We start from the raw sequence: 46,181 nt of genomic DNA on the forward strand, positions 1-46,181 counted from the left end.
TCAGGCGATGAGTGTGAGAACTGCGAGAACCACCACGATGAGACCGATCAGATAGATTATCGAATGCATTGGACCTCTCCGATTTTTGTGGGTGTGATATGGAACAACTCGTCTCGCTTGCGGGGGTTCCGCCCGACGCGCGACAAGACCACCGGGGCGGCGGCGAAATCGCCGCCCCGGTGGCGTTTGCCAGTCACGCAGCCGCGTCGACGTTGCGGGAACGTTCCGCCAGTTCGGTCATGAAGTCGTCGGATTCGTAGATGTGGTCGAGCGCCTCGTCGAGCTTGCGCCTGGCGTCATCTTCTCCAAGCGCCTCGGCAAACGCCTTGGTCGTGCCGAAGCCTGCGATGCCGTAGTGACACATCCGCTGGTATTGCGCGATGATCGCCACGTCGAGCGCCGCACCGCTTATGTCACTGTCGAGCGCATGCTTGCGAGCCTCTTTCACCAGGCCCTCCATGCCTTTGCAGTGGTCTTTCTTCACCTCTGCATCGGCGTCTTCCAGAAGGGACTTGAGAAGGCGCGTGTGCTTGTCGATCCCGTCCTTGGCCGAGCTCAACCGGTCCGACAACTTCTTGTCCGAGGCCTTGTCGGCCATCGCAGACACCACTTGGGACATCTGGTCGTTGGCAGACCAGAGATCCTGGAGTTCTTCCACGTAAAGGTCTTTCAGCGTCGTCATCTTGGGCTCCTTTCAGGGTCGGCGGTGCCGACGGTTGGTTTGAGGATCGCGACAGACGTGCCGGGGAATGTATCCCGACGCGTCTGGGGTCGGGGGTCAGCGGGGACAGTCGCCGACCCCCACTCCGGCGCTTCGCTGTCTCGGACAGACTGGGACAGCGTCGCAGCCGGAGCGTCCGGAGCGGGGATCAACCACTCCGAATTCCGGTAGGTCTTCAGCATTTCGATATGGCGGGGCAGGTCGCACACCTTGATCCGAAAGCGTGTCGGCACGAGTGGCGGCCAGGGACCCAGTGTCTCGGTGTACGCCCGTCGGGTCAGCCAATCGGCTGGTGGCAGGCAATCGTCGATCAGGTAGTCGGCCTGCCCGATGCGGGCCCTCAGCGCGTCCGACATTCCCCCGGCGGCGCGTCCGGACAACCGGCAGGACACCTGCACCGTGACGTCGTCGGCATGGCGCACCTTGCACCCCAGCCCGCGCAACGTGCGGACGATCCGCCGGTCTTCGCCGCATTTGATCGGGGCGAAGCCTCCGGCGGCGACAAAGGCGTCCCGTGTGAAGGCCAGACTTGCACCGGCCGCCTCGCCGTGGGTCCCGGCAAGATCCGCGCAACCCGGGACATGTCGCGCATAGAAGTCCTGAACCAGTCGACGATAGAGACCTTCCAGCGCCCCGAGGTGCCGGTCCATGGCAGCGAGAATGCCCGCTTCTCTGGCCATCGGTTCGATCTTGCCGCAGACCGCATCCACCGCTTTCAGATGCGCAATGGTCCGGCTGATCCAGTGTTTGTCGACGATGCCATCTGCGTCCGTGGTGAACAGGTATCGCAGCGCGGGCAAGCTGCGCAGTGCATGGTCGCAGCCAATCCGGCGGGCCGTGCCGACCCCTTCCTGCGCGCCAAGGCGGAGGCTCAGGACGGTCAGGTCGAGCCCCAACTGCCCGGCGGCGTCCCGCGCCACGTCCTCGGTCCGGTCGGTGGTGTTGTTGACCACCAGGATCACCGCGACCCTTCCCGGGCATTGACCCGCGAGGGCGGCGAGGCAAGCCGCGATCCGCTCTTCCTCGTTCCGGGCGGGGATGACGACGGCGATGTCAGGGGCAGTGACAGGTTTCATGATCCCTCCTTCGGCAATCCCCGGTCGATCCGATAACCCTCGGTTTGCGTGACAGGCATGATCGCGTGTGTGGTGAGAGCGGCGGAGAACAACGCCAGCGCCTCCTCGCCCTGAATGTCGTGACCGGTCTCTCCCAGCCAGGTGACGCAGAGAACCTCTGCGCGCGGCCAGGACGTGGCGATCTCGCGGGCGAGGGTCCGCAGGCTTCGACCGTCGAGGAAATAGAGGATTTCGGACAGGACCAGCAGATCGAAGTCGCCTGCGGGCAGTGCGCAGGGATAAAACCCTTGTACGAACCGCGCGTCCGGCACCGTGCGCCGCGCGGCCGAGATAGCGATACCCACGGCATCCATCCCGGCATAGCGGCTACAAAGCGGCGCGAGGATCCGCGCAAGCTGTCCGTTCCCGCAGCCAAGCTCGAACGCGGAGGCATAGGCTCTGCGCGAGAGTGCCGCCCGCGTGGCCGCGAACTTGGCCTGCTCGTAACCGCTGTGCTCGAAGTTCCACGGGTCCGAGGTCCCGGCATAAAGCGCGGTAAGGTGATCCCGGTCGACCCCCATCACGCCATCTTCCAGAAGATCTCGTCTTCTTGGGCGAACCTCTCCGTGAAGCCGGCCGGAAGGACAAACCCGGAAGGATCGTCTGCCACGACCAGTCCCATTTGCGACCGATGCGCCCGAATCGCCGCCTGTTTTCGGGGAAGGTGCCGACCCGGCGGCAGGAAGACCGGCCTTTGACGAGCAATTTTTCGGGCGAAGTCGGGATCGTCCCAACGCCACCAGACCGGATAGGCGTAGAACCTCCAGTCCGGTCGGCGTGACCGGAGCGCCGACGCGAAGCGGGCCGTGGCGCGGTGGTCCTCGTGGTGATCTTCCGGGGCGGGCGCAAAGATGTGCCGCGCCCCCACGTCTTCGATCAGCGCTTCCAGACGCGCGGCCATCTCCTGCGGATTGGCCCGACAAAGCCCGCCGTCCTCCATGCCAAGCCACGTCAGGGCATCGCGGGACCCGCCCAGACAGGCGATGGCACGGTCCATCTCCGAACGCCGAAGGGCGGCAAGCCGCGCGCGCGGCCATCCGTGCGAGCCGGGATGGCTTGCCCCGCCATCGGTCAGGCAGACGACATGCGCGCCAGCCCCCTCGAAGGCACGTGCCAGCAGTCCCCCGCAGCCGAGCGACTCGTCATCCGGGTGCGGGGCGAGGACGACGAGCCTTTCGCGCCCTTGAAACACGGCATCGTCCGGGCGGAGGGTAATCGTCATCCGAACACCCCCCATGGCTGGTCGTTGAGGAGCGCATGACTTGCCGCGCGCTGCACGAAGGCATCGCGCGCGACCTGACGCAGGTAGACCGCCAGGTCGCGCGCCTTTCGCCCGGTATCCGAGCCGGCCTCGAAATGCCGCAGCCCGATGCTTTGCTCGACGGCGCGAATGGCGTCGAGCCCGACCTCTTCGGTGAACAGGCGGGCCGAGATGGCGGTGGCCACGACGCCTTCGACCGGCACCGTCGGGTCCGCTGGGGCCTGCGCCGCACGTTCGGTCAGCGCCGCACCAGCCCAGGCCCGCATCAGCACATTCATCAGCCGGGTCTGTTGTGCCTGGGCCTCCAGTCGGCCCATGGCCCGAAGCGCGCCGACCGCACAGTCCAGAAGGCCGATGGCGCCGCCCACCTGCAAAGCTGCGATGCGCCAGACACCCCCGACGAAATGCGGCTCGCGCAGGTAATCGCCTGCCCCGCCGACCCATCGGATGTCCTGCACCGCGATGCCGGCGAAATCATAGCACCCAGATTGCGTGGCCTTCATGCCCTGCACGGTCCAGCAGGAGGAATCGGCCCGGTCATGATGGGTCACGTCGACAAGGGCGAGGCGCACTCCCGTTTCGGTGTCTACCGTGACCAAAGCACGGCTCACGGCGCCAAGTCCCGAAGCAAAGCGTTCCATTGGTTCACATCTCGCTTCAAGGATGGGGTGCCATAGAGACGGATCAGCCGCAGGGCGTTGATGTGCCCCTCCCAAAGTCGTCCGGCGCTGAGGTTCGCCGCACCCACCTGCATGAGCGCCGATGCGGTCCTTACCGGGTCCGCGCTGCCGTCCTCCCGCAGCAGACCGGCCTGAAAAAGGAAATCGATCGAACGTGCGATGGGTTGCTCGCCCCGGTCCTCGGGACCGGCGGCAGCCGACAGGCGATCCTTGACCCAGGAAGGGACCGGACCGCCGATGTCCGGTATCACGGCGGCTGGAAGATGCGGCGCTCTCATGATTGCACCTCGAGATGGTCTTGAACGGCGACGGCGGAGCTCAGAAGATCCGCCCATTTCTGCGCAACGGATGACAGGCGAAAGGCGGGATTGGAGCGCACCCGCGGTGCCGTGCGCCGCCACGCCTGGATGCGGGCGAGGATCTGGGCCGGATCATGTCCGTCTACGTGCTGATTCCGGTCCGCCACGATTTCCGCATTCGCCCCCAGAGCGCCATGCACGAGGACAGGTGTTCCGACGGCGTTCGCCTCGGCAAGGATGAGCCCGAAGGTCTCGGCAAAGGTGGTCTGCGGATAGAAGAGGCAGAGGGCGCGGCGCAGATGCTCCATCAGCGCCGGATGCGACAGCGCGCCGAGAAATGTCACACCTTCCGGCACCGGCCCGCATTCCCATCGCAAATAGCCGGGATCTGCGACGGCGAGGGTAAGGTCCGGCACTTGCGCACGCAAAGTCGCGAACTGGGCGAAAACCTCGGCCAGCCCCTTGTGTGGCGAGCTTGCGAACAGGAGCCGACAAGGATCGCGCGGCGTGCCGTCGGGCTGGAGGGCATCGTTCAGCGGGTTGTAGATCACCACGGAGCGAGGCATCGCGGCGGCGTTCAGAAACGTCTCGAGATACCTTTCATGGGTCAGCGAGACGCAGATGACCGTGATGCCGGCCTCTTTCAACGCCGTCCCCATCTTTCGGTTGTGGCGGCCGGGATAGACATGCAGCCACAGGAACACCGCCGTGCCGGGGTATCGCCGGCGAAGGGCAACCGCCACTTTCCAGCGGTTGATCACCACCAGCGCGTCGAAATCGCCTGTCGGACCCCGGTCACCAAGTGGGCAAAGCCGACCGGCGATCGACCGTTGCTCGACACTGCGGCCGTGCTGGAAATGCGTGATGTCGAACGACGCCCCGAGCGCCGCCGAGATGCGCAGAACGGTCGCCTCCGTGCCGCCAAGCCCGCCGGCCTCGATATCGGGCAGGTCATAGCCCGCAGCACTACAGGGGTCGACGATGGCGACATGCGGACGATCGGCGAAGTGGCGAATGGGCCTCATTGCGCGGCCACCCGGTCCGAGGTTTCGGCTGTCAGGATGTTGTCGACCCGGGCAAGGGTCTCAGGCGACGCCGGCATGTCGCGCCGCTGTAGCCATTCGGGGCGGCTGACCTGACGGACCTCGAGCGCCGGACAATCGACCGGCACCGGCTCCACCCGTCCGCTGTGCCGCCAATCCTCGACCTTTTGCCAGACCCTCTGCCGGTCCGCACGGCGACGTTCACTGACATAGTCCGAGACCGGCGACTGGGTCAGGCTATCGGGCGTCTCGATCTTGGTCAAAAGCAGCTCCGGCACGATCCAGATGACTTCGCCATTCAGGATCAGTCGATTGCGAAGCTCGCGGTCTTCTTCGACGCAATCCTCGAACCCGCCGAGACGACGAAATACATCGGTCCGGAAGAGCCCCGAATTGATATGTGTCCATTCCCCGGGCACCTCTGCGCCCATCTGGAGGTTGGGAAACACGTCATCCAGAAGCGACAGGTCGCGCCGGATCTCCACCCGTCGTCCGTCGGGCAAAATCAGCTCGTGATGGGTGAGCACCACGCTTACCGTGAGGTTTTGGCCGGCCTCTTTGTTCGCGAGGGGCCAGTTCAGGCAACCGTCCGCGCGAACGTCCTGCGCGCTCAGCCGGCGCACCTGATGCAAGACCTTGTCGCGATGCGGAATGTCATCGGAATCGTGGAAGGTCACTGCGTCGCCGGCGGTCAGCAGAAGGCCCGCGTTCTTGGCCTGCGCCGTGCCGAGGTTGTGCGCGAGGCGTATGTAATTGAACTTCGGATGCGCGAAGAAGGGTTCCACCACCCGCGCCGTGGCATCGGTGCTCGCGTCGTCGATGACATGGACGCGACTGTTCCACCAGCTTTGCACGAGCGCCGCCCGGATGGCGCCCTCGATCAGATGCGCGCGGTTGAAGGTCGGAATGATGATGTCCACGCAGGGGGCGAGAGGACCCGAGATCATGCCATGGCCTCCCGTCCGAGCAGCAGGACGGCCTGCCGATAGCCGCGCAAACTTCGGAAGGTCAGCATCGCCGCAGGCAACGGCAGCATCAGCGCACCGAGCGCCGCGAGAATGAGCGGATTTGTCGGATGCGCGACGATGAAGAGGACGGCGGCGGCGAGGAAGGGCAGCCAGGGACAGACCGAGAAGTTTCTCGCTGCCGCGTCCTTCAGGCCGGACTTGTCGGTCACGACGAACGTCAGCCGGCTGCCCGCCAGCGCATCGAATGTGGCCTTGGCCGATTGAGGCGCCAGCGCGATGCGACAGGCGAGGGCCCGTGCCAGGACGCCCGGAGGCAGCCCGTCCCGCAAGCCCCGGGCCAACACGCGGATCACGATATCGCAAAGGCTCAGAACGATGGCACAGGCGGCCAGCGTCGAAGCAGTGCTGTCCGCGCGCCCTGTCAGAAGCCATGCGCCCAAGAGCATGGCCGGGATGAGGGCCAGGTTGAACCAGGCGGTCAACTGCGACAGGACGACGAGACGTTTGTGAAGGCTGAGTGCGCCCGTCCGCGTGAAGATCGTCGCAGCATGGGTCATGAGTGTCTGGAAATTCCCGCTGCACCAGCGATACCGCTGCCGCTCCAGATCGCGCAGCGAAAGCGGCAAGAGCCCCTTGCCGACCACCTGATTGATGAACCGTCCAGAATACCCGCCTTTACAAAGCCGAACGCCAAGTTCCGCGTCCTCGGTCGTGGTGCTCCCGGACCATCCGCCCGCTGCGGTCAGGGCGTCCCGCGAAATGACGCACAGCGTTCCCGTCAGCAAAACCGCCTCTGCCACATCCGCCCGTGCGGCTTTGGTTCGGAAGTATTCCTCGAGTTCGGCATTGATCCCAGGCGCGGCCAGCGTTGCGTCGCTATAGGACTGCGGAAACTGGACATAGTCCGCGCCGGTACGGTGAAGTGCGGCGGCCGCCCGTCGCAGGAAATCCCGGGTCACGACATAATCTGCGTCCACGGTGACGATGTGACTGGCGCGCGGGTCCGTTTGCTCCAGAGCTATGGTCAGCGCGCCGGCTTTGGCCCCGGAAACGCCCATGCGAAGCAGGAACCTGATCCGACCCGGGTAGGCGGAGCAGAACCGCTCTACCGGCCGCCAGAGCGCATCGTCGGCGGTGTTGTTGTCCATCACGATGATCTCGTAGCGCGACTCCGGCCAATCCTGATCCAGCAGCCCGCGCAGGGTGTCGATAACGACCCGCGGGGGTTCCGAATGGGTCGCCACATGGACCGAGAACCAGGGGTCAGCGGACTCTCGCGCAGACATCGAAAGCCGCGCGGGCACACAGGCAAGAAGCGGCCGAAGCGCCATCAGGGCGATCTGAATGACCACCAGAGCTACACAGATAAGGGCACCGAAGGTCGGCAAGACGGCCGCGAGAATCACAAGTCCCAAAGCCGTGAAAAGCCGTAGCATCTCCGTTCGCCCCCGAGCGTCAATAAGCGAAATTCGCTGTTTTATTTCAACAGCTTACGATTCACTCTCCGCTGTCGGTGGGGCAACGCGACGGGCTGCCATATGGTTCCGCCACCGGGCGCGTTTCGCGCCCGCTGACAGGTCGAGACTGCCCGACGATCCGGAGTCTCACTTTCAACTGGATTGAATTGCGCGCCCGCGCTCAGTCCTGAGGGAACCAGGAGGTGTCCATGTCGGCGTAGCGATCATGGAAATCAGTGAGACAGATCATCTCGTCTTCCTTGAGCAGCCGGACGTGTTGATGGTCCCGCTCGATGAAACCCGCGCGCTCCATGCGCCTGAGGGTCGTGCTGACGTAGACATTGGTCAGCCCGAGGTAATCCGCGATCTGGCCCTGGGTCATGGGCAGCCGGATGGTATCGGTCATCTTGCTGTTGGTGATCCGCAACCGGGATATGAGGTCGAGCAACATGTAGCTGACCCGTTCCTGCGCGCTCATGCGGCCCATGGCCCGCAGCACGTCGATCAGGACCACATGATCCCTGAGCGCGATGGAAATGAGCAGGGCGGACAGCCTTGGCGATTCCCGGAGGATCGTGTCGAGCGATGATTTCGGAAAGGGACACAAACAGACATCCTCGATCGTGCGCAGGGTCGAGGTTGCATGCTTGAGAGCGACATCGGGAAAGCCGATGACATCCCCCGGGTGGTGGATCTTGACGATCTGGCGTCGTCCGTCGGGCAGGTCGGTATAGCTGAAGCACCACCCGTGCTTGACGATGTAGAGATCCTTGTTCCGATCGCCGCCCTGATAGACCTCGTGGTCGGCCGGGAAGTTCCGCTCGTTACGCTCGAGCCTGGCCAATCGCGCCACGTCCTCGTCGGACAGGGGCAGGTAGTGAGACAGTTTGGTTACGAGACAACTGGTTGCGTCCGTCATGTGAACCTCCTCGCCTTGCGCTTCGGTCCCGATTGCAACGCGAGCCGAGGGGTGGTGGTTCAATGGACATCAGGAAGCGAGCCGTCGTCGAAACCGGCTCGACCATGGTCAGGCGTCCGTGGCTGCCTTACGCAGCGAGGTAGCGTTCCAGCACCTTGACGGTCCCTTCGCTCCAAAGAAGCCCGAGCCAGATCTCAAAAGCGGACGAGAACCTCGGATCACGACCGACCGAGCCGTAGATCGTCGCCTGCTCGAGCCAGGCTGCGGGACGATCCTTCGCCTCGAGCGCCACGGCGACAAGCCGGTCCCAGTTGGGATCGTTGGGTTCGATCCGGTTCCCCGCGTCGTCCATCCCGGCACAATAGCGACACCAGAGCGCCGATTCGAGCGCGAGCCCCTCGATCGACGCCCCTTTCGCGATGGCGTCGCGAATGACAGGAACGATGAACTTCGGTTGCCGGTTCGACCCATCAAGACACAGGCGCCGCACGGTGTCGCCGATCTTGGGATTGGAGAACCGGCTCTCGATCAGGTCAAAATAGGCGCTGACGTCCGTTCCCGGAACGGGGGGCACCATCGGCACGATTTCGGTCTCTTCCAGTTTGCGCAGGAATGCGCGGATCAGCGGATGCGCCATCGCCTCATGCACGTAGTGAATGCCCATCAACCCGCCGGGATAGGCAATGGTCGCGTGGCCGCCATTGAGGATGCGGAGCTTCATCAGCTCGAAGGGCGCGACGTCGTCCACGAACTGCGCGCCGACCGTCTCGAAGGCGGGACGACCTTGGGGAAAGTCGTCTTCCAGCACCCATTGCGTAAAGCCTTCGCAGAACACCGGCCAGCCGTCCTCGACGCCAAACTCCTCCGCCGCGATCTGGCGTTCGCGATCCGTCGTTGCCGGAGTGATCCGGTCGACCATGGCATTGGGAAAGGCGACGTTCCCCTCGATCCAGGCCGCGAAATCGGGGTCCGAGAGCCGCGCCAGCCCGACGAGCGTGTTCTTTGTCACCGCGCCATTGTGGGGAATGTTGTCACAGCACATCACGGTAAAGGGCGCCATCCCGGCGTCGCGCCGGGCGCGCAGGCCGGCGATCATCATGCCGAAAACGGTCCTGGGCGCAGAGGGCGCGGCGGCGTCCGCCTGGATGGCGGGATGCGTCGGATCGAACTGGTCCTGCGAATCGAGGAAGTATCCCCCTTCCGTGATCGTCAGGGACACGATGCGAATGTCCGGCTGCGCCATGCGTTCGATGATGGCGGCCCCGTTTGCCGGTTCGATGAAGTCGATCATCGACCCGAGCACCCGCGCCTCGCTCCGGTCGGCCTCCTGTTCGACAAGCGTGGTCAGCCAGTCCTGAGCTTCCAGCACGGCGCGGCCCTTGGCTTCGCCGGCAAAGACACCGGCCCCGACGAGCGCCCAGTCGTGATCGCGGCCTTCGTTGAAGAGCCGATCAAGATACATTGCCTGATGCGCGCGGTGGAAGTTGCCGACACCGAAATGCAGGATGCCCGCCGACAGGTCTTCGCGTGCATAGGTGGGCACGGCGACTTTGTCCGACAGCGATTTCAGGTTGGTTAGAGACAGTTTCGGCGCCATGGTATCAGCTCATCCAGTTGCCGCCGTCGACATTGTATGTCTGGGCGACGATGTAATTGGCCTCGTCCGTGGCGAGGAAGATCGCCATCCCGACAAGGTCCTCTGCGGTCCCCATCCGGCCATAGGGCACGGCTGCGCCGACCTCCCGTTTCTTCTGGCCGAGGGGCTTGTTCTCGTATCTGGCGAAGAAGGCGTCGACACCGTCCCAATGCTCGCCATCCACCACGCCGGGCGCGATGGCATTCACGTTGATCCCGTGCGCGATCAGGTTGAGGCCCGCGCTTTGGGTGAGCGAAATGACCGCCGCCTTCGACGCGCAATAGACACCGACCAGCGCTTCGCCACGGCGTCCGGCCTGCGACGCCATGTTGATCATCTTGCCACCCGCGCCCCGGTCGATCATGTGCCGCGCGACCGCTTGCATGGTGAAGAGGACCCCGGCGACGTTGATCGCGAAAACCCGGTCGTAATCGGCGCGTTCGATCTCGGTGATCGGCGCGGCGGTGAAGATCGCGGCGTTGTTGACCAGAATGTCGATCCCGCCCAGTTGCGCCACGGCCTCGGCCACGCCCGCGTCGATGCTCGCCTGATCTGTCACGTCGAGCTTGACGGCGATCGCTCCCTCGATGTCGCTCGCGGCGTCCTGCGCCCGGCCCATGTCGATATCGGCAATCGCGACCCACGCGCCTTCGCTGGCATAGGCGCGGGCGAAGGCGAGCCCGATCCCGCGGGCGGCTCCTGTAATCAGCGCGCGTTTGCCGGCCAGCCGTGTCATGCGATGCGCAGACCTTGCGCGTCGAAACGGTGGATCTTGTCCGCCTGCGGGGTCAGATAAACCGTGTCGCCATGCTTGACGTTGAACTCGCCGCCCACGCGGACCGTCATCAGATCGGCCAAGCCGGTGCCCTGAACATGCAGGAAGGTGTCGGAACCAAGATGTTCGGACACCACGACCTTGCCCGTCCAGTCGCCTTCGCTGGTCGAGGCGAGCAGATGTTCCGGCCGGATGCCGATGGTGGTGGCGTCATGCTTTGCCGCCTCGGGCCCCTCGATCAGATTCATCTTGGGCGAGCCGATGAAACCCGCCACGAACTTGTTGCGTGGCGCGTTGTAAAGCTCCAGCGGCGCGCCGACCTGCTCGATCACGCCCTTCTGGAGCACCACGATCTTGTCGGCCATGGTCATGGCTTCAACCTGATCGTGGGTCACATAGATCATCGTCGTCTTGAGCCGCTCGTGGAGCTCGGAAATTTCGAGCCGCATCCCCACGCGCAACGCCGCATCGAGGTTCGACAGCGGCTCGTCGAAAAGGAACGCCGCCGGTTCGCGCACGATGGCCCGCCCGATCGCCACGCGCTGCCGCTGTCCGCCAGAAAGCTGTCCGGGCCGACGGTCGAGATAATCGGTCAGGTTCAGGGCCGCCGCCGCCGCGTCGATCCGGCGCTTCTGCTCGTCCTCCGGCATGCCGGCCATCTTCATCGGAAAGGCGATGTTCTTGCGCACCGACATATGCGGATAAAGCGCATAGGACTGAAACACCATCGCAAGGCCGCGTTTGGCGGGCGGCAGATGCGTCGCGGGTTGCCTGTCGATACGGATCTCACCCGAAGTCACGTCCTCCAGCCCCGCAATAAGCCGGAGTAGGGTCGATTTCCCGCAACCCGACGGCCCGACGAAAACCACGAACTCGCCGTCGTCAATGGTCAGGTCCAGCGGCGGGATCACCTCCACATCGCCGAACGCCTTGGTCACTTTATCAAGCGTGATGCGCCCCATGAGCGTGCTCCCTTATTTCACCGCGCCGAAGGTCAGGCCGCGGACGAGTTGTTTCTGGCTGAACCAGCCCATGATGAGGATCGGCGCGATGGCCATGATCGAGGCGGCCGAGAGTTTTGCGTAGAACAGCCCCTCGGGCGACGAATAGCTCGCAATGAAGGCGGTCAGCGGCGCGGCTTTCGCGGCGGTGAGCGTCAGGGTCCAGAACGCCTCGTTCCATGCGAGGATGATGTTGAGGAGCAGCGTCGACGCGATCCCCGGCACCGCCATGGGCAGGAGCACATAGATCACCTCGTTGCGCAAAGACGCCCCGTCCATCCGCGCCGCTTCCAGGATCTCGCCCGGAATTTCGCGGAAGTAGGTGTAGAGCATCCAGATGATGATCGGCAGGTTGATCATCATGAGGATGAAGACGAGCGCGACGCGCGTGTCGAGCAGCCCGAGGTTCTGACAGATCAGATAGATCGGAAGCAGCACACCCACGGGCGGCAGCATCTTGGTCGACAGCATCCACATCAGCACGTCCTTCGTGCGCTTGCCGGGGACAAAAGCCATGGCCCAGGCGGAAGGGACCGCAATGAGGAGGCCGATGACCGTGGAGCCGACCGAGATCACGACCGAGTTCCAGAAGTGCCGGAAGTAGTTCGACCGCTCCTGCACCGTAGCATAACTCTCGAAGGTCCACCGGCTGGTCAGCACCTCGAACGGGCGCTTGATGGCGTCGCCTTCGGTGTGAAATGACAGGATGAAGATCCAGAGGATCGGGAAGAAGATCAGCAGACCAACGATCCACGCGATGACGGTGTTGATCGCTTTCCGCTGGGTGGTGACTGCGCGGGCCATGTGCTCCCCTCCTCAGGCGTCGAGGTTCTTGCCGATCATCCGCATGAGGAAGATCGCGACGATATTGGCGAGGATGATGGCGATGACGCCACCGGCGGACCCGGACCCGACATCGTAGGAAAGCAGGCTTTCCTTGTAGATCAGGTAGGTAAGGTTGGTGGATGCATTCCCCGGCCCGCCATTTGTGGTGACGAGGATTTCCGCGAAGACCGACAGCAGGAAGATCGTCTGGATCAGGATCACGACCGTGATCGCGCGTGAAAGATGCGGCAGCGTGATGTAGAAGAACCGGCTGAAGGCCCCTGCGCCGTCCATCTCGGCGGCCTCGAGCTGTTCGCTGTCCAGCGACTGGATCGCGGTCAGCAGGATCAGCGTCGCGAAGGGCAGCCATTGCCAGCTCACGATCCCGATGATCGAGGCGAGCGGCGCCTGAGCCAGGAAATCGAAAGGCTGAAGCCCCACCGCCTTGGCCATAAAGGCGAAAAGCCCGTTGACCGGGTGCATGAACATGTTCTTCCACACCAGCGCGGACACCGTCGGCATGACGAAGAAGGGCGCGATGACCAGCACCCGCACGATCCCCTGTCCCCACATGTCGAGGTTCAGAAGCAGCGCGAGAAGCACGCCGCCGATCACCGTGATGATCAACACGCCTCCCACGAGAAGCAGCGTGTTGATCAGCGAAGTGACGAAGGCCGGGTTCGTGATGAAAAACTCGTAGTTCTCGAGCCCCACGAAGGGGGTCGCCCCGGGCATCAGCAGATTGTATCGCAGAAGCGAGAAATAGATCGTGAGTCCGAGCGGGATCAGCATCCAGCCCAAGAGCAGGATCACCGATGGCGAAATCATCGCCCGTGCCGCTGTGCGTGAAGCCTTGGTCGCCATGCCTAAGCCCTCTTTGCTAGGTATGAGGGGATCATCCGGTCGTCCCGGGTGATCGCCACAGACCTCGAAGGGTGCCGGGGCCAGCCGAAGCCGACCCCGACCGGGAGGAAAACGTTACTGGATGTAGCCCGCGCGCTTCATCTCGCGCTCAGTGAGTGTCTGCGCCTGCGCCAGCGCGTCTTCCGCGCTCATCTGACCGGCAAGCGCCGCCGAGAACGCCTGACCGACAGCGGTGCCGATCGACTGGAACTCGGGGATCGCGACGAACTGAACGCCGGTATAGGGGACCGGGTCCACGGTCGGCTGCGTCGGGTTCGCCGCGTTGATCGACTCGAGCGTCATCTGCGCGAAGGGCGCCGCGTCCAGATACTCCTGGTTCTCATAGAGTGAGGTGCGGGTGCCCGGGGGCACGTTCGCCCAGCCTTCGTTCTCGGCCACGAGCGCGGTGTAGTCCTTGGAGGTCGCCCAGGCGATGAACTGCTTGGCGGCGTCCACGGCGTCCGAACCGGCCGGCACCGCAAGGTTCCATGCCCAGAGCCAGTTGCCGCGCGGGCCGAGGCCGTTGTCGGGGGCCAGCGCATAGCCAACGCTGTCGGCAACGGTCGAATCCTCAGGGTTAGACACGAATGATGCGGCGACGGTGGCGTCGATCCACATGCCGCACTTGCCTTGCTGGAACAGCGCGAGGTTCTCGTTGAAGCCGTTCGACGACGCGCCGGGCGGGCCGTATTCGTTCATCAGCGCAAGGTAATCGGTGAGGGTGGCTTTCCATGCGTCGGTGTTGAACTGCGGCTGCCAGTTCTCGTCGAACCAGCGCGCGCCATAGGAGTTGGCCATCGCCGAGAGGAAGGCCATGTTCTCGCCCCAGCCGGCCTTGCCGCGCAGGCAGATGCCGTAGACTTCGTTCTCTTTGTCGGTCATCGCCGCGGCGGCTTCCTTGATGAAGTCCCAGGTCGGCGCGTCGGGCATCTCGAGACCTGCGGCTTCCATCAGGTCGGTGCGATACATCACCATCGACGATTCACCATAGAAGGGCGCGGCATAGAGCTCGCCGTCCACCGTCAGGCCGTCCCGGATCGCGGGGAGCAGGTCGTCCACGTCGTATTCGGCAGGCAGGTCATTGAGTGACACGAGCCAGCCCTGTTTGCCCCAGATCGGAGCCTCGTAGGTGCCGATCGTCATCACGTCGAACTGGCCGCCGTTGGTGGCGATGTCCTGCGTCACGCGCTGGCGCAGCTGGTTTTCTTCGAGCGTCACCCACTCGAGCGCGATGCCGGTTTCCTCGGTGAACGCACCGGCAAGCTCCTGCATGCGGATCATGTCGCCGTTGTTCACGGTGGCGATGGTCAGCGTCGTGTCCTGCGCTTGTGCGGCAAAGGCCACGGCGGACAGCGCAGTAGCGCCCATGAGGGCGCGGAATGTAACGGTCATGGTATCCTCCCAGTATATGAGCAATTGCTAGGCTCTCGAGCATTTATTCAATTTCAACCGAGACTCGTCAACGGTCAATCGTCGCCGCACAGCAGCGAAGTTCCGCAAGTCATTGATTTCTTTGCGCCGCTATCCGCGTGTTACGCCGTTAGCGCTAGCGCTGTGTCCTCGTCGGTGATCAGCCCGTTGATGAGACGCCCGAGCATGGCGCCGCGAATCGCTGCTACCTTGTCCGGCCCGTTGGCCGAGGCGATGACCGGCGCACGCGGCGCGATCTCGAGCGGGGCGGAGCTGACACGCTGATTGATTTCGTCATCCACAAGATGGCCCTCGGCATCGAAGACCCAGCCGACGATCTCGCCGACAGCGCCCTTTCCGACCAGACGTTCCTGATCCGCGCGGTCGATGAACCCGTCCAGGACGAGCGGCGCATCCCGGCTGATCGAGCCGACGCCCACGAACCGCACATTCGTGCGCGCCGCCAGATCGCGCGCCGTGGCCAGCGTTTTCTGTCCCAGCACCGCCGCCAGTTCCCCGGGCGAGGCCGAGATCACCGGCATCGGCATGGGGAAGGTCGCCGCCGTCACCTTGTCGGTGATCGTGAAGAGCACGTTGTAGTGCGCCGTCGATCCGTCCGGCGCGATGTTTCCGGTAAGCGACACCACCCTGTGCTGGTTGCAGTCGATATGGGGCAGATGCTCGATCGCCGCGCGCAGGGTCCGCCCAGTGCCCAGTCCGATGATCTGGGGCGCGGCTTCGTTCAGCCAACGCTCGATCCGGTCCCCGGTCGCATTGGCGACAGCGACGTTGCTTTCCGCCGGGGTGCCCATGGACGGCACCACGTCGACCATGTCGAGCCCGTAGCGCGCAGCCACATCCTGCGCCAGCGTCAGGCAGCGGGAAATCGGATGGTCGATGGATACCTTTACCAGTCCCGCGGCATGGGCTTGCGACACGAGCCGCTGCGCGGATTGCCGGGAAATCCCCATGATCTGGGCGATCTCGTCCTGCTTGCGCCCGCCGACATAGGCAAGCCAAGCCGCCCGCGCGGCATCGTCGAGTTTCCTGTCAATCGAGTTCATGGTCGTCCCAGCCATCAGGCAAGCCCCAAGGTCGCGGCAATTGTCCCACTTTGCAAGACGTACCGTAGCGGAAAAATGATAGACGTCTATCAAAATGGATTGACGGGCCGAGTCCGCCGCTCCATGGTCCCGCCAGGAGGAGCCATGCCGACACGCCAGCCGACCCTGTCGGACGTCGCGAAACACGCGGGCGTCAGCTATGCGACGGCGGATCGCGTGGTGAACCGGCGCGGCAACGTGGCGGCCAAATCCCTGACTCGGGTCGAGGCGGCCGTCGCGGCGCTGGGCTATGTCCGAAATGTCGCCGCCGCGAACCTGTCCCAAAGCCGGACCTACAGCTTCGTGTTGCTGCTTCCGGACGGGCCCAACGCCTTTTTCGCCAAGGTGCGTCGCCTGATCCAGGAGATGGTCCCGCGCCTGTCGCTCGACCGGGTGGAGCTGCGCGTGGTCGACATTCCCGCCTTCGACGAAGCGGCTCTCATGGCGCATCTGGCAGAATTAGAGACTGATCCACCTGATGGTATCGCCCTTGTCGCCATCGACACGCCCGAGGTCGCCGACGCGATAGAGCGCCTGCGCGCGGCCGGCGCCCCGGTGTTGACCTTCGTCTCGGATCTGCCGGGGGCGGCGCGGGATGCTTATGTCGGGATCGACAATCTGATGGCCGGACGCACCGCCGCCCGCCTGATCCGCCTCGCCCATATCCAGCGGGCCGGGCGCGTGCTTCCCATCCTCGGGGCGCGCAGTGCCCGCGACCATGCCGAACGACTCGCCGGCCTGATTCAGGGTCTGGCCGGCACGCGAATGGTCGTCGCGCCGGTGATAGAGGGGCACGACCGAGCAGAACAGGTCGAAACCCAGCTGCGCGACCGGATGGCTCAGGACGCGGGCATCACGGCCATCTATTCCATGGGGGCTGGCAACGCGGGGCTTATCCGGGCCATCGCCGAGCGCGCCGACCGCCCCATGGTGGTCCTGCACGAACTTGTCCCGCACAGTCACGCCGCGCTTCTGGACGACCTGATCGACGTCGTGATCGACCAGCGTCCCGAAGAGGAAATCCGGCAGGTCGTCGCCTGTCTGCGCGACCTTGCGGATCGGCATCCCTATGTGGCCGAACCGGCCATCGTCCCCACCATCTACGTCAAAGACAACCTGCCGCCTGTGAGCGCGGCCAATGAAGGAGCCCCGACATGAGCGGATTTTTCGACGGCATAGCGCCCTTGAGATTCGACCCTGATTCGACCGATCTTGCCTTTCGCCACTACGACCCCGACGAGATCGTCCTTGGCAAACGGATGGAGGAACACCTCCGTTTCGCAGTCGCCTATTGGCACAGCTTCGCATGGGAAGGCGGTGATCCCTTTGGCGGGCGCACATTCGACCGTCCGTGGTTCTCGGACTCGATGGAGGCAGCAAAAGCCAAGGCCGATGCCGCCTTCGAGCTGTTCGAGATCCTGAACGTCCCGTTCTTCTGCTGGCACGATGCCGACATTCGGCCCGAAGGCGATACCTTTGCCGAAAGCCGCAAGAACTTCGAGGCGATCATCGACCTCTTCGAGGAGAAGATGGCCACCTCGCGCACCAGGCTTCTCTGGGGCACCGCCAACATGTTCTCGCACCGCCGGTTCATGTCCGGCGCCTCGACCAACCCCGACCCGGACGTCTATGCGTGGTCGGCCGCGACCGTGAAGCTCTGCCTTGACGCGACGCACCGTCTGGGGGGCGAGAACTATGTCCTCTGGGGCGGGCGCGAAGGCTATGAGACGCTGCTCAACACCGACATGGGTCAGGAACTCGACCATATGGGACGCTTCCTGTCCATGGTCGTCGACTACAAGCATAAGATCGGCTTCAAGGGCCAGATCCTCGTCGAACCGAAACCGCAGGAGCCGTCCAAGCACCAGTATGATTACGATGTCGCGACCGTTTACGGGTTCCTCAAACGCTTCGGGCTGGAAAACGACGTGAAGATGAACATCGAACAGGGGCACGCGATCCTTGCCGGGCACAGCTTCGAGCACGAACTGGCCCTCGCCCGCGAGCTTGGCATCCTCGGCTCCATCGACATGAACCGGAACGACTATCAGTCGGGCTGGGACACGGATCAGTTTCCGAACAACGTGCCCGAGGTTGCGCTGGCCTACTACGAAATCCTGAAGGCCGGCGGCTTCACCCAAGGCGGAACCAATTTCGACGCCAAGATCCGGCGCCAGTCGCTCGACCCGGTGGACCTTGTCGCGGCGCATGCCGGTGGCATGGACATCTGCGCACGAGGCCTGAAGGCGGCAGCGAAGATGCTGGAGGATGGCGTGCTCGAAGACATGCGGTCCGAGCGTTATGCCGGTTGGAAGACGCCGGAGGCGCAGGCGATGCTCACCGCCGACCTCGCGACCGTCGCGTCCCGGGTCGAGGGGGAGGGGATCAACCCGCAACCCCGTTCGGGCCGTCAGGAAATCCTCGAGAATATCGTGAACCGCTACGTGTGATCGCAGGACGGCGCGACCGAGGGGGATTCACCTTCCCTCGGTCGCAGCAAAGAGATCGTCTTCGAGATACTGCAGGATGCAGGTCTTGCGCGCGACGCCCTCTTCCGGTGTCCGCCGTCCGCGCGATGGGTCCCGGATGCCATAAAGCCCGATCTCGGCCCAGCGAAGATACCCGGTCGGCGGCGCGACCTGACCTTGCATGTCCTCCGCCGCCTGCCGCATCTCCTGCGACAGACCCTCTGCCAGATCCGCGCATTCGGCCTGTCGCAACACCGCCAGCCGTTCGAGATCCGCTATGTCATAGGTGCCGTGGGTCGCGATGGCACAGGCAGTTTCTTGCAGGTTGCGAAGGTTCAGATCCGGCAACGGGGCTTCGGCCGCACGGTCGAGAAGGTCGATCTGCCGCTCGAGGTTCATGATGGAAAGGCCGGTCACGGAACAGGGATTGCTGCTCAGGCTGGTCTGGAAGTCGGCGATCAATGCGTCATACTCAGCGCGCGGATCAGGCCCGTCGTTTGCGTCCGGCTCGGCCACCAGCCACCGCCCCATGGGTCGCACGAGGGGATCGACCCGAAGCCGCCCCGGCTGGATCTGAACGCGCGGCTCCCCGTTGTGTTCATAGGGCACCGCCGTCGAAATCTGGAAACTGAATCCCTGCGTCAGCTTCTTGTCCGCCGACTTCGAAAGCTCGGTTCTCAGCGTCTGGTCCAGCGAAAAGATCGTTCCGCCGATCAATCCGCCAATACCGCCAAACCCGAATGGCGGGTCATCACGCGCGACCCAGATGGCGCTGAACTCGCGCATGTCCACGATTTCAAGAACATCGCGACCGGCTTCCTTGGCGGGGCGCAGCCGCACCCCCAGACCCGGGATCACGACGCTGCCGTCCGTCAAGGGGATGGACTGGAAGTCACGAAGCACGTGTGCATCAGGGCGTGACGGTGTGGAGTAGCCCGACAACTTCTCCCATGCGGCAAGGCCAAATCCGAGGTTGCGGTCGATATCGGCTGGCGCGGCACGCGGCGGCATCGCGGGCGGAAGCTCGGTCTGTGCGGCGACCGGACCGGTCAGGGCGAACAGAACGGACAGGATCAGGGTCAACGCACGCATGATTGCACGCCCTCCCAAGTCGCAGGCGTCGTCGCCGCAGCCAAGAGCAAGGTTTCCCGTGAAAAGCCGTCTTCCACGGTAACGAGGTGTTCTTCCGGCAGACCGTCCCACAAGGTCTTCGAGATACAGGCGCAGGCGACCGGCAAGGATCGGGCGCTACGTCCGGCCATGTCGCCAAGCCGCGTGGCGATGCAGCTTCGTTCAAGCAAAGTCATCACCTCGCCCCGCCGCTGAAGCGAGGGTTCCCCCCGCAGGACCGCCGCCAGATTCCGCTCGAAGGTGACGAGCCCCGGCGAGCCGCATCCGTTCGCCTGGATCACGTCCCGGCTCACGGTCGCGAGATCTTCGAACAACTGGCCGAAGTTTGCTCCCATGGAAAAGATCAAGCCTGCCGGGTTTGCTGCAAGGTCGTAGCCGCTCGCAAAGATGTCGACATATTCCGAGCGGACCTTGATGGTTTGCAGTTCACCCTCCATCCGTTCGACTTCCCGCCCGGTGCCATCCGTCGTCACGACGTCGATCTGCTGGGCAAAGCTCTGCGACGGTCCCGTGATTTCGCAGAGGTTGTCGTAGACGTCATGGTAGAACGCAGCGAGCAGCCGCAGCCGTCGGGTCTGGCTGGCGATGACCTCGCTTTCGTTCCGGGTCGCGCCACGGGCGATCTCGAAACGACCGAGCCCGATCTCCCGCACCCAGGCGCCGCTTGGCCCGGACGGTGCGGTGAAGACCGAGGTGCCAATGACGCTCGCGGTGTTCCGGCTCGCTTCGGCGGCCGCGCGTTGCCGTGACCGTTCCGCCTCGATCTCGCGCTCCTGTTGCGCCAACGCGATCCGTTGGCGTTCCGCTTCGGCCGCCTTGGCCCGGATGTCGCGTGACCAGTCATCGAGCGTCTGTTCCAGACCGGCGAAGCCCTGTTCCAGACAGCCGCGCTCCGCCCGGCATTCGTCGTGAATGCGCGCGATGGACCCGTCGAAGGCAGCGGCGACGTCGTCTTGCGCGAACTCGGTCTTCATCAGGCCGATCTGTCGGCGCACCCCGGCTTCGGATGCGGCCAGATCGGGATCGGTGCAGACCAGCTGAACCGAAGGATGCACCGCAGCGCCGCAGATCTCCGTCATCTCGGGGTCGAGCCCGGCAAGCGCGGTCGCGTCGAGCGGTTGGTAAAGCCCGTCCCAGAAAGCGATCCTCTCGGTCAGGAAGGCCGAAAGACAATCCGCGTCGTTGCTGCACCGCACCAGCTGGTTCAGGAGTTGAGGCCGCTCCACCCCGATCACGTCCGGCCTTTGCCGAGGGTCGAGCCCGCGTGCGATGGCCGCTGCTGCTGCCTCGATCTGCTGGGACCGAAGCGCGAGCACATCGGGGTTCGCACAATAGGCCGCCGTATTCCCCGGCTGGCACTGTCCCGCGATGATCAGCCCGGCGGCGGCGACCTTGTGGGCCTCGTCGAACTGCCGCACGGGCGCCGCTTCCGCCACGATCGTCCGCGGTTCTTCCGGCTCAGAGGTCGCGCAACGGGCGAGCAGCCCGTCGAGCGCCTCTGTGAACCCACCGAGCGGGATTTCGAAACCGAACATCTCTTTCCCGTCCGGGAACAGGTTGACCATGGGTGCGAAGCGCATCGCCGATACGATCTGACCTGCCGGGTCCAGCGAAACCGCATAGGCATCGCCGCTCTCGGTGCTCGCGAAGGACAGGGTCTCCGACGTCCAGCTTCCGGTCGTCAGTTGCAACTCCTGGGTCATATGGGTCGAGGGCCCCGGGCTGCCGAAGACCATGGTCCGCATCTCGACCATGCCCCCCTCGGCGCAGGCCATCGCGAGCAATGCGTTGCCGCCGGGAGCCAGAAGGGCCACAGGTTCGGGCTCATCTAAAAGGGTCCAGGTGTCCTGTGCCCATGCACCCGAACCGAAGACCGACGCAATGGTCAGGGAAAGCGCGCCAATGAAACGGCGGGGAACGGAATGAAAAATCGTCATGATCGGCCCGTCTGGGGGTCTGAAAAAAATGCTCCACGAAATATGCGCCGAGCCCGAAAGCGACGCCTCCCGACGATGGCATGGAGGCTTTTCAAAATCCAGACTTTCGTCCCGAAGCGCGCCCGCATGACCATCAGGGAAGAGGGGCGTGCCCAAGACGTGGGCCACTTGCCTTCCAAATGCAGGCCTCGTGACTTGATCTGGCTCATCTCATCCAAGAGGCGAGAGGGATAGCTTGGTGAGGGAAGTGGTTGAGAGGACGGAAATGAAGTTCCTGATCCTGATCCTGATCGGCCTCATGGTCGTCGTGCTGGGCCTGGCCGGTCTCGCCGTTCGTGATCGGCGGGCTGACCGTGTCGAATGGCTCAGACTCACAGCGCTTCAGCCCGAGGCACCGCCGGTCTTCACGCCAGAGATGGTGGCGGACCTGCCCGAACCCGCGCGCCGGTACTTCGCCCATGCCATGCGCCCGGGGACGCCGCTTCTTCCAGTGGCCGACATCGTCATGCAGGGGAGGTTCGGCCTTGGGACCAGGAATGACCCGCGCTACCAACCCATGACGGCACATCAGGTGCTGGCGGCACCGGAAGGGTTCGTCTGGGCCATGAAAACGACAGGCGGGATGCCGGTCACGGGGTCGGACTCGGGCCTGTGGACGCGCTTTCGGATCTTCGGTCTTATCCCGGTCGCCCGGGCTGGTGGCGACGTCGATCACGCCCGTTCAGCCTTTGGTCGCTATGTCTCCGAAGCCGTCATCTGGACGCCAGCGGCCCTTCTACCCGGCCCCGATGTCAGCTGGGAGGCGGTCGGCGACGACACCGCGCGCGTGACGGTCCGACGCGGTAACCTGACACAGGCGGTCGACGTGACGATAGACGCCGAGGGGCGACCGACAACCGTGACATTCGAGCGCTGGACCAACGCCAACCCAGACAAGATCTACCGGATCCAGCCCTTCGGCGCGGTGGTTAGCGACTTTCGCGAGGTCGACGGATATCGCCTGCCGTTCCACGCCGAGGCGGGGAACATGTTCGGCACCGACGACTACTTCCCGTTCTTCATCGCCGACCTGACAGATATCCGGTTCCCGGTCAGACAGCGGTGAAGGGAGTGAGACGCCGACGTCCCGCGTTAACGTTTGGCGGCCTCGTCCGTTTCGCATGAGGCGTCGGTAGGATGCATACACAACCAAGGCGCCCGAAAGCGCCTTGGTTCATTGATCGGAGCGATCCGATCCGCATGGCCCGTCCGTTTAACGCACCACCCAGTAATGGAACATCGTGTGATCGGGGTCGTCGTGGCGCTGGCCGGTGCCGACCACGACATGCCGCGTCAGCCAGTCATGCGGCCCGGTGGGGCAGTCGAAATAGGGCGTCAGGCGGAAGTAGGAGGGGACATCCTTGCTCCACAGCGGGTTCTTGGGATCGGTCACCTCGCCATCGGTGCGATAGAGATAGCCAAGGTTGTTGAGGTAGATGAGCGTGCCGTCGTCGGCTTCGAGCATGTAGTGCGCGTTGAGCTGCCCGTTCTGCGCCCAATCGGCACCCGACAGCGGCACGACCTTGCCGTTCAGCAGCGGCCCCTCGACCACGCCGCCGAAGGGCTGGACAAAGGCACGACGACCCTTGGGGCCGGTAAAGAAATGCCGGTCCTTGAACAGGATCTTGATGCGGAAGGCGAACTCCAGCTTCAGCTCGGGCACCTCGAGCGGTGGCATGGAAAGGTCGAGGTCGTTGTCGTCAAACATTGTGTTTCCTCCCTGGAATGACGTGGAACTTCGAGGGCGCGTCATGCGCCGGTGGTCAGGAACTGGCGCAGGGCGGCGTTGAATGCCTCGGGCCGTTCGATGTTGGACAGATGCGCGGCGTCCGGCAGCGTGACGAGGCGCGCGTCGGGGATCGCCTCGGCCATCGACTGCGCCACAGTGGCAGGGACCGCCTGATCCAGCGCGCCTTGAAGGATCAGGGTCTCGTTCTCGATGGACGACAATGCGTCCCGCATGTCGCTGTCGCGCAGAAGGGTGCAGCAGGCGACATAGCCCTCGACCGGCGTGTCGGTGAACATGGTCACAAGGCGGGCGTAGTCGTCGGGCCGATCATCGGCAAAACCGTCTGGCAACCAGCGGGCAAGCGTCGGGGGCGCAATATTCGCCAGCCCCTCGGCCCTGGCCTGTGCGATACGGCCGTTCCACATGTCGACAAGCGGGATATGCGGCGTGGTATGGGCCAGAACCAGCCGCCTGATCCGGTCGCCATGCGTGGCCCCCAGCTCCATGCCCACCAGCCCGCCCAGGGACAGGCCGACATAGTCGGCCGTCTCGACCCCGAGCGCATCAAGAATGTCGATCACATCCAGCGCAGTGCGAGGCAGGGTGGCCGTCGCGCTGCGTTCGGCGGACCCCCCGGTCCCGGCATGGTCAAAGCGGATCACACGGCGGTCGGGAAAGCTGGCGGCCTGCGCCTCCCAAAACCGCTGATCGGTGCCCAGCGGGTTTGCAAAGACCAGCGCGGGGGCGTCCTCGTCCCCGGTCACTGTGACGGACAGCATCACGCCATCGGTGGTTTCAACCTGCATTGATATCAGCCTTGGTTATCACTCCCCGCAGAATTGTCGCCGGGGCGATTGCGAGCAACGCAGTTTGTGGCTATCAGGGATATAAGCGAAATATGATGTTAGGGAGGCATCATGCTTCACACCACCTTCCGTCAACTGGAGGTGTTCGTCGCGGTTGTCGATGCCGGCAGCTTTGTGGCGGGCGCAGATCGTCTGGGGATCACCCAGCCCGCTGTCTCGAACCACATCAGGTCGCTGGAGGCGCAGGTCGGTTGTGTCGTGCTCGAACGGCGGCGCGGCACATCCTGCGTGCTGACGGAAGAGGGACGCAACCTCTACGACCGGGCGCTGCAACTTCTGGACAACGCCGAAAAGCTCGCCTCGGAATTGCCCCGCGGATTGCGGCGGCAGTCGCGCACGCAGCTCAAGGTCTGGACGCAATTGCCGATCATGATGCAGTGGCTGCGGCCGGTCGTGGTCGAATTCATGCGCGGTAACCCCGATGTCGAGCTGGGGGTCGAGCTGGGGTCGTTCGAGACCGTGGTGCAGCAGATCCGGGACCGCGAGGTGGACATCGCCTATTTCCTCGGTCACGGCGAAACGGCGGAATTCGCGAGCGAGGTGGTGCATACCGAGCCGCACGGCATCTTTGCCCCCGCCGATCATCCCAGCGTGCTCGAGTTCCAGAAGAACCCCGAGGCGCTGCGCGACCTGCCGTTGATCCTGCCCAAGCGGAACAGCCACTTCTTCCGGGTCATCGACAAATGCCTCATGCAGGCGGGAATCGACCGCTACTCGGTCGCCTGCGAGGTGCGCGATGCGCCGATCATCCGGGAGCTGATCCTGTCGGGCCACGTGGGCAGCATGTTTCACTATGTCGTCGAGGACGACGTGAAATCGGGCAAACTCGTCCAGCTTGTCGAGCTTCCGGCGATGGAGTTTCGGCAGGTCTATCAACCCCGCGCCACCTGTGCGCGGGTCGCGGGCCATTTTGCTGCGGAGGCGCGAGAGGCCTTTGCGCGGTCGGCGCGGGCACGGCGGGACAGGGCAGAGCCACCCATGTCCAGCCTGATTGCCCGTCCGGTCGGTTAGAGCGCGGCAGCGGTTTCAAGTTCTGCCTGCGGCACGAATTCCGAGTGGAACGTCATGCGCAGCGGCATCGGCACATGCACCCGCGCCACGGGACCTGCGGTGATGTCGTCGGTGTCGAGGATGACCACTTCCGCCCGGTTCTCGGCCCTGTGGTTCACCACCGCGAGGAGATAGCCGTCACCCTCGGGTGCCTCCGCCGATCGGGGCACGAACACGGGTTCCTGCACCGACGCCCCGGCGCCTGCGTGGTAGGCGCGGGTTTCTCCGGTGGCGTGGTCGATATGACCTATCATGTTGAAGACCATGTCCTTTTCCTTGGCTGCCATGAAGCCGTGGCGATAGGGTCGCCCGGCCACGCGCGGGTCCATCTCGAAGAAATCCGCCGGGTGATCCCAGAGCACCGTTTCGCTAAAGCCCTCGTCGTTTGAGGACATGTCGAACGTCCAGCGGGTCAGAAGCGACCGTCCCTTGTCCGGATCGAAGGGCGAACCGTCGAGAATCGGAATGTCGGGAAAGCCGACGCGCTCGGACACCGTGAGGTCGAGATGGATCCGGTCGCCCTCCTCGAACGCGTTGAGCGTGTGGAACGACCAGCGGGCGGGACCCTTGAAATAGCGGATATCCTCGGGCGCGCCGTTGCGCGGCACGATGCCCACATAGGTCGGTTTCGTTCCGTCCCAGGCCCAATGCGACCCTCCGGCGGCAAGCCGCTCCGGGTCCGATGTCACCGGCATGATGGGAAACAGAATGTAGTTCTCGGTGAAGGCGAAGTCATGGATCATGCTGGCGTAGGGCGCGGTGAAGCGCTGCTCGGACACGAGTGTGCCGTCCGGTGCGATGGTGCCATAGGCAATGGCATTCGTCGCCTCGCCATCGGCGGCATAGCCATGCCAGATCACGTCATGGGTTTCGGGGTCGTATTTCACATGGGCGGTAAAGGTGCGCGAGGCCATCGCGCCGCCGAAATCGTTGCGTCCGATCGTCTCGAGCGTCATCGGGTTCACCTCGTAGGGGCGCCCGTCCTCCTTCAGCGCGTAAAGCCGCCCGCCGTTCCACATCAGCGCAGTATTGGCCGTGGTCCGGTCGCGCCCAGCGACACTGGGATCGTCGGTGAACGGGTTGCGATAGGCCCCGAACAGCGCCTTGCGCGCGGCGCGTTCCAGTTCGAATTTCTCGGTCCGGACGTAGCGCAGGCGGAAATCGACGTGGCCATCCGAGAAGTAGAAGCCCGAAACCTGCCCGTCGCCATTGATGAAGATATCGTCGCCCAGCCGGGGCGGGAGCTGCGGGTCCGGGCCGCAGCGATACATCGCGCCATTGATCGCCTCTGGAATGACGCCCTCGACTTCGAGTTCGAACAGGTCGATTTCCATGCGCATGGGTTTGTTGACGCCGGTGAAACCGGGCGTCTGGGGAAACTGGATCGACATTAGCACCTCCCGAACCGTCATGTCTTTCGGGCAGGGTGGGCCGCAGAACACGCCGCGAGCAACGCAGTTGGCTGCTATGAATGACATAATGCTCAAGTTATCACTGGGGTAGAAAGTGCGGCGCATGCCCGAACGAGCGGAACAGGCCGCCTATACGTTCTGGGTTATATCTTAGATAAGGGTCAAATCTGTTGCTCGGATGCCGGTTCTGGCGCGGAATGATGCGGCAGATTGACCCATGTCGCCAGGAGGGGCGAGGTGGGTCGCGCACCCAGGGAGGATTGGAAATGAACAGCTTCACACGCCGGTCACTGATAACGCGCGCCATGATGAGCGGGGTTGCCGCCATGGCGATGACCCTGCCGCTCGCCGCGCAGGACCTCACCGAAATCCGGGTCATCAACGCCCCCACCGCCTTTGAGCCGCTCTGGCTCGCACAGGAAGAGGGGATCTTCGAGAAACACGGGCTCAAGGCCGAGATCATTCCCGGCGGCCCGCCCGACGCGATGATGCCGCAGCTCATCACCGGGCAGGCGGAGTTTGCGTTGACCTCGGGTCTCGCGGTCATGAACGCCTCGGCCAAGGGCCTGCCGGTGCAACTGGTCATGGGCAACATGATGTCGCAGCAGGGCACCGTGGCCACCGCCGCATTGATCGCGCCGGCGGACAGCGGGATTGACGATGTCACCGATCTGGCCGGCAAGAAGATCGGCATCACCAGCCTTAACAACCAGCCGCATCTCGCACTCCTGATGTCGGCGGCGGACAAGGGCATGGACATCGACAGCCTGACCTTCGTCGAGCTGCCGCCCCCGGCGATGGTCACGGCGAATGACAAGGGCACGGTGGACGCGATCTATGCGCTCGATCCCTACATGTCGGCCGCGATCCAATCCGGCTATGTCAAGGTCGAGGAATCGGTGTCGCTCTACATGGACGGCCTGCCATCCGTGTCCTTTGCGGCCGGGAGCGAGTATGTGGCCAACAACCCCGACATCGTCGACGCCTTCATCGCCGCGATGACCGAGGCGGAGGAATATGCCAACGCCAATCCGGAGCGGGTGCGCGACATCGACCGCAAGTATACCAAACTCGATCCCGAGTTCATCGCAAACCGTCCGATCAGCACCTTCACGCCCCAGATCAACGCGGGGGCGCTGGAAAAGGTGGGGCAGGCCATGGTCGAATACGGCTGGCTCGACACTGCGCCGGACATGGAAAAGCTCATCGCGCCGCAGGCGCCCCGAGCCGAATGACCGACGCGAAAGCGTCGCGCTGAACGTGCCAAGCCATCGCCCGGTCCCGTGCCGGGCGATGCCTGACCGGGATTTGGGAGGGTTCCAGTGTTCGACAATCGAAAATTCATCAGTCAGGTGCTGGTGGGCGCGGGACTCCTCGCCCTCTGGCAACTGGCCGCGATGTCGGGAAGCATGGGTCGCGATCTGCTGCCCCTGCCGCTCGACGTCTTTTCCCGCCTGATCGAGCTTCCTTTCGAGGCGCGGTTCTGGAACGCGCTGCAGCTGACGCTCGCTTCGGCCTTTCTGGGCCTGTGTATCGCGGCGGTCATCGGAATCCCTCTCGGGTTGATCATCGGGGCGAACCCGCGCGTCTACCGGGCCACGCGGTTTCTGGTCGATCTGTTCCGGTCCTGGCCGATCATCGCCCTCATGCCGGTGCTGGTCCTGCTCTTTGGCGCGAGTTTCAAGATGAAGCTCATCATGGTGGTGCTCGCCGCGCTCTGGCCGATCCTCGTGCAGTCGATCTATGGCGCACGCCGGGTCGAACCGACGATCGAGGACATGACGCTGTCCTACGGCATCGGCGGGCGGGTCAAGTTCTTCGAGGTCGCGCTGCCCAACGCGCTGCCCTTCATCATGACCGGTCTGCGCATCTCGACCGCGCTGTCGGTGCTCTTGTCCATCGGGGTCGAAGTGCTCTCGTCCGTGCCCGGTATCGGCTACGAGATCGCCATCGCGCGGATCGACGGGGCGTCTGCGGAAGTGATCGCCTATGTCATCGTGTCGGGCTTTCTGGGCCTGACGCTGAACCAAGCCTTTGCCGCGATCGAGCGTTACGTGCTCGCCTGGCATCCGTCCGTCCGTGGGGAGACTGCCTGATGAAACTGACCAACCGTCTGCTTGGCATCCTTGCCGAAGCCTGGCTGCCCGTCGCGCTCATCGCGCTGTGGTGGCTGGCCTCCGCCGGATCGACCTCGCTCTACTTTCCGCCGCTCGCCGAGATCGTCTCGGTCGGGGTCCGCGACATCACCGAGGGGCCGCTTCTGTCCTATGCGGCTTTTTCCCTGACCAACCTCGCCGCCGGGCTGGCCATCGCCATCGTGGTGGGCGTGGTGGCGGGCGTGATCCTCGGATCTTCGCAGCGTCTGCGCGACGCCGTGAACCCCTATCTTCAATTCATCCGCTCGGTGCCGCAGGTTGCGCTGGTTCCGCTGATCATCGGCGCGCTGGGGATCGGCGCCCTGCCCAAGATCTGGTCGATCAGTTTCGCCTGCGTCTGGCCGGTGCTTCTCAACACCATCGACGGGGTCAAGGGGATCGACACGGCGCTGACCGACTTCTCGAAGTCTTACCGTCTGTCGAAACGCACCCATGTGCTCGACATGGTGCTGCCCGCCGCCCTTCCGCAGATCGTGCCGGGCGTACGCACCGCGCTCGCCATCGGCGTGATCGTCATGGTGGTGAGCGAAATCTACGGCGCCGACAGCGGGCTGGGCTATTACATCCTGCAATCGGGCCGGAACTTCGCGGTGGCCGAGACATGGGCGGGGACCATTCTGGTCGGGCTGCTCGGATACCTGCTCAGCCGCCTCTTCGAAATCTTCGAACACTTTGCCCTGAGATGGCACCGCGAAAGCTCGGCCCAGGCCCGGCGCGGATGATGACATGACAAAGGAAAAACCGATGAACACCGTGACCAAATCCCTGACCCGCACTGCCGCAGACGCGACCCCGGCCACCCCGGCGCTCGAAGCGCGCGAGGTCGAGGTCACTTACCGCGCCGGCGCCTTTGCCAAGACGGTGCTCAAGGGCCTGAACGTCACCGTGAACCCCGGCGAATTCGTCTGCATCGTGGGTCCCTCGGGCGTCGGCAAGACGACATTGCTGCGCTGCCTGTCGGGCCTCCTGCGTCCCACGGCGGGCGAGGTCCGCGTGGTCGGGCGCACCGTCGTCGCGCCTCCCGAAGAGATCGCGGTCGTCTTTCAGGACTACAGCCGGTCGCTCCTGCCGTGGATGAATGCGCTCAAGAACGTGGCCCTGCCGCTCAAGGGTCGGGGCGTGTCAAAGGCCAAGCGCGAAGCCAAGGCGCGCGAGGTGCTCGCGACCGTGGGGCTGGGCGATGCGGCCGAGAAATACCCCTGGCAACTGTCAGGCGGGATGCAGCAGCGCGTCGCCATCGCCCGTGCGCTCGCCTATGACGCGCGGATCCTCGTGATGGACGAACCCTTTGCCTCGGTCGATGCGCAGACACGGTTCGAGCTTGAGGATCTGGTGCTCGAGCTGCGCGACAGGCTTGGCATCTGCGTCGTGCTCGTGACCCATGATATCGACGAGGCAGTCTATCTCTCGGACCGGGTGGTTGTGCTGGCCAATTCGCCCGCCTCGGTGATCGACACGGTCGAGATCGACCTGCCGTTCCCGCGCGACCAGATCGCGACCAAGAGCCTGCACGCTTTCGCCGATTTCCGGGGGCGTATTCTGGGCGAGATCCTGCAATCGCGGGCGCAGGGGAAATGACGGGTTCCGTCGATCTGCGCCCCACGCTGACCGCGCTCGTCGATCACGCGCTGTCCGTCCGGCCCGAGGACCTGCCGCGCGAGGCGATAGAGGCCGCTAGGGCGCGGCTCACCGATGTGGTCGGCTGCGCGCTGGGGGGGATCAGGGCCGACGGCAACGCGGGTCTCCTCGACCTCATGCTGGCGCAGGGCGGAGCGGGGCAATCGCGGGTCATCGGCACGCCGCATCGGCTGCCCGCGATCAATGCCGCCATGGTCAATGCGGTCTTTGCCCGGTCCTTCGACTACGAGGTGATGACGGTCCGGTATTATGACGAGCTGATCCCGTCGCACCATGCCGGGACCACGATACCCACGGCGCTGGCCGCTGCTGATCACGTCGGTGCCTCCGGGGCCGAGCTGCTGGCGGCAATCGTTCTGGGCGACGACCTCGCCGCCCGGCTGCTCATCGCCTCGGGGCTCGATTTCGGGCAGGGCTGGGACGGTTCGTCGGTCTACTCGGCCCCCGGCGCGGCACTGGCGGCGGCGCGGCTTTACGGTCTGGACCGGGACCAGACGATCCACGCCATCGGGCTGACCGTGGCGCAGATTTCGCATACCATTCAGGATCTTTACGACGGCGCGATGGGCTTCAAGCTGTCGCAGGGAACGGCGGCGCGCAATGCGTTGACGGCGGTGGAACTGGCCCGCGCCGGCTGGGTCGGGATGACCGACCCGCTGGCGGCGCGGTTCGGCTTTTTCGCGACCTATACGGCGGGTTGTTCCCGGCCCGAGGTTCTGAGCGAGGCCCTCGGGACCGACTATTTCGCCGAAGCGCATTTCAAGCGGTATTCGTCCTGCATGGCCACGCACAACGGCATCGAGGCGGCGCTCGCGCTTCATGAGGCGCATGACTTCGACCCCGCGACCATCGAGCGGCTGACCGTCCGCGTGCCCGCCGCGCGGATGGGCAATTTCTGTAACAAACCCTTCACGCCCCGCGCCTTCCCCCATTGCGATGCGATCTTCAGCTACACCTTCCCGGTCTCTGTCGCCCTGCAAACCGGGTCGGTGCAACCCGATGCATACCTGCGTGGTGCCGAAGGCTGGGCCTTGGGGCAACGCCTGACTGACCGCGCCTCGGTCGCGCCGCTGCCCGATGGGCGCATGGGGGCTGAAGTTGAGATTGCTCTGACGGATGGGCGCGTGTTGTCCGCGGCGAACGACCGGCTGTCTGCCGATCCGCGTTTCGGCGGCTATGACCCGGCGATCGCAGCGGCCAAGTTCCGCGCACAGGCCGCCCCTGTTCAAGGCCCCGACCGCGCCGATCAAATGATGGCGAGCTTACGGTCGGTCGCGGCAGCAAACTCGGTCGCCGACCTTACATTTTGAACCAAGACAAGCCGGGTCCTGAAACCCTGCGCAAATGATATCCGATAGGAGGAATGAACATGAAAATCGACATGCTGATCGACGGGCAACCGGTTGGGGCGAAAAGCGGCAAGACCTATGAGCGGATCGACCCGTTCACGGGCGAGGTGGCGACGGTGGCGGCTGCGGCGACGGCCGAGGACGTGCCGGCCATCGTGGCCTCGGCCGAGGCGGGATTTGCCGAGTGGTCCAAGATGGGGCCGAATGCGCGACGGACTGTCCTGAACAAGGCCGCCGACATCCTCGAAGTCAAGACCGACGACTTCATCAAGCTGGTGATCGCGGAAACCGGCGCGACCGGCCCCTGGGGCGGATTCAACGTGCATTTCGCAGCGAGCATCCTGCGCGAGGCGGCCTCTATGACGACCCAGATCGCGGGCGAGATCATTCCCTCGGACAAGCCGGGCACCCTGGCCATGGGCCAGCGCAAACCGCATGGCGTCTGCCTTGGCATCGCGCCGTGGAACGCCCCGGTGATCCTCGGGGTTCGCGCCATCGCGATGCCTCTGGCCTGTGGTAACGCGGTTATTCTGAAGGCGTCGGAAAGCTGCCCAGGCACGCACCGCCTGATCGGCGACGTGCTTGCCGAGGCCGGCCTGCCCAAGGGCGCGCTGAACGTCGTGACCAACGCCCCCGAGGATGCCCCTGCATTGGTCGAGGCGCTCATTGCGAATGATACGGTCAAGCACGTGAACTTTACCGGCTCTACCGGTGTCGGTCGGATCATCGGTCGGCTCGCGGGTGAAAACCTGAAACCCGTGCTGCTGGAACTGGGCGGCAAGGCGCCGCTTGTCGTACTTGACGATGCCGATCTGGACGGTGCCGTGAACGCAGCGGTATTTGGATCTTTCATGAACCAAGGCCAGATTTGCATGTCGACCGAGCGCATCATTGTTGATGAGAAAATTGCCGACGCCTTTGTCGACAAGCTGGCTGAGCGCGCGGCGAAACTGCCGTATGGCGATCCGCGTGGGAAGGTCGTTCTGGGCTCTCTCATCAACGAAGCCGCCGCTATCAAGATCGAGGAGCTGGTGGCCGACGCTAAGTCCAAAGGCGCAACGCTGCGGGCAGGAGGCGCGCGTGAAGGTGCGGTGGTCCCCGCCGGTGTGCTCGACGGCGTGAGAGCGGACATGCGCATCTACTCGGAAGAGAGCTTCGGTCCGGTCAAGTCCATTATTCGCGTTTCGGGCGATGAAGAGGCTGTGCGGGTCGCGAATGACACCGAATATGGCCTGTCATCGGCGGTCCATGGCGGTGACCTAAAGCGAGCGATGGCGGTGGCCGAAGCAATTAAGTCGGGGATCTGCCACATCAACGGTCCCACCGTCGGCGACGAAGCCCAGATGCCATTTGGCGGGGTGAAAGCATCTGGTCACGGTCGTTTCGGTGGCCGGGCGGGGATTGAAGCCTTTACAGAACAGAGGTGGGTCACGATCGAAGATCCTCATCAGCATTATCCGATTTGATCACGAAACGCGGGCACATTCTAAACTGGGTTGCGACAAATCCCTATCTTCTTGGAAAGCAAAGAGACGGAAGATGGCCCACTCGGAATTGGATCTGGTCGAACGGCGCGGGATCGAGGACATGCTGAACGCGAAGATGCCGATCCGGTAAATCGCGGAAGAACTCGGACGGCACCGGTCAACCATCTACCTCGAGATCAAGCGGAACGGCTCTGTTGACGAGGAGCTGCCGTATCTCGGCGGTTACTACGGAATGGTGGCCCGGAAATCGGCCACCGATCGACGCGCCAGACGGCGCAAGCTCGCTCGGTATCCAGATTTGCGCCAGTCAGTGATCACGCAGTTGCAGGTTGGCTGGTCTCCAGAGCAGATTGCGGGACGCCTGACATTCGAAGGTCAGACTATGCGCGTCAGTCACGAGAAGATCTACGCTTTCGTTTACGGTCCGGACGGCCAGTTCGAAGAACTCGCGCGGCATCTTCCCACGCGGCGGAAAAAGCGTCAGCCGCGTTACGCCCGCAGGCCGCGAGGTTTGGTTTTCCCGCCAGAAAGGTCAATCTACCAGCGTCCCGGATTACGTGAACACCCGCGAGACGTTCGGGGACTGGGAAGGTGATCTGATGATCTTCGAGCGCGCCTAGACAACGGGAGCATCGCCTCGCTGGTCGAGCGCTAGACCCGCTTCGCCGTCCTGTTTCGCAACAACGATCGGAGCACTACGCATCTGATGAACCGGCTCATGACGATGATGGAGCCCCTGCCCCAACCAGCGCGCCAGTTGATCACCTTCGACCGGGGGATCACCTCGTCGACTTACGCTCGATTAAGTCGCGAACACCTGAGAAAAGCGGCTAGCGCGTTGGAGTTCGACTAGGCGCAGGTTCATTGAACCAAGGAGCACAGTCTTACAAACAACAAAGGCGCCCGAAGGCGCCCTGTTTCTCAGTGCTCTAATTGGTCGGAGCGAGAGGATTCGAACCTCCGGCCCCTGCCTCCCGAAGACATTTCTGGCGGACAGGAAGCAGGAAAATTAGGGGTTTCAGCTTCGCAATGCCCCTAAGAAGTGCGCCTTGCGGCCAGATAACTGGGACGGTCCCCAGAAACGGTCAGGGGATAGCGTATGATCCATCCGGCCCCGGTTCGACCTGTTTCATTCCATCCCTGTCGAATTGCTCCTGCATGACAGCGTGCAAGGTCTTGCTGCCGTCTGATTTGACCCCGTCGTCCAGCGACCCCTGCAATCCATCCAGATCACCTTTCGTGTCACCCATAGGCCAAAGCGCTTGGTTCGCCATTCGCCTTTTCCTCTGCATAAGCGATTGTAGGAGGCAGTCGAAAGACTGTGCGCCGTAGCCTCGGTGGATCGCCAAGGGGACATGAACTTCGACCGGACGTTGTTGACCAATGCGGTGCACGCGATCATTGCACTGTTCTTCGACGGCCGGGTTCCACCATCTGGAGAGGTGGATCACATGCGTCGCCGCGGTCAGAGTCAGGCCCGTTCCAGCCGCCTTCGGACCCAAGACCAAGAGATCAAACCCATCATCCGCCATGAGGTGGCGTTGAAACCGGTTGACGATTGCTTGTCTCTTATTGATGGGCGTATCCCCATTGATGACGTCGACTTGCTCCAGTGCGAAGTAGTATTTCACGAGCTCGACGAACTTGAACTGCATGTCGCGGTTCTCGATGAACACAAGCGCTCTCTCGCCCCGTTGCGCGATCTTCCGCAGGATCTCCATCGTTTTTGACAATCGCACGCTCATCCGGGTGAACTCGTCCGGGTCACTTTGAGAGGCCGCGTTTGGGTGAACGGACACGGACCTGATATGCTGGAGCATCTTCAGGGCCGCGCCCGCGCCTCCGGCAGCCAACTTCGCCCTTGCCACATCATAGGTCGTCGCCTGAATTTCGGGCATGAAACCCGGGTGCAGTCGGCGGGTTTTTGAGGGCAAATCTTTGGCCACATCATCCTTCAGGCGCCGGATGCCAAGAGGCGCATAACCAGACTGCGGCTTGAACACGCGCGCGTGCAGATCGGTCATATTGTCTTCGTTTGGCACGCCATATGCGTCGCGGAAGGCGCGGCCAGATCCAAGATAGCCCGGTGCGATCCGATCCATGACGGTCCAGAGATCCATCGTGCTGTTCTCGATCGGCGTCCCGGTCAGGCCAAGCCGAAAATCAGCATTCATCGCTTCCGCTGCTTTCGACGCGATGGTGTCCTTGTTCTTGATGTTCTGGATCTCGTCCATGACCATAGCCGCGAAGCGGATACTTCCCAGCGAGTGCTGATAATTCGCGAGTGTGGTGTAGGTCGTCAGGATCCAGAACCTGTCGGCGCGCCCTTCCTCGATGGCTTCGTCGAGCCAGTCGAGATCAAGGTTCGGCAATCCCGATTGCGTCTCTTTTCCTCTCGACCCACGCTTCTTGAAGCCAGCGAGGTGGCTCCCATAGAGCCGGATACATTGCCCGAATTTTCGCTTCGTGACATGGGTTTCGACTTCGGCTTCCCAGTTACGCAGGAGCGACGTCGGCGCGACCACCAAAATAGGGCGGCGATGATTTTCCGGGCCTTCGCGCATGTTGCCCTGTAGCCAGTTCAGAAACGTGATGGTCTGGAGCGTCTTTCCGAGCCCCTGTTCGTCAGCGTTCAGGATCCCTGGTAACCCTTGTTTCCAAGCTTGAGTTGACCAATCGAAGCTCTCAACTTGGTGGAGTCGCAGGGGCGTCGTAATGCTCTCGGGCACGGTCGCCGGGATGACTGCGATCCGCGGTGCAAGACGTGCGTGCCACGCGACCTCGTCATAGTTGTCCAAAGTATCGAGGATGATTGGACCATCGGCAGCCCCGGTTTCCTCTTCCTCTTGCGCTCCCGCCTCACGACGCTCCTCGCGTGCGTCCAATTCGGCATTCAAGGCGACAACGCGCTCTGGTGTTGCTTCTACGGGGTGCCCCGCAACATCGACAGCCTCTGCGGTCCCCGCCTTAAGCGTGCGCTCCATCTCGACGACGACGCCTCTCAAGGCGTCATCGTCCATCCCTTCGATGGCCTCCAGAACAGCACTGGTAAAAACCTCGGGCAGCCACGCTGTCCCACTGCTTTCATATGCTTGTGCTGGCTTGACGTAGATCGTTGTGCCCAGCACGCGGTCGGAATATTCACGTGTCTCCACAAAAGCGGGTGCCGCGATACTCTCAATGAGCTCCTCCTGCTCGGCAGGGTCCAATTCTTTGAAATCGGCAGAACGCTCCAGGTGCTTTGTGACCGCTTCGGTGATGAATGCTCGAGGGTTCTGAATAAAGGCACGCCGTTCCTCGCGATCAGCATTCTGTGCGCGCACCATCTCCTCGAGAACCGGCGCCACGCTTTGGTCAACCACGAGATATGTATTGCCCTGCAACTGATATGCGGGGCGCGCGCCCCGACTCCTTAGCCGGAATTGAAACTCTGCAAGTTGTTCTCCAGACAGTTCCGAGTTGCTTTCCTGGACCTGGCCATCCGTCGGAGCCTCTGTGGCGAGCCGTTCAGAGGAAAACGGGATCACCTCGAATTGCCCAAGGCCCTTGTCAGGCGCGATGGAAAATTGGTTCGCAATACGGACAGTAAGGCCCTTCAGAAACCCCGACATGGCCAGACCCGCCATTTCCCGGTTCTCGGGCATTTGGCTTGGGATTTGCGCGTCCGGCTCCAGCATACGCCGGAAATCGGCGAGCACACGCCACCGTTCGTCTTCTCCCATCTTCCGGGTGTCGGAGTCCGCCAGATCGAGAGCCTGCTTGATCCACAAAGGCAGTCGCTTCGCGCCGCGAGACGTAGCGAGGATCGCACCAGTGCGTTTCGGTCTCACCGCCACACCATCCTCGCGCCAGATGTAGGACAGGCGGAAGTTGGTGGATGTGATCGACCCCTCGACATCGGTGCTCAACGTCAGGTGCAGATCCGGATCGAACCCGAGCGCCTTGGCCGCACCCGAGGTGAGCGCGGCGATAGCATCATGAGACGTCCGCAACTCTTGCTCACCGATCGAAACGCTTCCCTCATGGGTGTCTTCCCACGCCCGCAACTCACCCAGAGCAAAAAGGATATCGCGATCCTGCTCACTCGGATGCGCAAAGGACCGTTCCTTTTCAGAGCGCATGAGCCGGCTCAGAATGCTTTTCTTGGCAGGCGGGAACATGACCGTGATGTCATCCACTCCGACGACGTGTTTGAAAGCACCTTCAGACATGACGCTCCACCCATTCAGACCAACTACTGATCGGATGATGTGATCTACTTAACTTCGACTTCAATCTAATGGCGTCACAGTAATACATAGTCCCGTAGGGTGGAGGGGCCATGGGATCGTCCTTTTTGAAGATGTGCGTCTTATAACTGTGGCACCCATCGACGACTATTTTATTCCCTATCTGCATGATAAGAAGGGACGTGCTCCCACCTCGATCCATTTGTCGGCCAAATCTTTTCCCGGAAGTATCCAAACCTTTCCGGAGCAGCACTTCCCTTGAGTAAGATCGTGCATCGGTCCCAAAAGCGACCCATGCGGAGCGAATACGGCCCTCTTCAAAGAGTCTTAGCCAGAAATCACGACGCGGTGGCCACATGTGGCTGTCCTGTGTTGCGGTGATCGTATCGCAGAAGAACTGCATGTCCTCCTTTGTCAGCCATCTAAACAAAACATCCTTCAGCGCCTGATCAAATCCCGCCCATATGCCCCCGCTGTGTAAACGCGGATCATTGTAAGCAGCGATGATCGTTTCGGTCAGGTCGCTTTGAACGTCCGGCGGAGGCTTATCGTTCAACCAGGGTCTGACGAGCGCCTCCACGGCCTCCTGCGCTCCATTCAACAGCGGTTTCCCTTCTGCCGGGATTAGCCACTTCAAGAGGCGGGCGCGTGGATCCTCCTGCTTCAGGCTTCCCTGTATGCGGGAGACGAACTTGTGGTGAGCGGCAATCGTGATGCCGGCGGTGTGGGGAGACCTGAACCCAAGGTCCTTCAAGCCGTCATAGGGCGCGTCCATGCTCATCATCTTGTCTGCGATGTCGGAAGCGATCTTTGACGTGTCCAAAAGACCAGGAAAAAGCTCGAGCAACTGCTTGGGCCGAGGGCCAAACTGCCCCTTTCGCGTTTCAAGCGCCGTGGCGAGTTCGACCGTATGCTGTGACTTGTCGTCAAAACTATCGATGTAGACCCAGACCATTGCATCAAGGAAGGCACCGGGCTGGCATGCTGCAATCTCGTCCAAATAGAACGTCCGCACGTCATCGAGGTCGGGCCGATCGCGACGCTCGGCATCGAACACTGCGATTGCTGCGGAATTCACCCGCGCCGTCTTGAATCCATCCCAGTCCCAATCCTTTACCCGGCGCTTCATCTCCAGGGCCAGTTGTTCTCGGTTTCTTTCACTTGGCAGAGCCACCACGTCAGGCCACCTCTCCATGACACGCGAAACAGAGCGTCGGATCGGATCAAGCGAGGGCAAAGCCCGCACATTCAGTGGCAGAGGCCGCGAGAAGAATTCGCTCGATCTCATTCGTCGTCACCCACGACGCCAACAAGCATGTTCTTGATCGCCGTGATGCCATCGGTGTCGCGAGGCGTGACCATGATGAACCTAAGGTCGATCCTTCGATTGGTCGCGCGACCCTCAAGGGTGTCATTTGTGGCAACGGGACGATCCGGCCCATATGCAGCCACCGAAAGGACTGGCTGATCCTTCATGTTGTGATGCGCCATGATGTCGGGGGCCGCTGAAGTCATGGCAAAAAACGTCGTGTTGGCCCTCGCCGTAGACAGTTCTCGGTTCAATGAATCAGAGCCCTCATTGTCGGTGTGACCCTCGATCTGGACGGCCTCAACGATTGCGAACGCTGGGTTGCATTCCACATCGAAGGTTGACGCGTTCCCGACCGTGTAACAGGGCAGGACCTCGTCCAATCTCTCGGCGAGACGCGAAACGATTGATGCCTTGTCTTGCGTCAAGTTGGTGCGGCCAGACAGGAACAAACCCTCACCCTGAAATCGCAATGCATCGCTCTCTTCGCTGATCTCAACCTGAAGATCGGGGAAGTCCTGCCTCAGGGCATCCCTTAGCTTGTAAAGAACTTCGCGGCGGGTCCGCGCTACCTGAGCAAGGTATTCCTCAAGCGGATCCACTTGTTTCAAACGCGCGAGTTCCGCCTCAAGCTCCTCGATCCGAAGTTCTTGCTGAGCTACCACTGCCTCAAGCTCCTCGATCTTGAGTTTCTGCTGGGCGACCACGGCTTCAAGCTCTTCAATACGTTTGAGCCTGTCCTCTGCGAGCTCGGACTGCTCATCAAGCTTGGTGACAACCCGGTCATACTCCCGACGTTGAACCACGTCCTGTGACTTGAACTGGCTTGCGAAGAACGCAAGCAAGATCATGATGATAAAGAGAAATCCGACCGTCATGTCCGTCATGGACACGAAGGCACTTTCTTCCTCTTCCTCGTGACTGATCCGACGCGCCTGCGCTCGCATGCTTAACTCCTCCGAGCCTGAGTGGGCATGAAGTTCTCAGCCTGCTCGACGACTTGCCGCAAGGTGTCCAAGCCGGGTTGGAGTTGCCCCGCCATGTCCGAAACATGGTCTTGCGCAGTGCCAAGGGCGGCCTCGAGCTGGCGGTTATAGTCCACCAGCGCTCGCCCAATGAGCTCGTCGATCTTGTCGAGGTTCTCTGCCTCTTCGGACAGCTTCGACAATGCGGCGCGCGTCGCCTCGAGCGAGGCGCGAATGCCTTCCCTTTCGTTTCCGAGCGCGGTCTGCGCGGCTTCAAGGACGCCTTTCGCGCCCTCCGCCACCATCTTTGCGGAGGTCATAACGGTAGTGCTGGTTGCGTCCGTTGCCTCTGTCAGTTTCCGGATATTGACCTCGATCGCGTCCTGAGACGCCCGGAGCGGCCCGGCGGCAGACACCAGTGCCTTGCTTGCAATATCGAAACTGCCCGTTGCGGTGTTGATCGTGGTCGCTGTCTGCTCAAAGCTGGTTGCGGCCGTTCGTGCGCGACCAGCGCCATCTGCAATGGCACCCGATGCATCGGAAAGGCGCTCGCCGATCTGATCCAGCTTCCCGATGATGTCGCGCCCGATATTCTCGCCCAATTGCTCGCCAAGACGCGCGATTTCCTGACTCGCCCTGTCGAAGCTTTGCATCAAGGTCGAGCCCGCGCCTTCGATAGCTGTTCCGGCCTGAGCAGATGTTTCGGCCATGCGCGCTTGAACCGCTGCCGCACCCTCGGCAGCGGCCTCAGAGACTTGATCTCGGAAGCTTTCCGCTGCCTTCCGCATTTCCTCTGCGGCCCGGCTCATGGCGCTTGCACCTTCCGAGGTATTGTCCCGTATACCGGAGAGCGTATCGTTCATGACGCTCAACATGCGTTCTGCGCCTTCGTTCATGGCGTTTGACGCAGCCGCGCCCGTGTCCGAGACATTCGCCTTCAGATCCGCCATTGACGCCACAAGGTCCCGCAAGGCTGCGTTGAGAGTCTCGCCACTCTGTGCGTTCGTCGCTCCCATCTTGTCGAGCATAGTGTTCATGCGATCCGACGCTTCACCCAGCGATGTGCTGGCTTGGGTCAGAGCGGACCCGACGGAGTGGGAAAGCTGATCGCTCAGGTTGCCGACCAGTCCCTCCATGTTGGAACTGCCCATGCTCGAAACCTTCTCGAAGATGGGATTGATCTCCTTGGTAATCGTTGCTGAAATGTGATCAGGAAGCGCGTTGAGCGGTTCTTGGAGCTTTTCGACCATCGCAAACCCGATCTCTTGCAGGTGATCCTTTTGCCGCTCTGCGGCCTTAAGCTGCCGGAACCCGAGGTCTTCAAGGCTTACAAACTTCAATCGGCGTTCGATGAGCAGACACAGGGCGTGTAGCTCCCGATCGATCCGTCCTGCGCCCACACGCAAAAGGATCGTGAAAAGGATGGAGGCGGCGAGTCCGCTCAGCGACATGATGAATTTTGCCGACGCAATCGCCATGAATGCGCCCATCGCGGCATCCATGCCCGTATCGGGAGACGATCCGTCCATCTGCCCGGCAAACTGGCCCAACGCCGCAACGAGGCCAAGGAACGTAAAGAACAGGCCGAAGGACACGAAGATATTCGGCAGAATTCGGAACCAGCCCGGCCCGTAGCCCAAATCGTCGACGTACAGGAATGAAGAGGGCCGGATGGAATTTCGAAGCACGACGGGCGTGTCCCGTTCGACGTCATCCGCCACGATCGTTTCGGCGTATTCATCCCACGCCTCCCATAGCTTTTCCGCCGAATATGATGCCGATTTTTGTTCAAAGACGCGGGCCTTGAACTCTTCAAATCCGTCCGCAAAGGCCTGCACGCTTTCATATGCGGCGACCTCTCGCCTCATCGTTTTGATCGACCTCATCCGGGACCGGTGCTTAACCAAGAACAGAACTGCGACTATGACCATCGCGACCCCGATGCCCAATGCCACCAATCCCGGCGCGCTTTCAGACTTTGTAAGGTGATTGGCGATGGCCAAGATAAACTGAACGACGGCGTGTCCCGCGGACTGGGTTAGGTCCATTTCAAATTCCTGAACTCTTGAGGTATATTTATCCGAAACTTCGCATCTCTACTGACGGAACTCAATTGAGCTTCGAGGGATGCAGCACCTTCTGAAAGGTTAGACAAAGACACCAATTCCTAATTGCTCGCAAATTGAACCCGACAACATCAAGATGGAAGCCACTAATTCTCAAGGCCTGCGGTTGAAGCACTTGGGCAACGGCATGGTTCAAATCGCAGCGGGTTTCAGGCTGCGTTCCGGGCTAATGCTTCAGCCTGTTTGATAACCAGGATAACCGCCTCCGCCTGAAGGTCTGGCGGATAACCATATTTCCGAAGGATCCTCTTTACCGCCACCCGCATCCTCGCGCGAACATCTTCCCTTTCCCACCAGTCCACACCCGAACTCGCCCGCACAGAGTTCACCAGCTCAGTGGCAATGATCCGAAGCTCTTCGTTGCCAAGAACCTCTACTGCGGTTTCGTTCTGCGCGAGTGCGTCGTAGAAGCTCCGCTCCTCGTTCGTCAGATTGTCCGGCGGGACTGCATGAAGGTCCTTTGCGAGGGCGATCAGTTCCTGGATGACTTGAAGCGCATCAACGCTCCGATTGAGATATCTTGAGATCGCGCTGGTCAGGCGCTCGGAAAATTTCTCGTTCTGAACAACGTTGCCCCGGGTCCGCGCTGCGATCTCGCCATTGAGGAGCTTCTTCAGCGCCTCGACTGCAAGGTTCTTGTGCTCCATGTTCTGGATTTCCAGCAGGAACTCCTCCGACAACACGCTGATGTCCGGACGATCGAAACCACAGGCTTCGAGGATGTCGATGACTTCGGTAGACGCTACCGCTCGGTTCAGAAGCTGCTCGATCGCGAAGTCTGGACTGTTGCCGCCCTTCCTCCCCCCGGTCACGTCAAGCTTTTGCAAGGCGGATCTGACCGCAAGGAAAAAGGCGACTTCTTCCGCGTTGTCTGAGGCTTCCAGGGACCCCGCAGCCAACTTGAATGCTTTTGCCAGACTGGCGACGGCATCCATGTATCGTTTCCCAAAGTCATCAATTTGCTCGTTGCCGTCTTCGCGGGATTTCTTCAGGATATGATCTGCGGCCTTCGGCAAGATTTCGATGCGATCGGCGCTACTTCCTCCGAGAGCGCGAGAGTAGTCGAAGCCGTGGAAAACGCCGCGCGCGACGTCCAATGCCGTCAGGAACGCAGCCACGGCTTCGCGTTCATCCACCCCCGTCTGCGCTTGATCGCCTTGGGAATAGTGGGCGAGAGCATTCTTCAACTCGGCTGCGAGACCGATATAGTCGACAACCAGACCCGCTGGCTTTCCAGAGAATACCCGGTTTACTCGAGCGATGGCTTGCATGAGCCCATGACCTTTCATGGGCTTGTCGACATAGAGGGTGTGCATACAAGGCGCGTCGAAACCCGTCAGCCAAATGTCCCGGACAATGACCAGCTTGAGGGGGTCTGATACATCCTTATACCGCCGTCGCAGTCCCTCAAGACGTGCCTTGTTGCGGATATGCGGCTGAAAGTTAGCAGGGTCAGTCGCACTGCCGGTCATAACGACCTTCACCGCCCCATCGTCGTCGGTGTCCGAGTGCCAGTCTGGCCGAGCCGCAACAATGCGCTCGTAGACATCGACGCAAATCCGCCGGCTCATGCAGACGATCATCGCCTTTCCGTCGATGGCCTCGAGCCGAGCGTCGAAGTGGCTCAGGATATCTTCGACCACTGCATCAAGCCGCGTTGGTGCCCCCACAAGTTTCTCGATGCCGGACCAGCGACGAGCCGCGGCGTTGGCTTCGTCGTCTGCCAACCCCTCTGTTGCCTCGTCGAACTCTTCGTCGAGCACTTCTTTGACATCGGCATCAAGCTCGATTCGGGCTACGCGGCCTTCGTAGTAGATCGGCACGGTTGCCCCGTCTTCGACGGCCTGAGCGATGTCGTAGACGTCGATGTAGTCGCCAAAGACGCTTCTGGTATTCGCACCCACAAGCTCGACAGGGGTGCCCGTGAACGCCACGTAGACTCCATTTGGGAGTGCCGAGCGAAGGTGATGCGCCAGTCCGCGGCGCAGTTCGCCCGACTTTTCGTCGATCTTCGCGTCGAACCCGTATTGGGTGCGATGGGCCTCGTCCACCATGACGATGACGTTGGATCGACTGGTGAGTTCCGGGAAGTCGCGCCCCCGTTCCGGGCGAAACTTCTGGATGGTCGAGAACACGATACCGCCAACCTCTCGGTTGAGGCGGGTCTTCAGATCGTCGATGCTGTCAGCTTGAACCGGATCTTCGCCCAGAAGATCCCGACACCGCCCGAACGTCGTGAAGAGCTGGTTGTCCAAGTCGTTCCGGTCCGTAAGGACAAGCACGGTCGGATTCTCGAGCTCGGGCAAGTGCATGACCCTGCCCGCCAGGAAGGTCATCAGGAGAGACTTGCCTGAGCCCTGCGTATGCCAAATGACCCCGCCCTTTCCATCGTCGCCACGAGCGGTGACGATCGAGTCGATCGCCTTTCGAACTGCGTGGAACTGATGGTAGCCCGCAGCTTTTTTGATCGGCCCTTTACCTTCGTCTTCGAAGACAGCGAACCAGTGAAGCATGTCCAACAGCACAGCGCGATTGAGCAGACCCTCGGTCAACGTCCCGAGCGCGAGCGCTTCGTTCTCTCGGATGACGGTTTGGCCATCAACCGTCCGCCATTGCATGAACCGGTCCAAGTTCGCCGATAGCGTGCCGTAGCGGGCGTTGAACCCATCGGAAACCACGGAAAAGATCGTGCTGCGAAACAGGTTCGGGATGTCGATCTTGTAATTCTCGATCTGCGTAAAGGCCGCTTCGATATCGGCGCCTTCAGTGCCCTTGAGTTCGATGACAACGAGCGGCATGCCGTTCAGATAAAGCACGATGTCCGGGATACGTGCGACGCGACCCACCATGTCGACCTGGTTGATCGCCTGCCAAGTGTTAGCCTTGTCATCCCAATCCACCAGCCGCGCCCGGGCGTTGCGTTCTTCCCCGTTAGAGAAATACGCCACCGGCACGCCGCGGATCATGAGGTCGTGCATGCGCCGGTTCTCTGCGATCAGATCGCCGCCCAGCGCGTCATCCGCGACCTTGGCCACGACCTCATCCACCGCGCCCTCGGACAGGTCCGGGTTGAGCCGCGCTACGGCGGCACGCAGCACCTTCTTCAGGATCGCGTCATGAAAGCTTCTGCGTTCCGGGTCGCGAACCTCGGGCGAGATATCGGCGCCGGATCTGACCTCGAATCCCTGTTCTCGGAGCTTTTCGAGCATCCCGAGTTCCAGATCAGATTCAGAATTCCAGGCCATCAGTGATCAGCCTCCCCAGCCTTCAATCTTGGTGAGAGTTCGCCAATTGGTCCCGCGAAAGCCTCCTCAATCCGCTCATACGAATTCGCCAACCACTGGATCGCATCGGGCCAGTTTTCCTCGTTGAGGTGATCGAACGTGTTCGTCGCGGAGATAAGGCATCGCGTCAGATGGTCTTTGCGGTCCCACGCAAGTTCAGTGCCGGCCTTTTCCTCAATCGCCTCGCACTGCTCGAACAGCTAATCAAAGATCCACTTGTTCTCCTGTGCGGAGCGTCGCTGAAGCACGATGTCAACGCGCGTCTCGTTGCCAGCGATGACGAGGCTCAAAGCACATTCCGGGATTCCGATACCGCAGCTCATCCAATTGTCGCGAGACGGACGGAGGTTCTGAAACCTTTTCCGTCCCCGCTCCGCGAGTTCCTCGAGCGCGAGGGTCCAGAACGCCAGTTTCCGCTCCTGACCACGCCGCGACGCGCCCTTTGCCGACTTCTCTTCGATGTCCTTCTCAGCCATCCGGATCATATAATCGGCAGCCTCCGGGGTCGGGATCACCTGTTGAAGGTCCACGAACACCTCCTCCTCGAACCGATAGGGGATGACCTTCACGCAGCGGGCGTCGATCTGATGTTCGCGCAGCCACAGGACCGTCGCGGTCACCTCCTTGCGGAAGTTCGCCGCGATGAACACGATCCGCTGGTTGGTGCCGTCGTTCAGCACCACCTCGTCCAGCGTGTCCTCGCCCAGAAACTCGCAGATCCGGCCCGCCGCATCGCCGCCGCCGTTCCGCTCCAGATACTGCTGATAGATCCCCACGGCCAGCCAACAAGCTCTGCAAGTTCATGTTTGTCGTCACCTGCGCCCTCGAGCGCTTTCTCAAGCTCCCTGCGCTTTGCCGTTTGCCGCGACTTTCTGAAGGACTCGAGACGC

General features: G+C 62.4%; 37 protein-coding genes and 1 pseudogene. 10 read left to right on the top strand and 28 right to left on the bottom strand.

Going from position 1 to position 46,181, the window contains the following annotated elements:
- Positions 1-193: 193 nt before the first annotated feature.
- The 17 genes from KJP29_RS19080 to KJP29_RS19160 form a co-directional block, all read right to left on the bottom strand.
- Positions 194-682, bottom strand: coding sequence for a ferritin-like domain-containing protein (locus tag KJP29_RS19080; RefSeq protein WP_218465221.1), 489 nt, complete (start codon positions 680-682; stop codon positions 194-196).
- Positions 679-1,797 carry a glycosyltransferase family 2 protein gene (locus KJP29_RS19085; RefSeq protein ID WP_218465222.1) on the bottom strand — a complete coding sequence of 373 codons (1,119 nt, stop codon included), beginning with the start codon at positions 1,795-1,797 and terminating at the stop codon, positions 679-681. The genes KJP29_RS19080 and KJP29_RS19085 overlap by 4 nt, the downstream gene beginning before the upstream one ends.
- Complete coding sequence (locus KJP29_RS19090; RefSeq protein WP_218465223.1) at positions 1,794-2,357, bottom strand: SAM-dependent methyltransferase; 564 nt, start codon at positions 2,355-2,357, stop codon at positions 1,794-1,796. The genes KJP29_RS19085 and KJP29_RS19090 overlap by 4 nt, the downstream gene beginning before the upstream one ends.
- Complete coding sequence (locus KJP29_RS19095) at positions 2,357-3,058, bottom strand: PIG-L deacetylase family protein (RefSeq protein WP_218465224.1); 702 nt, start codon at positions 3,056-3,058, stop codon at positions 2,357-2,359. The genes KJP29_RS19090 and KJP29_RS19095 overlap by 1 nt, the downstream gene beginning before the upstream one ends.
- Positions 3,055-3,738: an acyl-CoA dehydrogenase gene (locus KJP29_RS19100; RefSeq protein ID WP_218465225.1), complete on the bottom strand. Its 684-nt coding sequence runs from the start codon at positions 3,736-3,738 to the stop codon at positions 3,055-3,057. The genes KJP29_RS19095 and KJP29_RS19100 overlap by 4 nt, the downstream gene beginning before the upstream one ends.
- Positions 3,705-4,055 carry a hypothetical protein gene (locus KJP29_RS19105; protein WP_218465226.1) on the bottom strand — a complete coding sequence of 117 codons (351 nt, stop codon included), beginning with the start codon at positions 4,053-4,055 and terminating at the stop codon, positions 3,705-3,707. Before KJP29_RS19105 ends, KJP29_RS19100 begins: the two co-directional genes overlap by 34 nt.
- Positions 4,052-5,101, bottom strand: a complete 1,050-nt coding sequence (locus KJP29_RS19110; protein WP_218465227.1) for a glycosyltransferase family 4 protein — start codon at positions 5,099-5,101, stop codon at positions 4,052-4,054. Before KJP29_RS19110 ends, KJP29_RS19105 begins: the two co-directional genes overlap by 4 nt.
- Complete coding sequence (locus KJP29_RS19115) at positions 5,098-6,066, bottom strand: glycosyltransferase family 2 protein (RefSeq protein ID WP_218465228.1); 969 nt, start codon at positions 6,064-6,066, stop codon at positions 5,098-5,100. Before KJP29_RS19115 ends, KJP29_RS19110 begins: the two co-directional genes overlap by 4 nt.
- The gene (locus tag KJP29_RS19120; RefSeq protein WP_218465229.1) at positions 6,063-7,523 is read right to left on the bottom strand and encodes a glycosyltransferase family 2 protein; all 1,461 of its coding nucleotides are present in this window, start codon (positions 7,521-7,523) and stop codon (positions 6,063-6,065) included. The genes KJP29_RS19115 and KJP29_RS19120 overlap by 4 nt, the downstream gene beginning before the upstream one ends.
- A gap of 202 nt (positions 7,524-7,725) precedes the next feature.
- A complete protein-coding gene (locus KJP29_RS19125) occupies positions 7,726-8,463 on the bottom strand; it encodes a Crp/Fnr family transcriptional regulator (protein ID WP_218465230.1) in 738 nt (245 codons plus the stop codon).
- Between the two features lie 127 nt (positions 8,464-8,590).
- Positions 8,591-10,060 (bottom strand): mannitol dehydrogenase family protein, encoded by a 1,470-nt coding sequence (locus KJP29_RS19130; protein ID WP_218465231.1) that lies wholly within the window; start codon positions 10,058-10,060, stop codon positions 8,591-8,593.
- A gap of 4 nt (positions 10,061-10,064) precedes the next feature.
- The gene (locus KJP29_RS19135) at positions 10,065-10,835 is read right to left on the bottom strand and encodes an L-iditol 2-dehydrogenase (RefSeq protein WP_218465232.1); all 771 of its coding nucleotides are present in this window, start codon (positions 10,833-10,835) and stop codon (positions 10,065-10,067) included.
- Positions 10,832-11,836 carry an ABC transporter ATP-binding protein gene (locus tag KJP29_RS19140; protein ID WP_218465233.1) on the bottom strand — a complete coding sequence of 335 codons (1,005 nt, stop codon included), beginning with the start codon at positions 11,834-11,836 and terminating at the stop codon, positions 10,832-10,834. Before KJP29_RS19140 ends, KJP29_RS19135 begins: the two co-directional genes overlap by 4 nt.
- 12 nt (positions 11,837-11,848) lie before the next feature.
- The gene (locus KJP29_RS19145) at positions 11,849-12,679 is read right to left on the bottom strand and encodes a carbohydrate ABC transporter permease (protein ID WP_218465234.1); all 831 of its coding nucleotides are present in this window, start codon (positions 12,677-12,679) and stop codon (positions 11,849-11,851) included.
- A gap of 12 nt (positions 12,680-12,691) precedes the next feature.
- The gene (locus KJP29_RS19150) at positions 12,692-13,564 is read right to left on the bottom strand and encodes a carbohydrate ABC transporter permease (RefSeq protein WP_218465235.1); all 873 of its coding nucleotides are present in this window, start codon (positions 13,562-13,564) and stop codon (positions 12,692-12,694) included.
- Positions 13,565-13,678: 114 nt separating this feature from the next.
- Complete coding sequence (locus tag KJP29_RS19155) at positions 13,679-14,995, bottom strand: sugar ABC transporter substrate-binding protein (RefSeq protein ID WP_218465236.1); 1,317 nt, start codon at positions 14,993-14,995, stop codon at positions 13,679-13,681.
- A 140-nt stretch (positions 14,996-15,135) separates the two neighbouring features.
- Positions 15,136-16,092, bottom strand: coding sequence for a sugar-binding transcriptional regulator (locus tag KJP29_RS19160; RefSeq protein ID WP_255553757.1), 957 nt, complete (start codon positions 16,090-16,092; stop codon positions 15,136-15,138).
- Positions 16,093-16,221: 129 nt separating this feature from the next.
- Between KJP29_RS19160 and KJP29_RS19165 the strand changes: the two genes are divergently transcribed.
- Both KJP29_RS19165 and xylA read left to right on the top strand, forming a co-directional pair.
- Complete coding sequence (locus KJP29_RS19165) at positions 16,222-17,274, top strand: LacI family DNA-binding transcriptional regulator (RefSeq protein ID WP_218465237.1); 1,053 nt, start codon at positions 16,222-16,224, stop codon at positions 17,272-17,274.
- Complete coding sequence (gene xylA, locus KJP29_RS19170; RefSeq protein WP_218465238.1) at positions 17,271-18,566, top strand: xylose isomerase; 1,296 nt, start codon at positions 17,271-17,273, stop codon at positions 18,564-18,566. Before KJP29_RS19165 ends, xylA begins: the two co-directional genes overlap by 4 nt.
- Before the next feature lie 27 nt (positions 18,567-18,593).
- Here the strand turns inward: xylA and KJP29_RS19175 are convergent, their stop codons facing one another.
- Together KJP29_RS19175 and KJP29_RS19180 are read right to left on the bottom strand one after the other, a co-directional pair.
- On the bottom strand, positions 18,594-19,676 hold the full coding sequence (locus KJP29_RS19175) for a hypothetical protein (protein ID WP_218465239.1): 1,083 nt from the start codon (positions 19,674-19,676) through the stop codon (positions 18,594-18,596).
- Positions 19,664-21,652 carry a hypothetical protein gene (locus KJP29_RS19180; RefSeq protein WP_218465240.1) on the bottom strand — a complete coding sequence of 663 codons (1,989 nt, stop codon included), beginning with the start codon at positions 21,650-21,652 and terminating at the stop codon, positions 19,664-19,666. The genes KJP29_RS19175 and KJP29_RS19180 overlap by 13 nt, the downstream gene beginning before the upstream one ends.
- A 265-nt stretch (positions 21,653-21,917) precedes the next feature.
- Here KJP29_RS19180 and KJP29_RS19185 point away from each other — a divergent pair, with 265 nt between their 5' ends.
- Positions 21,918-22,757 (top strand): DUF6544 family protein, encoded by an 840-nt coding sequence (locus KJP29_RS19185; RefSeq protein WP_218465241.1) that lies wholly within the window; start codon positions 21,918-21,920, stop codon positions 22,755-22,757.
- 147 nt (positions 22,758-22,904) lie between these two features.
- Here the strand turns inward: KJP29_RS19185 and KJP29_RS19190 are convergent, their stop codons facing one another.
- A complete protein-coding gene (locus KJP29_RS19190; RefSeq protein ID WP_218465242.1) occupies positions 22,905-23,399 on the bottom strand; it encodes a DUF3237 domain-containing protein in 495 nt (164 codons plus the stop codon).
- A gap of 41 nt (positions 23,400-23,440) precedes the next feature.
- A complete protein-coding gene (locus KJP29_RS19195; protein ID WP_218465243.1) occupies positions 23,441-24,226 on the bottom strand; it encodes an alpha/beta fold hydrolase in 786 nt (261 codons plus the stop codon).
- A gap of 111 nt (positions 24,227-24,337) precedes the next feature.
- Here KJP29_RS19195 and KJP29_RS19200 point away from each other — a divergent pair, with 111 nt between their 5' ends.
- Positions 24,338-25,297 (top strand): LysR family transcriptional regulator, encoded by a 960-nt coding sequence (locus KJP29_RS19200; RefSeq protein ID WP_218465244.1) that lies wholly within the window; start codon positions 24,338-24,340, stop codon positions 25,295-25,297.
- Here KJP29_RS19200 and KJP29_RS19205 read toward each other — a convergent pair.
- On the bottom strand, positions 25,294-26,727 hold the full coding sequence (locus tag KJP29_RS19205; RefSeq protein ID WP_218465245.1) for a carotenoid oxygenase family protein: 1,434 nt from the start codon (positions 26,725-26,727) through the stop codon (positions 25,294-25,296). The genes KJP29_RS19200 and KJP29_RS19205 overlap by 4 nt on opposite strands.
- A gap of 287 nt (positions 26,728-27,014) precedes the next feature.
- Here KJP29_RS19205 and KJP29_RS19210 point away from each other — a divergent pair, with 287 nt between their 5' ends.
- From KJP29_RS19210 to KJP29_RS19235, 6 genes are all read left to right on the top strand, one after another.
- Positions 27,015-27,983, top strand: a complete 969-nt coding sequence (locus tag KJP29_RS19210; protein WP_218465246.1) for an ABC transporter substrate-binding protein — start codon at positions 27,015-27,017, stop codon at positions 27,981-27,983.
- An 87-nt stretch (positions 27,984-28,070) separates the two neighbouring features.
- Positions 28,071-28,844, top strand: a complete 774-nt coding sequence (locus tag KJP29_RS19215) for an ABC transporter permease (protein ID WP_218465247.1) — start codon at positions 28,071-28,073, stop codon at positions 28,842-28,844.
- Positions 28,844-29,626 (top strand): ABC transporter permease, encoded by a 783-nt coding sequence (locus tag KJP29_RS19220; protein ID WP_218465248.1) that lies wholly within the window; start codon positions 28,844-28,846, stop codon positions 29,624-29,626. Before KJP29_RS19215 ends, KJP29_RS19220 begins: the two co-directional genes overlap by 1 nt.
- A gap of 4 nt (positions 29,627-29,630) precedes the next feature.
- Positions 29,631-30,482: an ABC transporter ATP-binding protein gene (locus KJP29_RS19225; protein WP_255553758.1), complete on the top strand. Its 852-nt coding sequence runs from the start codon at positions 29,631-29,633 to the stop codon at positions 30,480-30,482.
- Positions 30,479-31,852: an MmgE/PrpD family protein gene (locus KJP29_RS19230; protein ID WP_218465249.1), complete on the top strand. Its 1,374-nt coding sequence runs from the start codon at positions 30,479-30,481 to the stop codon at positions 31,850-31,852. The genes KJP29_RS19225 and KJP29_RS19230 overlap by 4 nt, the downstream gene beginning before the upstream one ends.
- Positions 31,853-31,911: 59 nt before the next feature.
- Complete coding sequence (locus tag KJP29_RS19235; RefSeq protein WP_218465250.1) at positions 31,912-33,357, top strand: aldehyde dehydrogenase; 1,446 nt, start codon at positions 31,912-31,914, stop codon at positions 33,355-33,357.
- A gap of 1,106 nt (positions 33,358-34,463) precedes the next feature.
- Here the strand turns inward: KJP29_RS19235 and KJP29_RS19240 are convergent.
- From KJP29_RS19240 to KJP29_RS19400, 6 genes and pseudogenes are all read right to left on the bottom strand, one after another.
- The gene (locus tag KJP29_RS19240) at positions 34,464-37,589 is read right to left on the bottom strand and encodes a DEAD/DEAH box helicase (RefSeq protein ID WP_255553759.1); all 3,126 of its coding nucleotides are present in this window, start codon (positions 37,587-37,589) and stop codon (positions 34,464-34,466) included.
- Positions 37,582-38,895: an EH signature domain-containing protein gene (locus KJP29_RS19245; protein ID WP_218465251.1), complete on the bottom strand. Its 1,314-nt coding sequence runs from the start codon at positions 38,893-38,895 to the stop codon at positions 37,582-37,584. Before KJP29_RS19245 ends, KJP29_RS19240 begins: the two co-directional genes overlap by 8 nt.
- Positions 38,892-39,863: an OmpA family protein gene (locus tag KJP29_RS19250; RefSeq protein ID WP_218465252.1), complete on the bottom strand. Its 972-nt coding sequence runs from the start codon at positions 39,861-39,863 to the stop codon at positions 38,892-38,894. Before KJP29_RS19250 ends, KJP29_RS19245 begins: the two co-directional genes overlap by 4 nt.
- A 2-nt stretch (positions 39,864-39,865) precedes the next feature.
- Entirely contained in the window at positions 39,866-41,929 is a 2,064-nt protein-coding gene (locus tag KJP29_RS19255; RefSeq protein WP_218465253.1) for a hypothetical protein, read from the bottom strand.
- 227 nt (positions 41,930-42,156) lie between these two features.
- On the bottom strand, positions 42,157-45,252 hold the full coding sequence (locus KJP29_RS19260) for a type I restriction endonuclease subunit R (protein ID WP_218465254.1): 3,096 nt from the start codon (positions 45,250-45,252) through the stop codon (positions 42,157-42,159).
- A pseudogene (locus tag KJP29_RS19400) lies at positions 45,252-45,776 on the bottom strand (DUF4268 domain-containing protein). The gene KJP29_RS19260 and the pseudogene KJP29_RS19400 overlap by 1 nt, the downstream one beginning before the upstream one ends.
- Between the last annotated feature and the right edge of the window lie 405 nt (positions 45,777-46,181).

Origin of the sequence: Maritimibacter sp. DP1N21-5 (assembly GCF_019218295.1) — a bacterium.
Classification (GTDB): domain Bacteria; phylum Pseudomonadota; class Alphaproteobacteria; order Rhodobacterales; family Rhodobacteraceae; genus Maritimibacter.

Excerpts from the sequence above, each read along its gene's own strand:
- KJP29_RS19085 (WP_218465222.1), bottom strand. The coding sequence starts at position 1,797 with ATGAAACCTGTCACTGCCCCTGACATCGCCGTCGTCATCCCCGCCCGG.
- KJP29_RS19255 (WP_218465253.1), bottom strand. The coding sequence starts at position 41,929 with ATGGACCTAACCCAGTCCGCGGGACACGCCGTCGTTCAGTTTATCTTG.
- KJP29_RS19145 (WP_218465234.1), bottom strand. The coding sequence starts at position 12,679 with ATGGCCCGCGCAGTCACCACCCAGCGGAAAGCGATCAACACCGTCATC.
- KJP29_RS19225 (WP_255553758.1), top strand. The coding sequence starts at position 29,631 with ATGACAAAGGAAAAACCGATGAACACCGTGACCAAATCCCTGACCCGC.
- KJP29_RS19235 (WP_218465250.1), top strand. The coding sequence starts at position 31,912 with ATGAAAATCGACATGCTGATCGACGGGCAACCGGTTGGGGCGAAAAGC.
- KJP29_RS19240 (WP_255553759.1), bottom strand. The coding sequence starts at position 37,589 with ATGTCTGAAGGTGCTTTCAAACACGTCGTCGGAGTGGATGACATCACG.
- KJP29_RS19115 (WP_218465228.1), bottom strand. The coding sequence starts at position 6,066 with ATGATCTCGGGTCCTCTCGCCCCCTGCGTGGACATCATCATTCCGACC.
- KJP29_RS19160 (WP_255553757.1), bottom strand. The coding sequence starts at position 16,092 with ATGGCTGGGACGACCATGAACTCGATTGACAGGAAACTCGACGATGCC.
- KJP29_RS19210 (WP_218465246.1), top strand. The coding sequence starts at position 27,015 with ATGAACAGCTTCACACGCCGGTCACTGATAACGCGCGCCATGATGAGC.
- KJP29_RS19095 (WP_218465224.1), bottom strand. The coding sequence starts at position 3,058 with ATGACGATTACCCTCCGCCCGGACGATGCCGTGTTTCAAGGGCGCGAA.
- KJP29_RS19230 (WP_218465249.1), top strand. The coding sequence starts at position 30,479 with ATGACGGGTTCCGTCGATCTGCGCCCCACGCTGACCGCGCTCGTCGAT.
- KJP29_RS19130 (WP_218465231.1), bottom strand. The coding sequence starts at position 10,060 with ATGGCGCCGAAACTGTCTCTAACCAACCTGAAATCGCTGTCGGACAAA.
- KJP29_RS19260 (WP_218465254.1), bottom strand. The coding sequence starts at position 45,252 with ATGGCCTGGAATTCTGAATCTGATCTGGAACTCGGGATGCTCGAAAAG.
- KJP29_RS19165 (WP_218465237.1), top strand. The coding sequence starts at position 16,222 with ATGCCGACACGCCAGCCGACCCTGTCGGACGTCGCGAAACACGCGGGC.
- KJP29_RS19100 (WP_218465225.1), bottom strand. The coding sequence starts at position 3,738 with ATGGAACGCTTTGCTTCGGGACTTGGCGCCGTGAGCCGTGCTTTGGTC.
- KJP29_RS19135 (WP_218465232.1), bottom strand. The coding sequence starts at position 10,835 with ATGACACGGCTGGCCGGCAAACGCGCGCTGATTACAGGAGCCGCCCGC.
- KJP29_RS19155 (WP_218465236.1), bottom strand. The coding sequence starts at position 14,995 with ATGACCGTTACATTCCGCGCCCTCATGGGCGCTACTGCGCTGTCCGCC.
- KJP29_RS19220 (WP_218465248.1), top strand. The coding sequence starts at position 28,844 with ATGAAACTGACCAACCGTCTGCTTGGCATCCTTGCCGAAGCCTGGCTG.
- KJP29_RS19125 (WP_218465230.1), bottom strand. The coding sequence starts at position 8,463 with ATGACGGACGCAACCAGTTGTCTCGTAACCAAACTGTCTCACTACCTG.
- xylA (WP_218465238.1), top strand. The coding sequence starts at position 17,271 with ATGAGCGGATTTTTCGACGGCATAGCGCCCTTGAGATTCGACCCTGAT.
- KJP29_RS19180 (WP_218465240.1), bottom strand. The coding sequence starts at position 21,652 with ATGACGATTTTTCATTCCGTTCCCCGCCGTTTCATTGGCGCGCTTTCC.
- KJP29_RS19205 (WP_218465245.1), bottom strand. The coding sequence starts at position 26,727 with ATGTCGATCCAGTTTCCCCAGACGCCCGGTTTCACCGGCGTCAACAAA.
- KJP29_RS19190 (WP_218465242.1), bottom strand. The coding sequence starts at position 23,399 with ATGTTTGACGACAACGACCTCGACCTTTCCATGCCACCGCTCGAGGTG.
- KJP29_RS19250 (WP_218465252.1), bottom strand. The coding sequence starts at position 39,863 with ATGCGAGCGCAGGCGCGTCGGATCAGTCACGAGGAAGAGGAAGAAAGT.
- KJP29_RS19245 (WP_218465251.1), bottom strand. The coding sequence starts at position 38,895 with ATGAGATCGAGCGAATTCTTCTCGCGGCCTCTGCCACTGAATGTGCGG.
- KJP29_RS19080 (WP_218465221.1), bottom strand. The coding sequence starts at position 682 with ATGACGACGCTGAAAGACCTTTACGTGGAAGAACTCCAGGATCTCTGG.
- KJP29_RS19200 (WP_218465244.1), top strand. The coding sequence starts at position 24,338 with ATGCTTCACACCACCTTCCGTCAACTGGAGGTGTTCGTCGCGGTTGTC.
- KJP29_RS19105 (WP_218465226.1), bottom strand. The coding sequence starts at position 4,055 with ATGAGAGCGCCGCATCTTCCAGCCGCCGTGATACCGGACATCGGCGGT.
- KJP29_RS19140 (WP_218465233.1), bottom strand. The coding sequence starts at position 11,836 with ATGGGGCGCATCACGCTTGATAAAGTGACCAAGGCGTTCGGCGATGTG.
- KJP29_RS19110 (WP_218465227.1), bottom strand. The coding sequence starts at position 5,101 with ATGAGGCCCATTCGCCACTTCGCCGATCGTCCGCATGTCGCCATCGTC.
- KJP29_RS19090 (WP_218465223.1), bottom strand. The coding sequence starts at position 2,357 with ATGGGGGTCGACCGGGATCACCTTACCGCGCTTTATGCCGGGACCTCG.
- KJP29_RS19175 (WP_218465239.1), bottom strand. The coding sequence starts at position 19,676 with ATGCGTGCGTTGACCCTGATCCTGTCCGTTCTGTTCGCCCTGACCGGT.
- KJP29_RS19195 (WP_218465243.1), bottom strand. The coding sequence starts at position 24,226 with ATGCAGGTTGAAACCACCGATGGCGTGATGCTGTCCGTCACAGTGACC.
- KJP29_RS19150 (WP_218465235.1), bottom strand. The coding sequence starts at position 13,564 with ATGGCGACCAAGGCTTCACGCACAGCGGCACGGGCGATGATTTCGCCA.
- KJP29_RS19120 (WP_218465229.1), bottom strand. The coding sequence starts at position 7,523 with ATGCTACGGCTTTTCACGGCTTTGGGACTTGTGATTCTCGCGGCCGTC.
- KJP29_RS19185 (WP_218465241.1), top strand. The coding sequence starts at position 21,918 with ATGAAGTTCCTGATCCTGATCCTGATCGGCCTCATGGTCGTCGTGCTG.